Origin of the sequence: Methylocystis sp., from assembly GCF_051061225.1 — a bacterium.
Classification (GTDB): Bacteria; Pseudomonadota; Alphaproteobacteria; order Rhizobiales; family Beijerinckiaceae; genus Methylocystis.
Genome location: NZ_JBPFEB010000112.1, coordinates 1 through 57,671 on the forward strand (window position 1 = coordinate 1; position 57,671 = coordinate 57,671).

A 57,671-nucleotide genomic window follows, 5' to 3' on the forward strand; every position below is an offset into this window, starting at 1 on the left:
GCCCGGATCGCGCAGGAATTCGACGATTTCCTGCAGGTCTTCCTTCGCCTCGTCGACGCCCGCGACGTCCTCGAAGGTGACCTTGCCGGCCATCTCGGTCAGCAGTTTCGCCTTCGACTTGCCAAAGCCCATCGCGCGGCCAGCCCCCCCCTGCATCTGGCGGGAGAGGAAAATCCACACGCCCAGGAAGGCCACGAGCGGCAGCGCGTTGAGAAGCAGCGTCATCATCCAGCTCGAGCCGTCGCTGAGCGGCTTGGCGCTGATCGAGACATTGTGCTGCTGAAGACGCGGAATCAGATTCGCGTCATTCGGGATGTAGGTGGTGAAGGGACGATTGTCGTTGAAGTGGCCCACGACCTCGTTGCCCGCGATCGTCACGTCGTGAACGCGGCCCTGATCAATCTGCGTGAGCAACTCGCTGAACGAAATGTCCCGGATCGGCGTCCGCGCGCCGGGCTGCTGGAACAGCATGACGAGCGCCACCACCAGCAGGCCGATGATGGCCCACAAGGCGAGGTTCCTGAAGTTTGCGTTCATTGCATAATCCGTATCGGAGCGTGCGCGCGGGATGATCCCCCGACAGGGGCTCCAGGTTTGATTTAATCTAGGCGCGCCCCCCTCTCTTGCCAAGAGAGGCGAGGCTCAGGTCAAGAGCCTTGGTCAACCTCGGGCTGACGCGTCCGGCGCGGCGGGGCCGGCCGCACCGTCAGCAATTCCGGCGTGGAGTCGAAAACCAGCCCGCCGAGCGTCAGCCGCAGCCTTTCACCGTCCCGCAGCGCGCCGGCGAGGCGCCCGACGGCGCGCTCGAGCCGGTCCAGGCGCACATATGCGTCCGGCGCGAGACGGGCCAGTTCCCCCGCGACGAGCCGCTGTGTCAGCTCGAGCGGCGCGTCGCGGAGCTCGGCGGCGGCGAAACAAGCGTGATCCGGCCCGCTTTCCAGCAGCGCCCGCCGGCGCAGATCGGACGCGCAGTCCCGGAGCGCCGCGTCCGCCTGCGCCGCCCGGGCGCCGAGCCGCAGCAGCGCCTCCGTATCGAGGCCGAGCCCGTCGAGGACGGGCGCCAGCTTGCGCAGCCGCACGCGGGCGTAGGCGTCGTCGGCGTTCGACGGATCTGCCACATAGGGATGTCCGGCGGCCTCGCACAGGCCGACGAGCGCGGATTTGCGTGAAGCGAGCAGCGGCCGCAGCAGCGCGACCGGGCCGAGGGCCGAGGCGGGCGACATGCCCGAAAGTCCCGCGACGCCCGACCCGCGCGTGAGGCGGAAGAGGATGGTTTCCGCCTGATCGTCGGCGTGATGCGCGGTGACGATGGCGCTCGCGCCGATGGCCCGCGCGCAATCGGCGAGCAGGCGATAACGAGCCTCCCGCGCCCGCTCCTGAATGCGGGTCGCCGGCTTTTCACCCGCCCAGCTCAGAAGATGGTGCGTGAAGCCCAGCGCCCGCGCCCAGTTTCCGACTTGTTCGGCCTCGTCCCGCGACCCCGGCCGGAGGCCATGATCGACGGTGGCGACGTCGATCCGATGCGCGGCCCGGCCCGGCCACCGCGCGCACAGCAGCATGAGCGCAACGGAGTCGGGGCCGCCGGAAACGGCGAGCAACAGACCCGGATGCGGCGCGAGCAGATCGAGGCCGCGCGTGGCGTCCGGCTTCACGCGCGGCGGCCCCTCACAGGCATTTCAGCTTGGCGCTTTCACGCTGGGCGGCGTCCCGGATGCGCGCCGCGGAGCCGGGATATTTGACGCCGATTTCGTTGAAGGAGGCGCAGGCCTGTTCTCTGGCCCCCATGGCCCCGAGCGATTGCCCGAGCCGCAACAGCGCGTCGGGAGCCTGCGCCGACTGGCTGTATTTCGTGGAAATCTCCAGATATCTCTCCGCCGCCTCGCGATGGCGTCCGCGCAGGAAGAAGCTCTCGCCGAGGTTGAACGTCGCGGCGGGGGCAAATTTGCTCTTGGGGTTCCTGGCGAGGAATGTCTGCAAGGACTTCTCCGCCGCCTCGAATTTTCCGGCTTTCAGCATGCCGACCGCCTCGTCATATTCCTCCTTCGGCCCGAGCGGGACGGCGGCGGGAGCCGGGGCGATTTCCGGCGCCGGCGGCGGCGCCTCGCCGACGAGTCGGCTATGGGCGATGTCGAGCGGCTGGCCGACTTCGCGCACCGGGGCCACGCTCGTCATCATGCCGGTCGTGGCCCGGGGCGGATTGACGAGCGGCGTCGAGGGCGCCACGGCGCCGAGCGGCTTCGGCGCGCCGGGGGCGTTCGGATCGGCGGAGGGATCGAAAACGTCGCTGCGCCTGCCGCTCGGGGAGGGGGACGCCGCCGCCGGCGGCGGCGCCGCGCCGCCGGTCGCCGGCGCGTCGACGGGGCGCCCGGCGTTGGCGGCGCGAAGCTGCTCCTCCAGCACCTGCACCTTGTGCTGCAACTCCTCGTTCTGGCCGGTGAGGCGGCGCAGGTCTTTCTCCAGCCGCTCGATACGCAGCGTCATCGCGGCCGGGTCGGGTCCGCCGTCGCTCTCGCCGGGCGCGTCCATCTCACCGGTGTTCTGGTTGAAATATTGCGCCAGAGTGATCGGCGGCTTCGCCACGGCCGCCGGGGAAGCGTCATAGGCCGGGGCGGCGCCCGCGCCGAGGCAGAGGGCGGCGGAAAGTGCGATACGGGACATCATGGGCTTTGATACTGGATCGGACAGCCAGCCGGAAACCTGGCCGAGAATGCCGGCTGGCGCATGATTGGCCCGGCCATGGGGCCGAATTTGGGCGGGCTCTTGCGCCGCGCGGGGCGTAAGCTAAACTTTTTTGCCATGAGGCCCCGCACCCGTGTTCCTGCTCTTGCCGCCGGCGTGATGGTCCTGCTGTCGCCGGCGCCCGCCGGGGCGCTGTCTCCGGCTCCCGAGACCGGCGCCTGTTCGCTGGAGAACGCTGTCCCCGCCACCGTGGCCGCCGTCGACGAGGCGTTCGAACTGCTGCTCGACGACGGGCGCCGGGCGGCGATCGCGGGCCTCGAATTCCCGGCGCCTGCGGCCGCGGGCGCCGTGGATCGGCGCGCCGCCGCGCATGGGCGCTTGTCCGGCTGGCTCGTCGGGCGGGACGTTTTCATCCGGGCGTTCGCGGCCGGGCCGGACCGCTGGGGGCGGGTTCCGGCGGCGGTCTTCGCAGCGCAGCGGGACGAGGCCGCCGCGCCCATCGTTTCGGTCGCGGCGGCGCTGCTGGAGGAAGGCGCCGCCCGCTTTCGGCCCGACCCGCCGGCGTCGCCCTGCGCGGCCGCATATCGCGCCGCCGAGGCGACGGCGCGGGAGCCGGGACGCGGCCTCTGGGCCGACAGAGACGCCCGGCCGGTCCCGGCGGGGGAGGGCGCCGGTCCTTCCCTGTTGCAGCGCAAGGGAATGGTGATTCTCGAGGGGAAAATTAACTCCGTCGGAGAATCGCGCGGGGCGATCTACCTGAATTTTGGCGAAAAGCGCGCCGAGACTGCCTCAATCATGGTGTTGCGCCGCAATTTGGCTATGTTGCAGGCGTCTGGAATCGACCCTGCCGGATTGGTGGGTCGAAGGGTGCGCGTACGAGGATTGATTGAGACAGGTTTTGGACCGCGCATCGAAGTTTCGACGCCAGCCGAGATCGAGGTTATCGAGGGCCCTGCGCCGTGACGGCTTCGCGGGGGCGGCGCTGGCTTTCGCGGTCGCGCTCGCGGTCTCGGGTTGCGCCGAGCTGGAGCGGCAGGGCCGTCTGTTCAGCGCGCCGACGCCGCCGCCCATCGACAAACCCGCGCCGCCGCGGCAGGAAAACCGCTCCTCCGTGCAGCACAAGGAGTTGCTCGCCCAGTTCGGCGGCGAATATCAGGCGCCTGTGGCCGAGCGTTATCTGGACGCGATCCTGGCGAAGCTGGCGCTCGCCAGCGACACGCCCGGCCAGGCCGCCTACAAGGTCACCATCCTCAACACGCCGGTCGTCAACGCCTTCGCGCTGCCTTCCGGCAATCTTTACATCACGCGCGGCCTGCTGGCGCTCGCGAGCGACGCCTCGGAAGCGGCGGCGGTGATGGCGCATGAGATCGCTCATGTGACCCTGCGCCACAGCGCCCTGCGCGCCGAGAAGGAACGCGAGGCGGCGCTGATCTCGCAGGCGGCCGGCGTGATCCAGAGCCGTCAGAAAGGCGAGGAGGAGCGCTCCCGGCAGCGGCTCTCGGTGGCGAGCTTCTCCCGCCAGCAGGAGCTCGACGCCGACGAGGCGGGCGTCAAGGTGATCGCGCGGGCGGGCTACGACCCCTACGGCGCCGCGCGCTTTCTCACCGCTCTTGGCCGGTCCTCGGAATTGCGCGCCGCGCTCTACGGCAAGCGCAAGGATTCGATGAGCTTCGACATCATGTCGACCCACCCCTCGACCCCCGAGCGCGTGTCGCGCGCCGTGGCCGTCGCCCGCCAGATCGGCGCTCCGGGCATCGGACAGCGCGAGCGCAACGGCTATCTCTCCGCGATCAACGGCGTCGCCTTCGGCGACGACCCGATGGAAGGCTACGTCCGCGACCGCAAGTTCACTCACCCGCGCATGCGCTTCACCTTCACCGCGCCCGAGGGGTTCCTGCTCGAAAATTCGAGCGAGGCGGTTTTCGGCGTGCGGCAGGCGGATAATGAAGCGTTGCGGCTGGACACGGTGCGCAATCCGCAATTCGAGAGCCTCGAAGCCTATGTCGGCTCGGGCTGGGTCGACGGGCTGCTCGCTTCCTCGGTCAAGAAGCTCGACGTGAACGGCCTGCCGGCGGTCGTGGCCGTCGCGCGCGCGGGGGAATGGAATTTCCGCCTCGCCGTCATCCAGTCGGGGGACTATCTCTATCGCCTGATCTTCGCGGTCCGGTCGCTGACCGACGAGGCGGACAAGCGCTTCATGGATTCGGTGATGTCCTTCCGCCGCATCACGCCCGAGGAGGCGCGGGAGACGCATGCGCTCAGGATTTCCATCGTCACGGCGGGGCCGGGCGACACGCCGGAAAGCCTGGCGGCGCAGATGACGACACCCAACCGGCCCCTCGAATATTTGAGGCTTCTCAACGGGTTGGACGAGAATGAGCCCGTCATTGCGGGCGAACGTTACAAAATCGTAACGGAGTGAGGCAGGCTCCTCCGGGAACATGACGCAGCCGCGCGGGTTGAACCGTTAGAGTTGTTCAAAACGCGCGGATATCTCGCAGGCACTTTTGAGATAGCGCGCTATGGAGATTCGGCCATGGCGTATCTTCCCGGACTCGGCAGGGAGTTGATGAAGGCGGCGGCTGACGCCCCCTTCCTCGAAAGAGAAGAAGAAAAATTGCTGGCGATCGCGTGGCGCGATCGCGGCGACCGTCACGCTCTGCACAAGCTCACGGCGGCCCATATGCGGCTGGTGATCGCGATTTCGGCCAAGTTCCGCCATTACGGTCTGCCCATCGCGGATCTGGTGCAGGAGGGCCACGTCGGCCTCCTGGAGGCGGCCGCGCGCTTCGCGCCGGAGCGGGACGTGCGCTTCTCGACCTACGCGACCTGGTGGATCCGCGCCTCGATTCAGGACTATGTGCTCCGCAACTGGTCCATCGTGCGCGGCGGCACCAGCTCGACGCAGAAGGCGCTGTTCTTCAACCTGCGCCGTCTGCGCGCCCGGCTCAATCGCGAGCCCGACTCGATGAGCTCCGGCGACGCCTATGAGACGATCGCCCAGACTCTCGGCGTGTCGCGCGCCGACGTGGAGATGATGGATTCGCGCCTGTCCGGCTCCGACGTTTCGCTCAACGCGCAACTTGTCGACGACGAGGCCGCGGGCTCGGCGCAGCGGATGGATTTTCTGGTTGATGACGCGCCTTTGCCGGACGAGGTCGTGGAGCAGAATCTCGACTCCGACCGTCGCGCCCGCTGGCTGAAGGATGCGCTCGCCATTCTGTCCGAGCGCGAGTTGCGCATCGTTCAGGAACGCCGGCTGACGGAAAATCTGGTGACGCTGGAGACGCTCGGCGACAAGCTCGGCATTTCCAAGGAGCGCGTGCGGCAGATCGAGAGCCGGGCGCTGACGAAGCTGCGCAAGGCGCTCTCGCGGCTGAAGGACGACGAGGCGCCGGACGAGGCCTCGCCGATGGCGTGACGAAAGAAAAAGCCCTCCGGCGAAGGAGGGCTTTTTTTTAGCGTCTGGCGGCCGCCTCAGGCCGCCCGATCGACGTCCTCTTCCTCGGCCTCCGGCTCGTCGACGTCGGCGGCGTCGGCTTCCGCCTTCTGACCGCGGCGAGGACCCTTCTGGAGGAAGGACTCGATCAGCTTGAGAGCCTCGGAGTCGATCAGCTTGCGCACCGCCGCGACTTCGCGGGCCATGCGGTCGAGCGCCGCCTCATAGAGCTGCCGCTCGGAATAGGACTGTTCCGGCTGCGTGTCGGAACGGTAAAGGTCGCGGACCACCTCGGCGATGGTGACGAGATCGCCGGAGTTGATCTTGGCCTCGTATTCCTGGGCGCGACGCGACCACATCGTGCGCTTGATGCGCGCGCGGCCGCTCAGCGTCGAGAGCGCCTTGTCCACGACATTGCCCTCGGCCAGCTTGCGCATGCCGACATTGGCGACCTTGCTCGTGGGCACCTTGAGAATCATCTTGTCCTTGATGAAGCTCACCACGAAAAGTTCGAGGCTGAAGCCCGCAACCTCCTGCGTTTCGACGCCGATGATCTGACCGACGCCATGCGCCGGATACACGATGAACTCATTGAGTTTGAATCCGTGCTTCGTCCCGGCGGGCTTCGCCTTGACGGGCGCGGCGGCCTTCGGGGCGGCCTTGGTTTCGATCGAAGTCTTTTCGGCGACGGCGGACGCCGTCGTGACAGGGTGCTCGCTCTTTTTTGCCAATTTTTTGTCTTCGCCGGCTGTCAGGGGTGGGGAGGACTTTCCTGCCGGCGCCGGGGCGCCGCCAGGGAAGGGGGATGAGGCGCCGCGCGCTGGCTGCGGCGCGGCGCGAGAAGCCGCCGGCGCGGACGCCGTGGCCTTGGCGGCCTTTGCAGGCGCCGCTTTCGCAGTTGGGGCGGGCGAGGCTGAAGCAGCCTTCCTGGGCGACGGCACGGACGCGGCGGCCGTGCGCTGGGCAGGCGCCTGTTCGACGGGCCTGGTCGCGGTCGTCGGCTCCGTGACGGCTCCGCCGCGCGCAGCCGAAGTCTTCACGGTCGCCCCCGGGCGCGCGCCCGAGGCCGCTTTCGGTTCGGCGGCGAGGGGCGCCTTGGCGCTCGTCCTCTCAGCCGTCTTTGCGGTCTTGGCGGCGGATTTGGCAGGCGAGGTCTTCACGGCCGCGGTTTTCGCGGCGGACCGGACAGGGCCTGTGGATTTGGTGGGAGATTTCGCCGAAACGCTTGCCTTGCTGACCGCCTCCGCCGTAGAAGCCGGGACGCCGGCGCGAACGGCCTTCGAAACTCCCGAGTCGCGGCCGCTGGAACGACCGGGCGCGGCCGTCACGCTCGCTGCTTTGGTTTTATCGTTCTTCTTGGCGGACGGCATACGCAGGGCACTCCTTCTGCGTCCCGCTGTGGAGACGGGACGAATTACAGACCTGCCGCCCGGGCGCGACAGCCCCGGGAACGGAGTAAAGCGTCTGACACCTTAGCTAGAGGCGCGGGCGAATTCTGACGGACGCAGGGATCAAGCGCGCGCTTTCTCTTGCCGTGAGCAACGTGGGTTCAGCCGTCTGTCGGCGCGGAGACGACGTTGGCGAAGTGTATACCACGCAAGAGCGCAAAAATCAAAGACAATAGCCCGCAAGGCGGAGCATAGTGCTTTTCGGGGAGGACGCCAACTTGTTATAAATACGAGCTTTTATCGTGAATTAACTCTGTGGAAACCCCTTAACGAAATCTTGTCGTTTGCGCAAAGCGGAGCCTGAACGATTCGGCGCCCGCAATCGGGCGCCGAGCTTTTCGTCAGTCGCCCTGACCGGGCTCGGAGGAGAAGTGAGCCTCGAACTTGCCGGGCTTGCCGTCCCACTCCTTGGCGTCCGCCGGCGGATCGCGCTTGATGGTGATGTTGGGCCAGTTCTGCGCCATCTCGGCGTTGAGCTGGAGCCACTTCTCGAGATTTTCCTCGGTGTCGGGCTTGATGGCCTCGGCCGGGCACTCGGGCTCGCAGACGCCGCAGTCGATACATTCGTCCGGATGGATCACGAGCATGTTCTCGCCCTCGTAGAAGCAGTCCACCGGACAGACTTCCACGCAATCCATATACTTGCACTTGATGCAGTTTTCCGTGACGACATAGGTCATGTGAGTTTCTCTTATGGTCCCTGCGCGGATTGCTGCGCTAGCTAGCGGTTTTGCCGCCGTCATGCAAGGCGCGCATGGTGACCATTTTGGCGCCGCCTCGACGCGGCCTCGCAAGCTTGATATCTGGATCGCCAATGGCCGAGATCGAGACGAAAGAGAAGCCGCCCATCGCACAGATCATAACCGCGCGCGCGCTCCTTCTCGGAGAACGCATCGACACAGGGGGGCTGGAGCGGGCGGATCTCGTCTCCACCGCGCCGCTGGCCTTTCATGCCGGCCAGGCGGGTTTCGCCGTGCTCTACCGCTTCGGGGTCGCCGTGCTCTTTGGCCTGTCGCCGCTGGAGGAGGACGAGATCGTCACCCGCATCGGCGCGCGGGTGGCCGGCGCCTCCCGCGGCGACGACGAATCCCTGGTGCTCGAAACAGGCCACGAAGGCGAGGACAAGCCGCTGCCCAATGGCCGGCTCGCGGTCAAGGACCTCACCGAGGCGCGGCTGCTTGTGATTGCCGACGCGCTGGCCAAGAGCGTGGCGCTCGCGCGCGACGAACGCCGGGTCAACGCCGTCTTCGACACGATCGAGCCCTTCGCGGCCGAACTCGCGGGCAAGGGCCGCCCCCCGTGGCGCCGGCGGTCCATGCTGGAGCTCATCGGCCAGACGCTGCTGGTGCGACACCGCGTGTCGGGGCGCGTGGCGGTCGAGGACAAGCCCGACGTGCTGTGGGACCGCCCCGATCTCGAACGCCTCTACGCGCGTCTCGAAGACGAATATGAGCTGGAGGCGCGCGGCCGCACCCTCAACGCCAAGATCGACGTGATCGGCGAAACCGCCCGGGCGCTGACCGATCTCATCGACACGGACCGCTCGATGCGGCTCGAATGGATCATCGTCGTTCTCATCGCGATGGAGATCGCCCTCTCGCTCTTTCAGATCAGCGGCGACGCGTCCCGCGTCGCGCATGCGCCGTCGAGCCCCGTCCATACATCGTCGCCGGAAAGCCATGCGAAACCCGGCAACTGATGCCGCGCGAAGGTGAACTGACGCTTGGCGTAATGGCGCGTGTCCGCCTTGCCGCGCAGGATCGCCTCCTCTCGCGACATGCGGCCGTCGAGAAAGGCGATGAGATGCGGCACGCCATGGGCGCGCATGGCGGGCAGGGCCGGATCGAGCCCCCGGTCGCGCAGCGCGGCGACTTCCTCCAGCGCGCCGCTCTCCATCATTCTGTCGAAACGGGCGTCGATGCGCGCATAAAGGGTCTCACGCTCGGGCGCGAGGAAGAAGGCGGGACAGCTTGCGGCGTCGAGAAGCGGCGCGCTGCGCGGCCCCTGAAAGGAGGCCAGGGGCTTGCCGGTCGCGGCGAAGACCTCCAGCGCGCGCAGGATGCGCTGTGGGTCGGTGGGACGCAGCCGCGCGGCGGTTTCCGGATCCCTGGCGGCGAGTTCGGCGTGCAGCTCCTGCGGGAGTCTGCCCTGCGCCGCCTCCCGCACTTGCGCACGGATTTCCGCCGACACGGCGGGGATGTCGGAAAGGCCGTGGAGCGCCGCCTTGAAATACATGCCCGTTCCGCCGGTCAGCACCGGCGTGACGCCGCGCGCGGCCAGGGCGGCGAGGGTCTGCGCGAGATCGGCGAGATAGCGGCCGACGGAATAATTCACTGCGGCGTCGACATGGCCGAAGAGCAGATGCTCGACCGCGCATTCCTCCTTCGGCGTGGGTCGCGCGGTGATGATCCGCAGGTCGCGATAGACCTGCATCGAATCAGCGTTGACCACCACGCCGCCGACACGCTTCGCCACCTCCATGGCGAGCGCGGACTTGCCCGAGGCGGTCGGACCTGCAATGAGAATGGCGCGCGAGGACATGGCGCTATTGCGGCATAAACGGGCTGGATGTCAAAGGGTCTTCCAAGGGTCGCGACCTTTGTCGCGGGGCGCGGAACGGCGCTCGCCGAGCCGGCCCTGCGGGCCGTGCTCCGGGACGCCGGCCTCGGCGCGTCGCAGCCGGAGTGGCTCGCCGCCGATCACGCGGCTGACGTCGTCTTCGAGACGGACGATCCCGCCGGCATGCGCGCGCGGCTGGCCTCGGCGTTGGCCGGGCAGGCCATGGACGTGGTCGCGCAGCCCCTCGCGGAGCGCCGCAAGCGGCTGCTCGTCGCCGATATGGACTCGACGATGATCGAGCAGGAATGCATCGACGAGCTTGCCGAATTCGCCGGCATTCGCGCGGAAATTTCCGCCGTCACCGCGCGAGCCATGGCGGGGGAGCTGGATTTCGAGGCGGCGCTGAAGGCGCGCGTGGCGCGGCTGGCCGGCGTGCGGGTGGATCAGATCCGCGCGATCCTCGACCGGCTGACCCTGACCCCGGGCGCCCGCGCGCTGGTGGCGACGATGCGCGCCCATGGGGCGCACGCCGCGCTGGTCTCCGGTGGATTCACGCAATTTACCGAGCATGTGGCGGAGCGGATCGGCTTCCACGAGTCTTTCGCGAACCAGCTGGAGATCGTCGACGGCGCGCTGACGGGCAGGGTCGTGGAGCCGGTGCAGGGCCGCGCCGCCAAGCGCGCGACGCTCGAAAGCCTGCGCGCCCGGCTTGGCTTGCCGGGCGCGGCGACCCTCGCCATCGGCGACGGCGCCAATGATCTCGACATGCTGGACGCGGCGGGGCTGGGCGTCGCCTTTCACGCCAAGCCCAAAGTGGCGGCGGCGGCGCGGGCGCGGGTGGATCACGCCGATCTGACGGCGCTGCTGTATGCGCAGGGCTATCGGCGGGATGAGATCGTGGCGGGGTGAGGCGTGAGCCGCGCGGCTCGATTTGGGCGGGCCGGTTGTAGTGGATTTGTGACCGCATACATGGCAGGAAAGGGCAGGCGTCGGGCGCCGGCGCCGTTCATGCAAGTTCTCTCGACATGGCGAGCAACAGGAAGCAGGCCGCGACTGCGGTGGACAGGGCGCTGGACGACGCCCGGAAGGTCAGCGACAAGACCATCTCGATCCGCGGCGCGCGCGAACATAATCTCAAGAACGTCGACCTCACCATTCCGCGCGACAAATTCGTGGTGTTCACGGGACTGTCGGGCTCGGGCAAGTCGTCGCTCGCCTTCGACACCATCTACGCCGAGGGCCAGCGCCGCTATGTGGAGTCGCTGTCGGCCTATGCGCGCCAGTTTCTGGAGATGATGCAGAAGCCGGACGTCGATCAGATCGACGGCCTGTCGCCCGCCATTTCCATCGAGCAGAAGACGACATCGAAGAATCCGCGCTCCACCGTCGGCACGGTGACGGAGATTCACGATTACATGCGCCTGCTGTGGGCGCGCGTGGGCGTTCCCTATTCGCCGGCGACCGGGTTGCCCATCGAGAGCCAGACCGTGTCGCAGATGGTGGACCGCGTGCTCGCGCTGCCGGAGGGCTCGCGGCTCTATCTGCTGGCGCCGGTCGTGCGCGGCCGCAAGGGCGAATACAAGAAGGAGGTCGCCGAATTCACGCGGCGCGGCTTCCAGCGCCTCAAGATCGACGGCGCGTATTATGAAATTGCCGACGTTCCGCCGCTCGACAAGAAACTCAAGCACGATATCGACGTGGTCGTGGACCGCATCGTCGTGCGCAAGGACATGGCCTCGCGCCTCGCCGACAGCTTCGAAACCGCGCTCGATCTCTCGGGCGGGCTTGCGGTGGTGGAATTCGCGGACAACAAGGCGGGCGCACAACTCGCACTGGCGCAGGCCTCGGCCGCCAATGTCTCGACGCACTACGCCCCCGGACATATCGTCTTCTCGTCGAAATTCGCCTGTCCGGTTTCGGGCTTCACCATTCCCGAAATCGAGCCGCGACTCTTCTCCTTCAACAATCCCTTCGGCGCCTGTCCGACCTGTGGCGGCATCGGCTGCGAGCAGAAGATCGACGCCGAACTCGTCGTGCCCAATCCCAAGACGACGCTGCGCAAGGGCGCCATCGCGCCCTGGGCGAAATCCTCCTCGCCCTATTACATGCAGACTCTCGAAGCGCTCGGCAGGCATTACAAGTTCCGCCTCGACACGCCCTGGGAGGAGCTGCCGAAAAAGGCGCAGAACGTGATCCTGTTCGGCTCGGGCGCCGAGGAGATCAAATTCTCCTACGACGACAGCTTCCGCGCCTATGACGTGAAGAAGCCCTTCGAGGGCGTCGTCATCAATCTGGAGCGTCGATACAAGGAGACCGACAGCGAATGGGCGCGCGAGGAAATCGGGCGTTTCATGTCGGCGACGCCCTGTCTCGCCTGCGAGGGCTCTCGCCTGAAGCCCGAGGCGCTCGCGGTGAAGATCGCCGGCAAGCATATTGGCGAAGTCTCGGAACTCTCCGTGCGCGCCGCGCAGGAGTGGTTCACGAAACTGCCGGGGGAACTGGACAAGAAGCGCAATGAAATCGCCTTCCGCATCCTGAAGGAAATTCGCGAGCGCCTGACCTTCCTCGTCGATGTCGGTCTCGACTATCTGACTCTGTCACGTAACTCCGGCACATTGTCGGGCGGAGAAAGCCAGCGCATTCGCCTCGCGTCGCAGATCGGCTCGGGCCTGACCGGCGTTCTCTATGTGCTCGATGAGCCGTCGATCGGCCTGCATCAGCGCGACAATGACCGGCTGCTCGACACGCTGCGGCGGCTGCGCAATCTCGGCAACAGCGTCATCGTCGTGGAGCACGACGAGGACGCCATCCTCGCGGCCGATTATGTCGTCGACGTCGGCCCCGGCGCCGGCATTCACGGCGGCAAGATCGTGGCGCAGGGCACGCCGGCCGAGATCATGGCCAATCCCGCCTCGCTCACCGGGCAATATCTCACCGGCGAGAAGCATGTCATCCTGCGCCACAAGCTGAGAAAGCCGACGCCGGGTCGCTGGCTCAAGCTCTTCGGCGCGCGCGGAAACAATCTGAAGGATGTGAACGCGGAAATTCCGCTCGGCTGCTTCACCGCCGTGACGGGCGTCTCCGGCGGCGGCAAGTCGACGCTCGTCATCGAGACGCTCTACAAGGCCGTCGCGCGGCGTCTCAACAACGCCCACGAAGTTCCGGCGCCCTTCGACCGGCTGGAAGGTCTCGAACATATCGACAAGATCATCGACATCGACCAGTCGCCGATCGGCCGCACGCCGCGCTCCAACCCCGCGACCTATACGGGCGCCTTCACGCCGATCCGTGAATGGTTCGCGGGGCTTCCCGAAGCCAAGTCGCGCGGCTATGCGCCGGGGCGCTTCTCCTTCAATGTGAAGGGTGGGCGCTGCGAGGCCTGCCAGCGCGACGGCGTCATCAAGATCGAGATGCACTTCCTGCCGGATGTCTACGTCACCTGCGCCGTCTGCAAGGGCAAGCGCTACGATCGCGAAACCCTCGAAGTGAAATATCGCGAGAAGTCGATCGCGGACGTGCTCGACATGACGGTGGAGGAAGCCTCGACGCTGTTCAAGGCGGTGCCCTCCATCCGCGACAAGATGGAGACATTGAAGCGCGTCGGTCTCGATTACATCCATGTCGGCCAGCAGGCGACGACGCTTTCGGGAGGCGAGGCGCAGCGCGTCAAGCTCTCGAAGGAGCTGTCACGCCGCTCCACCGGGCGCACGCTCTACATCCTCGACGAGCCGACGACCGGCCTGCATTTCCATGACGTGGCGAAGCTGCTCGAAGTGCTTCACGAGCTGGTGGAGCAGGGCAATACGGTCGTCGTCATCGAGCACAATCTGGAAGTCATCAAGACGGCCGACTGGATCATCGACATGGGGCCGGAAGGCGGCGACGGCGGCGGCGAGATCGTCGCGGCCGGGCCGCCCTCTGAGATCGTCAGGGAGAAGCGGAGCCATACCGGCCGCTACCTCGCTGAAGCGATGGCGCGGCGTCCCGCGTCCGCCGCGGCGCCGGAGAAGAAGCCGGCGCGGCGGGCGGCGAAAGTGGAGTGACGGCGGCGGCGGCGTCTCGCTGCCGCAACGCCTCGAGCCCCCAGACGGCGCCGAGCATGAAGAAGAGAAAGCGCCAGTGGTCGATGTCGATCTGGAAACCCTGTAAAAACAGGGCGAGCAGGGTCGGCGCGAGAACCTGCGCCTGACGTTGCGCGGGCGAGGACGCAAACATCAGCCGCAGGCCGATCCAGGCGCTGACGCCCACCAGCAGGATGAACAGAAAGCCGCCGATCCAGCCATTGTTGGCGAAGGCGCCGACATAGGAATTATGCGGCTCCAGATCGAAGACGAGGCGGAAGCGCAAGGGACCGAAGCCCATGAAGCGTTCGAGCAGCATGGGGATGGAGCGCAACTGATTGCCGAAGCGGCCCGTCTCGCCGGCGTCGTAGTCCTGCACGGCGGCGGTGCGCAGGGCGAAGATCTCACGCGTCTCCGGGTTCAGCAGCAGCACCGCGATCAGCAGGGTGATCATCGCCAGCGCGGCGAGCGTCGCGACGACGATCCGCCGTTTCATCCTCGCGTCGCTGGAGGTCGCGTAGACTGAGGCGATCATCAGCAAGAAGGCGACGGCGGTCGCGCCATAGGAGCCGCGCGAGAACGCCAGAAACATGCCGAGGAACAGGACGATCAGCGTCGCGGAGGTGAGCAGGACGCTGCGCGCGCGGCCGAGCATGAGATTTTGCGAGAGCCACACAATCGGCAGAACAAGGTAGGAGCCGAGCACGTTGGGGTCTTTGAACGTGCCCGAGGCGCGGCCGGCGTGGGCGAAGATTTCATTGCCCAGTCCCGCGACGTCGAAATAGCCGAGCACGCCACAAACCGCCGCGACGACGGCGCCCGCCGTATGGGCGTTCAGGCACAGTTCGACGCGCGCGATCGTGCGATTGCCCATGTAGAGCGCGTAAAACAGGCCCGTGAGCACGAGATAGCCGGACTGATACTGATAGAGCGCGGAGTCCGCATTGTCCCAATAGGGAATGAGCGCGACAAAGCCGGTGATGTTGAACAGCAGGATCAGAAAGCCGAAGACGAGGAAGCTTCGGTGGATCGAGAAGCCGCCGAAGAACCAAAGCGCCATGGCGACGATCGAGGCGAAATCATAGGGCGACGGCTCGATGACGCCGATCGCGCCGCAGGCCACGAAGATGAAGACCCAGACGCCGACGAGCCTCTCGTAGTCGAAGGTGAGCCGCGACGCCTCCCCGCCGGGCGCGCGGCGCGCCGTCGCGGTCATGATGTCCGACCGGCTTTCCGCGCCAGCAGGTCTTCATAGAGACGGCGCGTCTGCGCGGCTGTCGTGCGGATATCGAAGATGCGCGCCCGCTCGCGGCAGGCCAGCGACATGGCGCCGCGCGCGTCTGCGGAAAGGCCGGTGATGTCGAGCACGCCGCGCGCAATGTCGTCCGGCTCGAACGAGGTCAGCGCGCCCGTCTGTCCGTCCCAAACGGCTTGCGGCGCAACGCCGACGGGGGGCGAGACGATGGGAACGCCGCAGGCGAGGGCTTCGGCGAAGATCAGTCCGAAGGACTCATAATCGCTGGTGCAGACGAGACAGTCGAACGCCGCCATTGCCTCGCGTCCGTCGAGGGCCGGCGCGCGTATGGTCGCCTGCGAGACGCCGAGGGACTCGAGCGCCGCGCCGAAGGCGTCGCGCAGCTCGCCGTCGCCAATGACGACGAACCGCAGCTCCGGCCGCGCTTTCGCGGCCAGGTGAAAGACGCGGGCAAGCCGCAGGGGATTTTTCTGCGGCGCCAGCCGGCCGACGAATCCAACGACGAGATCTGTCTCCGTGAGGCGAAGCCGGTGGCGCGCGGCCGCGCGATCCGCGTCCCAGGAGAGATCAACGCCCATGGGAATGAGGCGCAGGCGCATGGCCGGCAGGCGCAGCCGGTCGCGCGCATGGGCGTATTCCTGCTCGGAGCCGACCAGTATGGCGTCGCAGAACCAGCCGGCCGCCCATTCGATCGCGGCATAGACTGGGCTTGCGCCGGGCGCCAGCGTGACGAAGGCGTGCGGTGTGTACACGACAACCGGACGGTCCAGGAAGAGCGCCGCCATCCGCGCCAGCGCCCCGGCTTTCGAGCTGTGGCCATGGATCACGTCGAAAGGACCGAGGTCGCGCAAGGCGCGCCACAAGCGGAACGCCGCGAGGGCGTCGTGGGCGCCCACCTGCCGGTACATCGGCAGGAGGCGAACGCGCAGCGTCGTGCCCAGGCTCGCGACCGCCTCGGTGAAGGGCGGGTCGGAGCGGATGGGGGAGTAAATCAGCGTGACGTCATGGCCGGTCGCGATCTGGTCGCGCAGGAGCGCGATGACGACCCGGCTGCTTCCTCCGCTGGAGGATTCGATGACATGACAAATCCGCATCCTGCGAGCGTCTGATCCCGGCGCAACGACCCGCGCGCGCCCCGCCTGTAGCGGGAGCGCGGCCGGTGCTTTCGGACGCAGTCTTGGCCGATATGGTTAAGATTAGGTTTGAGTCCCGCGATTGCGGCGAAAACCCGCGCGGTCCCCAGCGGCCCTTTGCCGCCTTGCCGAATCAATGACTTCGCCACGATTCTCAAAATGTGAAGACCCCGTTTGGCTGGGGCGCGGTCCGAACCACTCGAGGAAAAAATGAAAATCGAAAAACTCTTCTCCGGCGTATCTTTCCCGTTCGCTATTCTGATTGCGCTCGCGTCCGGCTCTCCGGCTCTGGCGCTCACCGACGCGAAGATCGGGCCGAGCGGGAAGACCTACGCTTCCGCCGCGGTGAAATGCGCGCTCGATCCGGTCGCCGGGATGGCTCCGATGGTGCAGGCGGGGCTCTACAATCCGTCCAAGACCGCGAGCGCCGCCGTGAAGCTGAATGGAAACGCGGTCACGACCGTCACCTTCATCAGTCCAGACGCCACCGTATGGCTGCCCAACAGCGCCAATACGGTTACGGTGTCCCCGGACAAGAAGACGACGGACAGCTATTCGTACGACACGTCGACCAGCCAGATCAACGTCTGCGTTCCCAATACCACGAACACTGTGACCGGCGATCTGGAATACGCCGCGCAATCCTATGCGACGGTGACGCCGGGCTGCGCCCTCAATCCGGCCAATGGCAAGCGGCAGCTCTATGTCAACCTGTTCGACAAGACGACCGCGATTCTGAATGTGACGCTGAACCAGGTTCCGCTCACGCAGATGAGCGCTTCCCGGCCGAAGGCCCTCATCTTTCTCGCGCCGGGCTGGAATGTGTTCACGGCCGCGAATGGTCTGGGAACGGACACCTTCGTTCGGAAAGGCGTCGAACTCGACACCTGTGCGCTTCCGTAAGGCGGCCGACAGGAGAGGGGAGGGGGCGGCGACCCGCCGAGCCCCTCCCGCATCCTCAGTTCCGGATGGACTCCGGACTTGCGCCGGGTTCCTCCGCGTCGGGCGGCGTCGCGTCGTCGTCCCGCCCGAACTCCGCGTCCTCCGCCGCGCGCTTCTTGCCGGCCTCGATGATGTCGCGTTCCGGACGCGGCAGGACCGGGCCTTCCGGGAAGACGAAGCCGAGCTTCTTGGCGCCCTTGTCGTCGCCCACCACCACCACGCGCACCGCGCCGCCGTTCTTCAGCCGGCCGAAGAGCACTTCGTCCGCCAAAGGCGTCTTGATGGCCTGGTGAATGACGCGGGACATCGGACGGGCGCCCATGGCTTCGTCATAGCCATGTTCGACGAGCCAGCCGCGCGCTTCGTCGGTGAGCTCGATGGTGACGTTGCGGTCGGCGAGCTGCGCTTCGAGCTGCATGATGAACTTGTCGACGACGCGCTTGATGACGTCCACCGGCAGATGGCCGAAGGGCACGATCGCGTCGAGGCGGTTGCGGAACTCCGGCGCGAACAGCCGATTGATCGCCTCGCTGTTGTCCAGGTCCGCGCGCGTCCGCGTGAAGCCGATCGGCGTGCGCGCGAGGTCGGACGCGCCCGCATTGGTCGTCATGATCAGGATGACGTTGCGGAAGTCGATCGTCTTGCCGTTGTGGTCCGTGAGCTTGCCGTGGTCCATCACCTGCAGAAGGATGTTGTACAGGTCCGGATGCGCCTTCTCGATTTCATCGAGCAGCAGCACGCAGTGCGGATGCTGGTCGATGGCGTCCGTCAGCAGTCCGCCCTGATCGAATCCGACATAGCCGGGGGGCGCGCCGATCAGCCGGCTGACCGTGTGGCGCTCCATATATTCGGACATGTCGAAGCGCACGAGTTCGATCCCCAGCGAGGTAGCGAGCTGGCGGGCGGCTTCCGTCTTGCCGACGCCGGTGGGGCCGGAGAAGAGATAGCAGCCGATCGGCTTCTCCTGATCGCGCAGGCCGGCGCGGGCAAGCTTGATGGCCGATGTGAGGGCGGTGATCGCCTTGTCCTGCCCATAGACGACGCGCCGCAGCGTCTCGTCGAGATGCGCGAGCACCTCGGCGTCGTCCTTGGAGACGGTCTTCGGCGGAACGCGCGCCATGGTCGCGATGGTCGCCTCGATCTCCTTGAGACCGATGGTCTTCTTGCGCTTGTTTTCGGCGAGCAGCATCTGCGCCGCGCCGGTCTCGTCGATCACGTCGATCGCCTTGTCCGGCAGCTTGCGGTCGTGGATGTAGCGGGCCGAGAGCTCCACCGCCGCCTTCAGGGCGTCGCTGGTGTAGCGGATGCGGTGGAACTCCTCGAAGTAAGGCTTCAGCCCCTTGATGATCTCGATCGCATCCGGGATCGACGGCTCGTTGACGTCGATCTTCTGGAAGCGGCGCACCAGCGCGCGGTCCTTCTCGAAATACTGGCGGTATTCCTTGTAGGTCGTCGAGCCGATGCAGCGGAGCACGCCCTGGGCGAGCGCGGGCTTGAGCAGATTTGAGGCGTCCATGGCGCCGCCCGAGGTCGCGCCGGCGCCGATGACCGTGTGAATCTCGTCGATGAAGAGAATCGCGTTCTTGTGATTCTCGATCTCCTTGACGACCTGCTTCAGCCGCTCCTCGAAGTCGCCGCGGTAGCGGGTGCCCGCAAGGAGCGAGCCCATATCGAGCGCGAAGACGGTCGCGCCGGCGAGCACGTCCGGCACTTCGCCCTGGGTGATCTTGCGGGCGAGACCCTCCGCGATCGCGGTCTTGCCCACGCCGGGGTCGCCGACCAGAAGCGGATTGTTCTTGTGGCGGCGGCAGAGCACCTGAATGGTGCGCAGCACCTCGGCCTCGCGGCCGATGAGCGGATCAATGCGGCCGTCGCGCGCCTTCTTGTTGAGATTGACGCAATAGGCCTCCAGCGCGCCTTCCTTCTTGCGCGCGTCGCCCTCGCGGCCGTCGCGGCTCTCGGCGCGCTCGCTCTCGTCCTCCACCCCGCGCGGCGAGCGTGTGTGGTCGGACAGGCCCGGGCGCTTGGCGATGCCGTGGCTGATGTAATTGACGGCGTCGTAGCGCGTCATGTCCTGCTCCTGCAGGAAATAGACGGCGTGGCTCTCGCGCTCGGCGAACAGCGCGACCAGGACATTCGCCCCGCTCACATCCTCCCGGCCGGACGACTGCACGCTGATGATGGCGCGCTGGACGACGCGTTGAAAGCCGGCGGTCGGCTTGCACTCGTCGGCGTCCTCGTTGACCAGATTGTCGAGTTCGCGATCGATGTAATCGCGTAGATTCTTGCCGAGCAGCTCGAGATCGACCGAGCAGGCGCGAAGCACGGCCGAGGCGTCGGCGTCCTCGATCAGGCTCAGCAGCAGATGTTCGAGCGTGGCGTATTCGTGGTGACGCTCGCGCGCGGAGGCGAGGGCGCGGTCCAAAGTCTGTTTGAGATTGCGCGAGAACGTCGGCATGCGCTGCGAGCCCCTATTTCTTCTCCATGATGCATTGCAGAGGATGCTGGTGCTTCCTTGCAAAATCCATCACCTGGGTGACCTTGGTTTCGGCGACTTCATAAGTATAGACACCGCATTCGCCGACGCCGTGATTATGGACATGCAGCATGATGCGCGTGGCGTCCTCGACGGACTTGTTGAAAAACTTGCGCAGGACGATCACCACGAACTCCTGGGTCGTGTAATCGTCGTTGAGCAAGAGCACGCGGTACATGTTCGGGCGGCGGGTCTGCTGGCGGGTGCGCGTGATCAGCGCGGTGCCGGACCCCGGCCCGTCGCCGGATTTCTTTGGCTCCTTGCCGGCGCGCAGGGGAACGCCCGCGGGGTCGCGGCCGGTCTGCGATAACGCTTGCTGGGATTTGATGGATGTCAAAACCGGCACGTCCCTCTCATCCTCTGGTCCTTTCCATGTAGGTCCGGTGAAAAGGTCTTTCACGGGCGCATGGAGCAATTTCTTTGCCGCAGCCGGGCGGCTCCGGGACACCCCTGAGACGCCGGCCCGCATAGTCTTCTGCTTTGCGGAGGCCTTGGCAAGAGGGAAGGCGCGGGCGCGCCGGGCATTCCCGCCATGAACCAGATATTTACGATAAGGCGCCAAGAAAAGGGGGGTGAACCCGCAGGACGCCGACATGTCCGATTTCGAACAAAACAGCCATCCGAACCGCTACCAGTCGTCGACCCGCTCTTCGATGTCGGGCGCCGTCTGGAACGTCGCGGCGTTGTCCGCCTTCGCCTTCCTGCTCAGCGTGCTCGGGGCCAAGCTTCTGTCGCATTGGGTGGACAGCGACGCCGCCTCGCGCCTTGCCTACAATCGCGCCATGCGCGACGTCGCGGCCAATGGGGCGCCGCAGACGCCGCAGGCTTATTCGATTGTCCGAAGCATTGGCGTCGATGGAATCACCACGGCGACCATCCCCCTTCGCAAGGCGTCGCCCGTGTCCCCCTGTGGCGACAGCAAGAGCCCGGACGAGGCCGGGAAATAGCTCAGATCGGGGGCAGGGACGTCCCCGGCCGGCGTTTTGAGGAAATTCTGCCGAAAATTGGCCTCCGGGCCTCGCAAATCCATTGACATTGGACCATTTGTTCTTCAAGCATGCGGCCGTGGCTATGGCCCCCGCTCCTTTGCGGCGACGGTTAGGCGAGCCAGTCCGTCCTCGCGGCGATGACGGCGCCCTCTCTCAGGACATCTTGCGCGCTTTTCAGACGGCTGGCGCGCAGCGGCCCTTCCGCAGACGTAAGCCGGAACCAGGATAATTGATGACATTCGACGAATTGGGCCTTTCGGAAAAGGTGCTCGCGGCCGTGCAGGCCTCTGGCTACACGTCTCCGACGCCCATCCAGGCGCAGGCTATCCCGCCGGCGCTTCAGGGCCGGGACATTCTCGGCATCGCCCAGACGGGCACGGGCAAGACGGCGGCCTTCACGCTGCCGATGCTGAGCCGCCTCGAACAGGGCCGCGCCCGTGCGCGCGTGCCGCGCACGCTGATCCTCGAACCCACCCGCGAGCTCGCGGCCCAGGTCGAGGAAAGCTTCGCCAAATACGGCGCCAATCACAAGCTGAACGTGGCGCTGCTGATCGGCGGCGTCGCCTTCGGCGATCAGGAAGCCAAGATCATGCGCGGCGCGGGCGTGCTGATCGCGACGCCGGGCCGGCTGCTCGATTTCTTCGACCGCGGCAAGCTGCTTCTCACCGGCATCGAGATTCTCGTGATCGACGAAGCCGACCGCATGCTCGATATGGGCTTCATCCCGGATATCGAGCGGGTCTGCAAGCTGGTGCCGTTCACCCGCCAGACCCTGTTCTTCTCGGCGACCATGCCGCCGGAGATCACCCGCCTCACCGAGGCGTTCCTTCACAATCCCGTTCGCGTCGAGGTCGCCCGCGCGGCCACCACGGCCTCCACCATCCGCCAGGCCCTGGTCGCCTCTCACGGCCACGCCGAAAAGCGGGAGACGCTGCGCAAGCTGCTTCGTGACGCCGAGAACTTCAAGAACGCGATCATCTTCTGCAACCGCAAGCGGGACGTCGCCATCCTCCACCGGTCGCTGGCCAAGCATGGGTTTTCGGCCGGCGCCCTGCACGGCGACATGGACCAGCTTGCCCGCATGGCCTCGCTCGACGCCTTCAAGAACGGCGATGTGTCGCTTCTGGTCTGCTCCGACGTCGCCGCGCGCGGTCTGGACATTCCGGACGTCAGCCATGTGGTCAACTTCGACGTGCCGACCCACAGCGAGGACTATGTCCACCGCATCGGCCGCACCGGCCGGGCGGGACGTTCCGGCGTCGCGCTGACCATCGTCACGGAGGATGACGCCAAATATGTCGACCAGATTCAGAATCTGATCGGCAAGGCGATCGAATGGGAGGGGCCGGGCTTCAACGAGCTGCCGCCGCCCATGGAGACTACCCGCCCGCATGATAGCCGCCGCGGCGGACGTGGCGAGCGCGGCGGCCGCCGCGAGCGTGGCGGCGAACGGAGCCGCCGGTCGACCGAGCGGGGCGAGCGGGTCGAGCGGGCAGAGCGCGGCGAGCGGACCGAGGTTGGGGCGCGCGCCGAGGTTGGGGGGCCTGTCGCCATGGGCCGTCCCGCCCATGCGCCGCGTCGTCCCGAGCCGGAGCCGGTCCGCGCCCGCCAGCCCGAGGATCGCCGCCGGTCGCGCCGCCATCACGAAGACGACGGCCCGCCGGTGATCGGTCTCGGCGACCACGTGCCGTCCTTCCTGCTGCGCCCTGTGACGCTGCGTCCGGCCAAGGTGGCGGAAGAGTAAGTCCAGTTTCTGAGGCGCTCATCGTGAGCTCATCCCTCCCCCTCGCGGGGAGGGTGGCGCGCGGAACGCGCGCCGGGTGGGGTCAAGGCCCCATCATGGCTGTAGCGGCTCGACTCCATCCGGCGGTCTGCGACCGCCGACCTCCCCGTGAAGGGGAGGTATGGGCTCACGCCGCGAGAGTGGCGATGAAACCGAATGGCGGCCGAAACCGCCCGCTCAACGCCCCGGGACTCACCCCGCGAAGGGCGTCATCGCCGCGCGGATTTTCGCGGCCTGCTCGGCGAGCTTCTCATTATCGGCCATGGTTCCCGGCGGGCGCAGGGAGACCCCGTCCCAACGCGGCAGCAGATGGAAATGCAGGTGATAGATCACCTGACCGCCGGCGCTTTCATTGAACTGATGCAGCGTCAGCCCATCGGCCTGAAAGGCGGCCTGGAGCGCCTTGGCGACATGCTGGACGCGTTTCATGAGCTCGCCGAGCGTGTCCGGCGACACGTCGAGAAGATTGCGCGAGCCAGCCTTGGGGATCACGAGAACATGGCCTTCCGCGCGGGGCATGATGTCCATGAAAGCCAGCGCCATGTCGTCTTCGTAGACCTTGTGGGCGGGAACTTCGCCGCGGAGGATTTTCCCGAAGATGTTGTTTGGATCATAGGCGGCGGCCATAGCGCTTTCCCCTGTTCATTCAGTCGCCATATTCGAAGGAGCGGATATTTGTGACGCGAAACGCCGCCGCTGGATAGACGCCCAGAATCTCCACTTCCTTCGAGAAGAACCGCAATTCCTCAAGCGCCCGCGCGAGCGCGGGCTGTTCGGGATGGCCATCGACGTCGACCAGAAAGCGGGTCGCCGCGAATTCGCCGTCGACCATGTAGCTTTCCAGCTTGGTCATGTTGACGCCATTCGTGGCAAACCCTCCGAGCGCCTTGTAGAGCGCCGCCGGCACGTTGCGGACCCGGAAGATGAACGTCGTCATGGTGGGGCCGCAATCGACCGGCGCCCATTGGCTGGTCTTCGAAAGAACGATGAAGCGGGTGGTGTTGTGCGCTTCGTCCTCCACGTCCTCGGCGAGAATGTCGAGGCCGTAGATGTCGGCGGCGAGGCGCGGCGCCAGCGCCGCCTTGGTCGGATCATTCCACTCCGCCACCTCGCGCGCGGCGCCGGCGGTGTCGCCGGCCGTATGCGGGACGAGCCCGAGATCGCGGATCACGCGGCGGCACTGGCCGAGGGCATGTACGTGGCTGTAGACCTCGCGCAGGCCCTCGCGGGTCGCCCCTTTGGGCGCCATCAACTGGAAGTGGATCGGCAGGAAATGCTCGCCGATGATGTGCAGGCCCGAATGCGGCAGGAAATGGTGGATGTCCGCCACGCGTCCGGCGATGGAGTTTTCAATCGGAATCATGCCCAGCGCCGCCCGGCCTTCCGTGACGGCGGCGAAGGCGTCCTCGAAACTGGGGCAGGGGAGCGGGGTCAGGTCGGGAAAGGCTTCCCGGCTGATGAGATCCGAGTTCGCGCCAGGCTCACCCTGATAGGCAATATACTGATTCACTGTGCTTCTCGCCGGCTCATCTCGGCGCGCCGCGCCGCCCGTTTGCGCCCCGGTATCTACCCCCGGACCCGCTTTGTCCAGCGCGGCCGCGCCGATGGGCAGGCCAATGGTTCGGGAGCCGCATTCCGGCGCGCGCCCTCCACGAAACGGGGTGGGGGAGCGGCGCCCGCCGGGACAGCGACGCCCGGCGGGCGCTGCGCCGCGAAGGACGCCATCAGTAGGTGTTGTTGTCCTCGGCCATCCAGCCCTTTTCGGTCTTCACGAAATGCAGCGTGCCTTCGCTGGTGTGCACTTCGCTCTTGGCGAAGGTGCGGTCCTCGTCGATGCCGAGGAAGGCGCATTTGCCGCGCTCCTTCTCGTCCCGGCACCTGGCCTCGAAGCCTTCCGGGAACTGCACTTCGGCTTCGTACATCAGCTCGAAGGCGGCGATGTTGTCGCGCTTGACCTCGCGGGCGTTGACCTTCTTGAAGGAGACGATCTTGGCGTCGACACCGTTCTTTTCGAGAATGTTGCGGAGAACTTTCGCGCCGGTGGCGTCGCCGGGCTGATGGGCGCCGCAGGCGGCGAGCGTCAAAGCGGCGGCGAGCCCCATGAAGAGGCGCATATGGCGAACAATCATTTATTTCCTCCGAGCGTCGCGCGTTCCGCGCGTGATTTTTGTCGTCTTTAGCGGAAAAAGAACCGCTCGTCGCCGGGGTTTCGATTTTTCGATGACCCTATTGTGAAAAAACATATCAGAGAGTTGCAATTTTGTGCAGCCGGGGTAACTTGTCTCCCGCCGAACAACTTGCGTGTCTGGCGACGCCGAAAGGGGCTGGAAAGTTACCACGGCGAATCAAGCGTTTTGGTGCGTAACGGCAGAACTCGAATACCCTGCGGAGTGCTCAGGTCCGCCGCATCTCCTGGGTCCGTGGGGTTGGCCGGCTGACGATGGTTGGAGTGGCCTCCTTGAAGCCATTGTCAGTCGGCCGCCTTCATAACCGGCGGTCAGCTAAATTATTCTATAATTCCGATAAAAAGCTCAGCGCAAGAGGCGGAAGCCGCTGGCGTTGCGATTTTTCGCGCGTTTTGGGCGGTTTTGCCGCTCTGGCGGCGTCGGCGGGCCTCTCTGGAGCGAAACTCCGGCCCGCCGCAAGCTGCAAGGACCAGCGCGTCAGCCGGATGGTCCGGGGCGGTCCCTGCGCAGATTCGGACGCGTCGGCGCGTCTTACTTGATCTTGGTTTCCTTGAACTCGACATGCTTGCGCACGACCGGGTCGTATTTCTTGAAGACGAGCTTCTCGGTCTTCGTGCGCGCGTTCTTCTTGGTGACGTAGAAATAGCCCGTGTCCGCCGTGGACAGGAGCTTGATCTTGATCATGGCGGACTTGGCCATCGGACTCGTTCCAGTTTGATAGAGAACAGAAAATCGTCCCCGCCGCTCCGAGAGTCGCGGCAGGCGACGAATTTGCGCGCACCATACGTGTGACGCGCCGGATGTCAAGGCGGATACCCGAGCGGATCAGCGCTTGCCGTTTCCTCTCGGCTTCTTCGCGCTTTTCCCGCGATTGCCAAAGGCCGAGGCGGGCGGTTTCCGCTTCTCTCCGCCGCCGACCACCTCGAATCTCAGCGCGCCTGCAATGGGCGCCGCCTCGACGAGGCGCACGTCGATGACATCCGCGAGGCGGTAGCTCACGCCGGACCGCGAGGTCAGCGAATGGCTGGCCTCGTCGTAGGAATAATATTCGCGCCCGAGCGTCGCCGCCGGCACGAATCCGTCGGCGCCCGTCTCGATGAGGCGCACGAACAGGCCGGATTTCGTCACACCCGAGATTCGCGCCCCGAAGCGCGCGCCGATCTGGTCGACGAGATGATGGGCGATGAGCCGGTCGACCGTCTCCCGCTCGGCCGCCATGGCGCGACGCTCGGCGGCGGAGATTCGCGCGGCGGTCTCGGCCAGTTCCCCGGCGGGGGTGTCGGGCAGGGCGCCTTCGCCCAGTTTCAGCGCCCGGATCAGCGCGCGATGCACGATGAGGTCGGCGTAGCGGCGGATCGGCGAGGTGAAATGCGCGTAGCGGCGCAAGTTCAGGCCGAAATGCCCATAGTTCTCATGCGTGTATTCGGCCTGCGCCTGCGTGCGCAGGACGATTTCATTGACGATGTTTTCATGCTCCAGCCCTTTCACGCGCTCCAGAATCACATTGAAGTGGGAGGGCTTGAGCACCTGGCCCTTGGCCAGCTTGACGCCGATGGTGGCCAGAAACTCCGCAAGCGCGGAGACCTTCTCCTTCGACGGCTCGTCATGGGCGCGATAGATGAGCATCTGCCGATGCTCTTCGAGCGTCTCCGCCGCGGCGACATTGGCGAGGATCATGAATTCCTCGATCAGCCGATGCGCTTCGAGCCGGGGCGGGATGATCACCCGGTCAAAGGAGCCGTCCGGGTTCAGCAGGATCTTGCGCTCGGGCAGGTCGAGATCGAGCGGCGCGCGCAGATTGCGGGCATGTTGCAACGCTTCATGCGCCGCGTAGAGCGGCCGCAGCACCGTGTCGACGAGTGGCTTCGTCTTCTCGTCCGGCCGGCCGTCGATCGCCGCCTGCGCCTGGGCGTAGGCCAGCTTGGCGTGCGAGCGCATCATCACGCGGTGGAAGCTGTGGCCGATCTTCTTGCCCCTGGCCGTGACGCGCATCCGCACCGCGAGGGCCGGGCGGTCTTCGGTCTCGCGGAGGGAACATAAATCGTTGGAGATGCGCTCGGGCAGCATCGGCACGACGCGGTCGGGAAAATAGACCGAGTTGCCACGTTCCAGCGCGTCCTTGTCCAGCGGCGACCGGGGCCGGACGTAGTAAGCGACGTCGGCGATGGCGACGGTGAGGATGAAGCCGCCGTCATTGTCGGGCGCCGTGTCCGGCGCGGCGTGGACGGCGTCGTCGTGGTCCTTGGCGTCCGGCGGATCGATGGTTACGAGCGGCAGCTCGCGCCAGTCCTCTCGGCCCTGAAGCGTCGCGGGCCTGGCCTGTTCGGCCTCGGCCACGGCCTCGGGGCGGAACACGTCCGGAATGTCATGCGCGCGCAGGGCGATGAGGCTGACGGCTTTTTCGCTCGTCACCGAACCCAGCGTCTCGCGCACGCGAGCGCGCGGGGCGCCGAAACGGGTCTTGCCGACGAGATCGACCGAGACGAGGTCGCCATGCTGGCCCTCGCCAATGTCGGCGGCGGCGACCATCAGCTCCCGCCCGGCCTGCTTCTTGTCGATGGGGAGAATGCGGCCGTGGCCGTTGGGCTCGACCTGCAACACGCCCAGCACGCGGTGGCGCGCGCGCGATAGCAGTTTTATCACGCGGCCGACGTAGGGCGGCTCATTCGGGCCGGCGTCGCGGTCGGGCTCGGCGCGCACCAGCGCGCGGTCGCCGACGCCGGGCAGGGGCTCGCCCGGCCGGGCGCGGCGCGGGGCGCGGATGAGGATGCGCGGCGGCGCGCCCAGTTCTTCCTCGTCCCACTCCACCGGAACGGCGACCATTTCGCCGTCGCGGTCGCGCGCGGTGATGTCGACGAGGGTCACGGGCGGCAGCGCGCCCTTGGGATTGACGCGGCGCCCGCGTTTCTCGATGGCGCCGTCCTCGGCAAGGCTCGCGAGCATGCGCTTGAGCGCGACGCGGTCCTCGCCCTTGAGGCCGAAGGCGCGGGCGATTTCCCGGACGCCGATTTTTTTCGGGCCGCCGGCGGCTTCCTGTTCGCGGGCGATGAAGGCGAGAATGTCCTCGCGGGAAGGCTGCGGTGCTGTCTTGGGCGCCAAGTTCCTGCTCGATTGGCCGGCCGATGCGCGGGCCGGCGTGAAAACGCTTCACCAAACATATTGCGTGAACGGGGATTTCGCCATGACCGTCGCTTGAAATGCGTCGACGCGTCCAGAACCATGCGCGGTTCTGGACGTTTCGCTGCGATTACCGGGGCGCCTGCGGGCTCGGGAGTTACTTGGCGGCCGCCTTCTTCGGCGCGGCCTTTTTGGCCGGCGCCTTCTTTGGCTCTGCCTTTTTGATGGGCGCGGCCTTCGCGGGCTGTGCGTCGTCGAAGGGCGTCTCGTCACTGTCCTCGATCGCCTTCTTCGCCGCCGCCTTTTTGGCGGGAGCCTTTTTCGCCGGCGCCTTCTTCTTCGGCGCCCCGCCCTTTTCCTCGATCAGCTTGATCGCGTCCTCGAGAGTCACATCCTCGGCGGACAAGCTCTTCGGCAATGTGGCGTTGACCTTGCCGAGATTGACGTAAGGCCCGAAGCGGCCGGGGCGGACGGTGATCTTGCCGCCGTCGGGATGCTCGCCGAGCACGCGTCCGCCCGTGGCGCCCCCGGCGGCGGCCTTTGCCGTGATCATCTCCAGCGCCTGCTCAAGCGTCAGCGACGCCGGATCGACCGCGCGCGGGATGGTGGCGTTGACCTTGCCCCAGTTCACATAGGGGCCGAAACGGCCGGCCTTCACCGTCACCTCGCCGCCCTCGGGATGGGCGCCCAGCGAGCGGCCGGGTTCCGAGGCGCGCGAGAAGCGCGACCCGCCGCCGCCGGATTCCTTCTGCACGATCAGGTCGATGGCGCGGTTGGCGCCGATGGTCAGCACGTCGTCCTCACGCCCGACATTGGCGTAGGTCTTGCCGTGCTGCACATAGGGGCCGAAGCGGCCGATATTGGCGACGATGGGCTCGCCGCTCGTCGGATGTTTCGCCACCTCGCGCGGCAGCGACAACAGCGCGAGCGCCTGCTGGAGCGTGAGGTCATCCGGCTTGATGGTCTTGGGCAGCGAGGCGCGCTTGGGCTTTTCGCCGCCCTCCTCCTGCTCGCCCTCCTGCACATAGGCGCCGAAGCGGCCGTCGCGCAGGGTGATCTCGGCGCCGGTTTCCGGGTCCTGTCCCAGGACCTTCACGCCCGGCCGCGCGTTCTCCGCCGCGTCGCCGGTGGGCGGCGACAGCGTGCGCGTGTAGCGGCACTCGGGATAGTTCGAACAGCCGATAAAGGCGCCGAACTTGCCGACCTTCAGCGACAATTGACCGGCGTTGCAGGCCGGGCAGAGGCGGGGATCGGAGCCGTCTTCCTTGGCCGGGAAGATATGCGGCCCCAGCAGCTCGTTGAGACTGTCGAGCACCTGCGTGGTGCGCAGGTCCTTGGTCTCGTTCACGGCCGCCGAGAAGTCGCGCCAGAAGTCGCGCAGCACCTGCTTCCAGTCGATCTCATTGTTCGAAACGAGGTCGAGCTTTTCTTCGAGCGACGCGGTGAAGTCGAATTCGACGTAGCGCGAGAAGAAGCTTTCCAGAAAGGCGACGACCAGCCGGCCCTTGTCCTCGGGAACGAGTCGCTTCTTGTCGAGCCGCACATAGTCGCGGTCGCGCAGGGTGGCGAGCGTCGAGGCGTAGGTCGACGGACGGCCGATGCCCAATTCCTCCATGCGCTTCACCAGTGTCGCCTCGGTGAAGCGCGGCGGCGGCTCGGTGAAATGCTGGGTCGCGTCGATCTTCTCGCGCGTCACGGGCTCGCCTTCCGCCATCGGCGGCAGGCGGCCGCTTTCCTCGTCGCCGTCGTCGTCGCGGCCTTCCTGATAAAGTTCCAGAAAGCCCGGGAAGCGAACAACCTGACCCGTGGCGCGCAGATCGAGCGTGCGGGCGCCGGCCTTCGCCTCGATGTCGACGGTGGTGCGTTCGAGTTCGGCCGATTCCATCTGGCTGGCGATGGTGCGGGTCCAGATCAGCTCATAGAGCCGCGCCTGATCGGGCTCGAGATGCTTCGCCACATGCTTGGGCAGGCGCGCGGCGTCGGTCGGGCGGATGGCCTCATGGGCCTCCTGCGCGTTCTTGGCCTTGGCCGAATATTTGCGCGGCGCGTGGGGCACGAAGCGGTCGCCATATTCCTTGGCGATCACCTTGCGCACGCTGGCGACGGCCTCCGGCGCCATGTCGACGCCGTCCGTTCGCATATAAGTAATGAGACCCACGGTCTCGCCGCCCACATCCACGCCTTCATAGAGGCGCTGCGCGATGCGCATGGTGATGGCGGGCGCGAGGCCGAGCTTGCGCGAGGCTTCCTGCTGGAGCGTCGAGGTGGTGAAGGGCGCGGAAGGGTGGCGCTTGACCGGCTTGGCTTCCACCGAACGCACGGTGAAGGCGGCGGCGTCCAGCGCCCTCTTGAACGCCTCGGCCTCCTCGCCCTTGCCGATGTCGAGGCGGGTGATCTTCTTGCCGTCGGCGCCGACGAGGCGCGCGATGAAGGAGTCGCCCGCCTTGGTTTTGAGATGGGCGACGAGCGACCAATATTCCTGCGCGACGAATTTCTCGATCTCGAGCTCGCGGTCGCAGACGAGGCGCAGCGCCACGGACTGGACGCGACCGGCCGAGCGCGCGCCGGGCAGCTTGCGCCACAGCACCGGCGAGAGGGTGAAGCCGACGAGATAGTCGAGCGCGCGGCGGGCCAGATAGGCGTCGACCAGCGCCTGATCGATCTGGCGCGGATGGGCCATCGCCTCGCGGACCGCGTCCTTGGTGATGGCGTTGAAGACGACGCGCTCGATCTTCTTGTCCTTGAGCGCCTTTTTCTTGTTCAGGATTTCGATGAGGTGCCAGGAGATGGCCTCGCCCTCGCGATCCGGGTCGGTCGCGAGGATGACGCGGTCGGCGTCCTTCACCGCCTGGGCGATTTCCGAAACGCGCTTGGCGCCGCGGGCGTCCATCTCCCAGACCATGGCGAAATCGTCGTCGGGATCGACCGAGCCGTCCTTGGGCGGCAGGTCGCGGACATGGCCCATGCTGGCGATGACGTTGAAATCGCGGCCTAAATATTTGTTGATGGTCTTGGCCTTGGCCGGCGACTCGACGATGACGACATTCATTCCAGATCAATCCCGGGGCGCGCCCTGTGGCGCATTGGGGCGCGAAGATGGGCAGAATGGGCTGCGCCTGTCAAATTGGCGCGGGAACCGGAGCGGGAGAAGCCTGTCTTGACGAACGAAGTTGAAAGCCGTCCGAACGCCGTCGCCGCCGCCGCCGTGGCGCCGAGAAAACGCGCCTCCAACTATCCCGAACCCTTCGCCGCGCGCATGGCGGGACGGGAGAAACGGGCGCTCGGAGACGTGTTCGGCCTGGTGAATTTCGGCGTCAATCTCACGCGGCTCGCGCCGGGCGCCCAATCGGCGCTGCTGCATCGTCACAGCCGGCAGGACGAGTTCGTCTATATCCTCGAGGGCGCTCCGACGCTGGTGACGGAGGCGGGCGAAACGCAGCTCGGGCCCGGCATGTGCGCGGGGTTCCGTGCCGGCGGAGCGGCGCATTGCCTTGTCAATCGAACTGACATGGACGCGCTCTATCTCGAAATCGGCGATCGCGCGCCAGGCGACTGCGGAACCTATCCCGCGGATGATCTGGAGGCGCGGCTCGATCCGGACGGAGGCTGGCGATTCTTTCACAAGGATGGCCGTCCCTATTGAGGCCCAGAACATGGCGGGAATCATCAGTTTCAACCCCGAGGAACTGCTCAACACCTTTGTGTCCCTGTTCGTCGCGCTGACGCTGGGAACGCTCATCGGCGCGGAGCGACAGTTCCGGCAGCGCAACGCCGGTCTGCGCACCAATGCGCTGGTCGCGTTGGGGGCCTCGGCCTTCGTCGATCTCGGCATGCGGCTCATGGGCAATCAGGGGGCGACCCAGGTGCTCGCCTATGTGGCGTCCGGCGTGGGCTTTCTCGGCGCGGGCGTCATTCTCAAGGAGGGCATGAACATTCGCGGCCTCAACACCGCGGCGACGATCTGGTGCTCCGCCGTCACCGGCGCCTTCGCCGGCGCCGATCATCCGGTGGAAGCGTTTCTGATGTGCGCCTTCGTGCTCGCCGGCAACACATTCCTGCGGCCGCTCGTCACCTTGATCGAGCGCGCGCCGATCGACGAAAGCCAGACCGAGGCGACCTTCGAGCTGCGGGTCACGACCAGCGAATCGGAGAGGGACGAGATGCGCGATCTGCTGGAGGAGCGTCTCGAAGCGGCGAAATACCCGGCCCGGGACATCCGCGAGGTCGATCGCGAGGACGGGGTGGAGCTGATCGCCACATTGGCGGCTCCCAGCGTGGAGGCGGCGGTGCTCGACGCCATCGCGGACCACTTCCGGGAGCTCGACGCCGTCAGCCATGCGACTTGGTCCGTGCGGGCGGAAGACTGACGGGCGCATTTCATTTTTGACGCGACGGACTGCTTGCCGCCGGCGACGCCCTCCTGTAAGAGCGACCGCAGGCGGGGCTCACCTGAGTCTTCGCGCGGACGGCCTCGTGGCGGAGTGGCTACGCAGAGGACTGCAAATCCTTGTACGGGGGTTCGATTCCCTCCGAGGCCTCCAGCCGTCGTTCCCCAAGCCAAAGACACTTCCGCGCGCCGTTCAATCGGTTCGACCGCCGTCGGGCTTCCGAAACCAGTCCCTCAGCCGGTCGGAAAAATAGGCTGGATTATCCCACAGTCGGACGATGAGATTCGCCAGCCGGCGGGGTAGCTTGGCCAGAGCATGGGCGCCCATAGCGAATCGGAAGGCCGCAGGCTTCGTCGCGATGATTTCGAAAAGCCAGAGTTCGCGGCGCTCCCGGCGCGACCGCGGCAGACCGTCCGGATAGGGCAGACCCAGCCAGCGCTCGGCCAGCGCCCAATATTCGCTCAGCAGGCGATGGCGATCCTGTCGCAGCCGTCGCGTTAGTTCCTCCGGGTCGAGATCGCCCGCATAGAAGTGCGCGAGCGCGGCGAATTCCAGAAGCTGCCGCAAATCCAGCGCCCGCGTGAGCGCCTGCTCGTTGGAAACCTGGGCGTGCAGCATATTGTGCAGCAGCCGCGTCGCCGGATCGGGCAGCAGCGCTGCCGCGCCATTCTCCAGCGTCACCTCCCTCGGCCGCACTCCGGCGGCCAGAAGCGCGCTGTCGTCCGCGTCAAACAGGAAACGATGGTGAAGCTCGACAGTCACCGGAAGAGACGGGTGGAGCAGGGCGGGCGCATGGTGCATGTTCCGCAAGTCGCGCGCGAGCATCCGGCGGGGGCTGTCATCGGGCGCATAGCCCATGGCGGCTAGCGCCTCGATGCAGCTTTCCAGACGATCGCGCGGAACGAGAAGATCGAGATCGCCAATGACGCGGTCTTCGGCTCCGGGGTACTGGCCCGGCGTCAGCGCAATGGCGCCCTTGAGCAGGATGGGCCGGACGTCGATCCGGTTGAGAGCGGCGACAATCCTGCCAAGCTCCGCCTGCAACGCCTCATTGCGCCGCCAATTGAGGACCCGGATGGCGTCTAGATAGTCATATTCCTCGGCGCTCAGAGTCTCCGACAGGCGCATGCGGGACATCACGCCGGCAAGCGTCGGCGTGACGAGCGATGCGCCGGCGGCGATAAAAACGTCGCCCCAATCGGCCCGCCCGGCCGCCAGATCGGCGGCGCGCTCCTGGCGCCCGACGCTCCCGGCACCGAGAACCTCGCAGAGGATCGAGAAGGGAGCGGCCTGTGCGCGTCTGAGGTCCCGCACCTGCGTCATGAGGAGCCCTTCAGCCAGGCTCGCTGGTGGCGAGCCCGCGAACGAGGCCGATCGCGCTCTCCAGATCGGGAAAGGTGAGCGCATGCGCGGGGATCGAGCCGATCCAGCGCGTCAACGCCTCCAGCCTGGATTGGGTCAGGTCGCGCAGGATCGACTCCGACCGGATCAGAGCGCCCAGCGCGGCTTCCGGCGACATGGGTTCCGCGCGGGGCGTGGAGCCAGACTGATAGCGCGGGAAGATGAGCAGGGCGGGCGCAAGGGGGCGGCCGGGCCGATTGCCGGCTGGCGGCAGGAAGCGCACCGGCTCGCCGTAGCGCATCACTGCCGGGCGGTCGCGCAGGTCCGGGCGGCGCGACGTCAGGATGCTCCAGCTACCGGCCTTGAGACAGATCGGCGCCGAAAGCCCGAGCATACGGCCATGGAGATCGATGGGCACGACGTCGTCGTTCAGCAGGCCATAGCCCTCGGCGTTCAGAGCCGTGGCGAGCGTCGTCTTGCCCGAGCCCGAGGGAGCCACAAGGAGCAGGCCGCGGCCGTCGGGAAGCTCCAGGCCCGCCCCATGCGCGAGGAACAGCCGACCTTCCGCACGGCAGGCAAGATCGATGAGCAGCCTGAGAACGACCACCACGATCTCGTCCGCACCGACTCCCGACATGGCTGGCTCGTCATTGACGCTGAGGGTCCAGCGGTCGACCGGGCCTGCGACGCGGAGGATATTCCGGCAGGAGCCGCCTGCGCGCGGCTGGATCATCGGCTCCAGAGCCGAACGCACCGCGGCGGCGACCTCGCCGCTTTCGATTTCGACGCCCATCGCCACGCCCGCCAACTCCACGGCGATCTGGCCGGCCCCGAGCGGCGCGGGCGTCGAGCCGCCGGTGATCCAGTCGTCGGGGAGGGGGGCCGGGACGAACTCGTCCAGAGGCTCGACCAGACCCGCGCGCCGCCAGCCGTCCATGAGCGCGCGGATTTCCCGCCTGGCGGCGGATTCGTCCAGCCCGTAGCGCGCCTGCACGCGCCGGACGAGCCAGTCCTCGCCGCAGCCGGGCGCCGCGTCGCAGGCGAGCCGCCACACATCCGCGGCGGTGGCGTTCAGAATATGAACCGCCCGTTCGCCAGCCCTCGCGAGCACGAGGCCGTCCCCGAGCGGGGCGTGAAGGACCGATGCCAGCAAAAGCGTCGCCTCCGAGCAAGCTGAATCGCTGCACGTGATTGTTACGCTGCATTACTACGTTAACCAATTTTTATTGCCAAGGCCAACTTTGTCGCAGTTTGGCGTGCGATTTCGCAGGATTGTAATATTACATGATGGGCCTGACCCCACCCGACCCCGCTTCGCGGGGCCACCCTCCCCGCGAGGGGGAGGGATGCGCTCGCGAGCAGCGTTTGTGTTGGTTTCATTTCCAGTCCAGCGGCATGATCCCCCTACCTCCCCTTTACGGGGAGGTCGGCGGTCGCAGACCGCCGGGTGGGGTTCGGGCCGCGACGCCCATGATGGGGCCTGACCGCACCCGACGCCGCTTCGCGGGGCCACCCTCCCCGCGAGGGGGAGGGATAAGCTCACGAGCAGCGTTTGTGTTTTGGCTACATGGTCAGCGAGGGGGAGAGATGCGCTCGCGGGCGGCCTTGATGCCTCAGGGGCGCTTGGCCGTGGGCTGTCCGCCCTTCGACCAGAAAAGCTGATAGTTCTGGATGATCTCACCCGCCCCCTTGTTGGTGTAGGCGGCTGTCAGAAAGGAATTGTAGGTTTCGTCGAACGCCTTCTTGCCGGCGTCGCGCAGGGTCCGGAACGCGTCGACGCCGACAGGGCCATCGAACACGCTGACCGTCCACTTGTAACAAAGATCGCCGGCGCCGCTGACATAATAGGCTCCGGTCGCGCTTTGTGCATTGAAGTAATTGGAAACAATCAATGTTTCAGCAACGCGGATTTTCGGAACCTGAATAGGGGAGGTGACGTGGATGCCTATTCTGCGGTTCTTCTCGGAACTTGTGAGCGTATAACAGAACTCTTCGTTATGTTTGATATAAGTTGTTGAAACGAAGTCGGCCTGGAGGTCCGGATCATGGCAAATGCGTTCCTGCCAGCCCCAGTAGCTCACCGCCTCCAGCAGCCCGTTGCGGATGTCTTTTACATTCTTCAGCGCCAAGTCGTTCATGGCTATACCGTTCAGGCGGGGAGCACTCTGCACCACCGGGAAGTTCGAGAAGTTTGAAAGTAAATTCGTTAAAATATTGCAATTTGAAGTAAAGGTTGTTTGCCAATTTCCCCTTTATCGTGCGCGAGCCTTTCCCCAAGCTTGTGCGTGGCCTGCCTTCGGCTACCGTCCTGACGCCGACGCTCACGCTGCACTGCAACAAACGTAACATCCTCAATCCCCGCCATCGGGCCCGGCGCCCTTCGAAGCTTCGCGAAAAGCGTTCGAGGACCCGTCCCGCAAGTGCGTCGCCGGGAGCGTCGCCAAGGGTTTTCTTGACGGCTTTTCGTGTTAAAGCGAAGCGTCCTGCCGGCGGCATGACGGTCAGGCCGCCGGCGCAGTGTATCTGCGTAACCATGAAGGGGGAAAAATGCTCCATGCCTTGATTGCAGACGCGCAGGCCCGCCTCGACGACGCGCGTCGCCAGTTGCGCCTTGCGGCGATCAATTTCGACGTTCCCGACGAAGAGCTGCTCGAGCTGCGCGCCAGAGCCCGCAACATCTACAATGAACTTGCCGGCCTGGATCGCAAGAAGCTCAAGGGCAGCCTGTTCGGCTTCCTGAAAATCTGGTGAGCGTACATCGGCGCTGATCAACGCCTTGCTTCCTGAGCCGCCGCGCCCTCCATAAGAACGGAAAGGCGCGGCGTCTGTCGCCGCACGCGATGAGGAAGAGTGATGATCAGCCCGGACACCCCTCCCGGAACGGAGGTCGTCTGCGTCGAGGCCGGGCCCGGACGCTACGGCGACGGGGGCCTGCGGCGCGGGGCGATTTACACGGTCGAGCGCATCGCGCCGGCCATTGACGGCGGATATGTCGTGGTCCTGACAGAAATCCCGCCGTGGCAAACCTACACGCCGCCATGGGGCCTCGTCGGAATTGGCTTCGAACTGCGGCGCTTCCGTTACCTGGACCTGCCCGCCTCCCTGACCAGCCTGCTCGAAGAAGCGCCAAGGGAAATCGAAGTCGGCGAGGAGGAGGAGGTCTAGCGCGCGCTCTCGGGCGCCTCCGGCAGCAGCGGAGCCGCCGCTCCCGAGCGCCGGATGAAGGCCTGCGGGTCTGGCGCAATCTTCAGCTCGTCCCATGCCCCGCCCAGATCGAAGGCGATCTGAAGGCCCTTGTCGCGCGGCTTGCCGGTCTGGTCGGCCTCCCGCGCCGCCGCCTTGATCGCCAGACTGCGCTCGGCGAGATTCGCCGTTCCGGTGAAGGTCAGGGAAAAGCCGGGGCCGGACGCGGCTCCATCCTCCAGCGCCGCGATCCCGTCTTCTATCCGCAGGGTGGCGCTGGCCTTCGCGACCGGCGAACTGCCCGACCGAATATCCTGCGCGCTCGCCAGCGGGCGCTTCTCGAAGCGTCGCAGCGCGCGATCGAAATCGACGCCGGTAATTTCGCCGTCCGAAAGGGTCAGTGCGGCACGGCCGCTCAGGCTGCGCACCATATCCGCGACGGTCTCGCCGCGCGCGTCGAGGGTCAGCGTCGACTCCAGCGCGCCGCCGAGCGCCTCCTTGCCGAAGGCGTCCGAAAGCAGGGCGCGGGCGTCGACGCCGCTCGTTTGCGCGGAGGCGTGCATGACCAGCGCGCCGCCAGCGAGGCTGAAGGAGCCGCGCGCTTTCAGCCGGCCCCGATAGGCCTGCGCTTCAATCAGCGACAGGCTCAGCGCGCCATCGCGCAGGGCGGCGGCCATGGAGGCGTTGTCGAGCGTGAGACGGCCCAGCCGCGCATGGCGGGCGCTGATGGTCAGATCGAGATCGGCGCCGGCGATATCCGGGGGATCGAGCGGCTTCTGGCTCCATTGGGAATCCGGGCCGACGAGCGCCGGGGCGTCCGCCAGAAGAGGTTTGAGGGCGACAAAATCGCTGCGCAGCGCGGCCGACACATAGGGCCGGCCGTCCTCGTCGCGCACCGAAAGCTCGCCCTCGAAGACGTTGCCGTCCACATGGATGCGAAGGTCGCGAAACGCCGCGTCGCGTGGGCCGAATGTCGCCTGCGCCTCGAATTCAGCGTCGCCGAACGGGCCGGGGAGCGCGACGTCGGCGCCGAAGAGATCGAGCGCCTCGCGCGCCGAGGCCGCGGTTCCGGCCACCCGGCCGGAGTAACGCGGATTGGCGCCGGTCTGGCCGACGCCCTGCGCCTCGAGCCGCAGGCTCTCCCCGTCCAGACGCGCCGTCACGACGGAAGGGTCGCCGCGCAGGAAAATTCCCGGCCGCGCGACCCACAGGACGAGCTGGAGACGCTCGCCGCGCCAATCGAAGGCGCTGGTCAGCAGGGCGTGTTCTCCCACCTTGCGCCAGTCCAGCGTCGCCGAGATGCGGTCGGCCGAATAGTCCGCGCCATTGCGGCGCAGCCGCAGCGCCCCATCGACAATATTGATCAGGCCAAGTTTGAACTCATCGGCCTTTTGCGCCGCCGCGCTGCCGGGCTGGGTCGCCGCGGCGCGGGCGGCGGCGCCGGGGGCGTCGACGCGGTTCTGGTCGAGATCGACCTGCGCGCGCGGCCGCGTCAGGGTCAGCGAGTCGATCTCCAGACGTCCGGCCAGGAGAGGCAGGACTCTGAGGTTGCCGCGCAACTCGTCCGCTTCGACGACGAGCGCCTTGTTGTGGTCCGCGAAGACGACGCCGTTCATCACGAGATGCGGCCGTGGCGTCAGCGACAGGCGGGGGCCGGAGCGCGCCGCGAGGTAAAGCCCCGTCGCGTCATTGACTTGCGTGGTGACGGCCGTCAGGGCGGCGGTGGGCGAGAACAGCCAGGGCGCGATGGCGACGGCAAGCCCGCCAAGAGCCCCGAGAGCCGCCAGCGCGACCAGGAGCAGCGCCATCCTCCCGCGCGGGCAGGCGCGCGCGCATGCTCCCCATGCGCCCGGCGGGGGGCGGGGCGAGGCTTCGGCAGGGTTGTCTTCCACCGCCCGCGACAAGCGCTCTTCTCCTCACGCCAGAGTCCCTGACTTTGTCGCGGGGAAGCGCGGCGAGAAAGTGGCGGCCGCGTCAAAGACCTGCTGGCGGGCGGCCAATGGGCGTCTTGATGGCGCGCTCGATTTCGCTCAGCGCGTTCCGGTTCGCCAACGAGCCGGCGCCGGCTTCGGCCAGCGACGCGAAATCCGACGCCTTGAACGGATAGCGGCTGCCCGGCCGCAGGATACGCACGCCCTCGGCCGTGATGACCGTGTCCCCCGGACGCAGGGTCGGATCGGCGTAAAAAGCGTTCGTCGGCGTCGCCTCACCGGGGCCGCCGGGGCGACCGGACGGAGAGGCGATGGCGGGGACGACGCAGGGCCTGGCGCAACCGGACGGAACGCCTCTCGACCCTGACTCCGGCGACCGCGTCGCAGGGATTGTCTTCGTGATCGCCGCTCCCGCGCCGTACACCGGGAGAAAGGGGTTGCGCGCCGGCGCGATGATCTCGATCACGGCCGGGCCGATCGGATTTTTCTGCTGAACCGGCGCCGAGGCAAGCTGGCGCGCGACGACCTTGCGTCGTTCGGCGACGCGGCGGCGGGCTTGTCCGTCATGTCGGCGCCAATGATGCGCCAGCCGGAAACGATGCGGCGCGTGACCAAGCCGATGCCGCCGGGGTCCATAAGAATAGTCGTAGTAACCCTCGCCGACTCTGCCCATGCCGAACAGGGCCTCGAAAAATCCGCCGGCGGCCTGCGAGGCCGGGGCGTCGTAGCCGAGCAGCGTGGCCCCGAAGATCGCGAAGGCGGCTCCGAGCGAAACCGCCGAGCGGGCGCGGGCGCGGCGGGCGCGTTGGTCGACAGGCTGGGACATGGCACTCACTCACGCAAACGGAAACTTAACCTTTGCGTGACCATAAATCCGCCAGCGTCCCGCTTCAAGCGCGCTTTTCGCCTTCAAATCAATTCTGTCTGGAATTCATTAACTGCTCCCGCAGGGCGCGCAGCATCTCCTCGACATAAAAAGGCTTTTCGACGATCGCCTGCTGAAGATAGGCCTCCGGCAGGCCCGCCCGCCCGCAGCCCGTGGTGAAGACGAAGGGAATGCCGCGCGCGTGAATCAGGTCCGCGACCGGGTCGATTTTCTCGTGGCCGATGTTGACGTCGAGCAAAGCGAGATCGAAAGCCGCGTTTTGCGCGAGTTGTAACGCATGCGCCACATTCATCGCCGCGCCCGCGACAATCAGTCCGAAATCGGAGAGCGTTTCCTCCAGAGCGAGCGCGATGAAGGGATCGTCCTCGACAATCAGCACCCTCCGGCCGAGGAGCGGGTCGCCCGGCCGTTGCGGCGCGTCGCCAGATGCGCCGCCGGAACGGGGCGGTGGCGTGTCCGAGACAGACATGTGCATGATGGTGCGGCGGATCGCCGCGCAAGTCCAGCAAATGCGCGGGTGAGTTGCAAAGCTGGCGCTCGACTGTGGCCTTTTTGCCGCAGTTCACTCCCGGCGGGCGATGGTCGCCGCGCCCCAGATCGCCAGCGCAAGCCATGCGAGAATCGTGAGCCCGCCGCCCATCGGCGCGGCGTAGGGAAAAAGCTTGCCGCCGAGATAAACCCGGGCCGCGAGATCGGCAGAGAAGAGCGTCACGCCCGCCTGCATCGCGAAGGTCGCGCCGGCAAGTACGCGCCGCAGGGGCGGGGCGCCGGCAAGGCGGGCGGCGAGCCCGACGCCGGCGGCGGCGTGGATCATCAGGAACTGGCTCGCCGTCGCGAGCAGGGGATTGGCGTCGACATGCGCGGCCGCCGCGGCCAGCGAAACGCCGGCGGCGCCCTGAAGCGCCGCGATTGTCATGACGATCGACGGCAGGTTCAAGGCGCGGCCTCCATCATTCGGCTAATAAGCGTTCTCCGCCTTGATCAGGGCGAAGGGCGTCATGGCGAGAATATAGACGTCGAAGAGGATCGACCAGTTCTCGATATAATAAAGATCGTGTTCGACTCGCTTCTGGATTTTCTCCGGCGTGTCGGTCTCGCCGCGCCAGCCATTGACCTGCGCCCATCCCGTGATGCCCGGCTTGACGCGATGCCGCGCGAAATAGCCGTCGACCACTTCGTCATAGAGAAGATCGGCGGCGCGGGCGACGATGGCGTGCGGCCGGGGGCCGACGAGCGACAGATTGCCCTTGAAGACGACGTTGAAAAGCTGCGGCAACTCGTCGAGCGACGTCTTGCGGATGAACCTGCCGACGCGGGTCACGCGGGGATCGTTTCGCGACACCTGTTTCAGCGCGCTGTGATCGAGCTGGTTCACATACATGGAGCGAAATTTGTAGACCTCGATGACCTCATTGTTGAAGCCGTGCCGGCGTTGCCGAAAGAGCACCGGGCCGGGCGAATCGAGTTTCACCGCGACAGCGATCAGCGCCATGACCGGAGCCAGGAGGATGAGGCACAGGGCGCCGACGACCTTGTCGAAGATGTTCTTGACGACCACGTCCCAGTCGGCGATCGGCTTGTCGAAAACGTCGATGACCGGAACATTGCCGATGTAGGAATAGGAGCGGGGCCGGAACCGGAGCTTGTTGGTGTGCGCCGCGAGTCGAATGTCGATCGGCAGCACCCAGAGCTTGCGCAGCATTTGCAGAAGACGCGCCTCGGCCGAGATCGGCAGGGTGAAGATGACGAGGTCAATGCGGGTGTGGCGCGCGAATTCCACGAGATCGTCGACCGTGCCGAGCTTGGGATAGCCCGCCACCACATCCGGCGAGCGATTGTCCGTGCGGTCGTCGAAAATTCCCAGAATGCGCAAGTCGCCGCCTTCCTGCGCGGCCAGGTCCCTCAACACCGGATCGGCGAGGACGCCGCCGCCGACAATCGCCGTGCGGCGGTCGAGTTTTCCCTGATGCGTCAGCCGGCGCACGATCATGGCGACCGCGAGGCGCTCGATCGCGAGAAGGGCAAGGCCCAGCACATACCAGCCCAGCAGCCAGATGCGTGAAAAGGCGCCGCCGAGTTTGAAGAAGAACACGACGGCGAGCGCGACGGCGAAGACGATCGACCAGCCGGCCGCTATTCTGAGCCCGTGGTGGATGGGCGTGCGGAAGGCCGAGGTGCTGTAAAGACCGAGCGACTGGAAGGCGACAAGCGCCAGCGCGGCCATCGCCGGGGTCGCCAAAACATAGTCGAGCGAGCGGCCCCAGACGGGCGCGACATAGAATTCGTGGAGCGCGAGCCCGCCTGCGAGCAACAGTACGAATTCGACGAGCCTGACGAGGCCGGCCACCACCACGGGCGAATAGGACTTCCCCGGCGCGCTGTTGCTCGCAATCTCCGCCAGCAGCGGGTTGAGCGCGCGCCTGTCCTTTTTCGACGCGTCGTTCGGATCAGACTCCGGAGTGACGCCTTTCATGTCGCCAACGGCAAAAGCGCACATATTCGTTTCCCTGTGAAGTGGTCCGTCTCTTGGAGCATGCCCCGGTCCAATCGAGTCAGACCGGGGCTCTCGTCTTTCGTCTCGTCGCGCATCCTTTTCGCCGAAAGTCCTTCGACGAAAGCGCTCTAGCCCAGCGCCGCCAGGGCGGCGCGATAGCCAGCCAGTATCCCTGCATTCATTCTCTCGATCGTGAATCTGTCGCTGGCGTGGGCGGCGAGGTCGTCCGTCAGCGCCTCGCGCTCGGCGCCAGCCATGTGAAGCGCCGCGTCCATTGCGGCCGCGAGCGCGGGCGGATCGCCTGGCGGGGGGAGCAGATGGGCGTGCGCGCCGAAGATTTCCGGCACGCCGCCGACGCTGGACGCGACGACGGGCCGCCGCGCGGCGATCGCCTCGATGACAATATAGGGGAGGGATTCGGCGCGGCTCGGCGCAACGAGGATGCGCCCGCGCCGCAGCGCCGCGCGCGTCGGCATGCGCGGCAGGAATTGCACACGGTTCGAGAGGCCCAATCGCTCCGAGAGGCCCCGAAAAGCCGCTTCGTCGCTTCCCGAGCCGACGAGCGACAGCCGCAACGCGCCGGGCAGCGACGCGAAGGCGCGCAGCAGATCTTCGACGCCCTTGGCGACGCGCATTTCGCCGATGAAGACAAAATCCGCGGCGTCCGGCGCCGGCGGGATCGTCGCGAATTCTTCCGGCAGGAGTCCGTTGTGGACGACGCGCGCCAGCGGGGGCGGCGATCCGATGACCTCGCAGAAGCGGCGGCGCGCATAATCGCTTTCGAAGGGGATGAAGTCCGTCACGCGCGCCATGAGGCGCTCGGCGGCGAAGAACGCTCCGCCAAGCGGCGTCCGCCGGCGGAAATGCAGACTGCCGCCATGCGGCGTATAGGCTCGCGCCAGCGGCCGGGGCGGGGCTGGAAAGCCGGGCAGCAGCGCCGGAAGTCGCGCATAGAGGCCGCCTTTCGCCCCATGCCCGTGCAGGATGTCGGGCGACAGTCCTTGCGCGAGCGCCGCGATGCGCCAGGCCATGCGCAGATCGTCGAGGTGCGGCAGGCGATGCATCGGCAGGCGGGTGACGCCCAGCGCGAGAGATTGCGACAGCGGCTCGAGAACGCGCGCCGCATCGTCGCCGCCGGTCGCCGAGTCCGCGACAATGCCCACGGCGTGACCTGCCTGCGCCTGCGCGCGGGCGAGATCGGCGACATGCCGAAACAGCCCGCCGACCGGCGCGCGCATGACATGCAATATTCGCAGCGGCACATGCGCCGCCGCCGCAATCGCAGTGTGATCGCCGGCTGCGGTCATCGAAAACCTCTCATCTCAGAAAATTCGTTCACGAATGGTAATGGTGTCGCCGGGCCGCAGCGGCACGTCGAGCGGAACCCGGCCCGTCACCGGCGCGCCGTTGACCATGCGGGTCAGATCAACCGCGCCCTGATAGCCGCGCGGCCCGAAGCCGCCGGCGATGGCGACGGCCGTGCGTACGGTCATTCCTTCCACAAAAGGATATTGGCCGGCGTTGGTGACTTCGCCGAGCACGAAAAACGGACGAAACGCCTCGACCTCGACCGACACGCGCGGCTCGCGCACATATCCGTCGCGCAAACGCGCGGCGATCTCCCGCTCGACCTCCTGGAGCGTGCGGCCCTGCACCGGAACGGAGCCGATCAGCGGCATTGCGATGCGCCCGGCGCCGTCGACCGAATAGGCGTTGGAGAGCGAGTCCTGGCCGAAGACAATCACGCGCAGGCGGTCGCCCGCCGCGAGCGTATAGGGGTCCGACGCCGACGCCGCATAAAGCTCCGGCCGATTGTCGCCGGGCGCGGCGCAAGCCGAGAGAAACGCTGTCGCCAGCGCCGCCATCATCAGCAACAGTCAACTCGGGGCGCCTGTCATCGCCATGGTTTCGTCTTCTGCGGTGGGCCGGGATCGTTCTTGCACATGATCGTGTTTATGGGCTCATGGTTAACAAACTTTGACTTGGCCGTTTTAACTGGACCTCAACCATGACCCAATATCTGTTTTCCCGGCGACCCCGGAGAGACCATGCGTGCGAGCGTCACAGACGAGACCGAGCCGGCGACGAACGACATCGACCTGTCGCAACTCGGGCGCGTGCTGGCCGTCAAGCGCTGGTGGGTGCTCGGCGCGACGCTCGCGGCCTTCCTCGGCGCGGCGCTTTTCGTCAACGTCGTGAAGCCGCGCTACACGTCCGACGCCCGGCTGCTGCTCGAAACGCAGGATGACTTTCTCGGACGCGGGGACAAGGCTGATCGCCTGGACGCCAATGGTCCCGACGCCGAAGGCGTGCAGAGCCAGATTCAGCTCCTCACCTCGCGCGATCTCGCGCGGCGGGCGATCAAGACCCTCGGCCTCCAGGGCGACGCCGAGTTCGATCCGCTGGCCGGCGGCGTCGGCGCCCTGACGCGCGCGCTCGTGCTTCTGGGAATCGTGCGCGATCCGACGCTGATGTCGCCCGAAGACCGGATCTTGGAGAAATTCTCCGAACGACTGGCGGTGCTGTCGCCGACAAAAACGCGCGTGCTGTCCGTCGAATTTTCGTCGAAAAATCCCGATCTCGCGGCCCGGGGCGCCAACGCCGTCGCCGAGACCTATATCGAAATGCAGCAGGAAGCCAAGCGCGAGGTGGCGCGGTCGGCGGCCAGATCGCTTGCGACTCTCGTGTCGGATCTTCGCACCCGCGTCGCCGAGGCGGAAGCGAAGGTCGAAGCCTATCGCGCCGACAGCGGGCTGCTCATCGGCGCGAACAATACGATCATCCCGACACAGCAGCTCGGCGAATTGAACAATCAGCTTTCAAGCGCGCGCGCGGCGCAGGCTGATGCGCAGGCGAAGGCCAATCTGCTTCGGGACATGCTGCGACAGGGCCGAGTCGGGGAAATCCCCGACGTCGCCAACAATGAGACGATCCGGCGGATCTTCGAGCAGCGCGTGTCGCTGCGCGCGCAGATCGCCCTCGAGTCGCGCACACTCCTGCCGCAGCATCCGCGCATCAAGGAGCTGACCGCACAGCTTGCCGACATTGATCAGCAGTGGCGCGCGGCGGCGGAGCGCACGGCCCGCACGCTCGAAAATGAAGCGCGCATCGCCGCCTCCCGCGTCGACAATCTCACCCGCGTGCTCAACGACCAGAAGCGGGTCGCCGGCTCGGCGGGCGCGGAAGAGGTGAAGCTGCGCGATCTCGAACGCGCCGCGCGCCTGCTCAAGGAGCAGCTCGAAGCGGAAACCACGAAATATCAGGAAGCGCTGGCCCGCGAACAGATGACGGCGACGCCCGCCGACGCGCGCATCATCCAGCGCGCCCTGGCCCCGCAACTTCCCGCGTTTCCCAAGAAGATTCCGATCATCGCCTTTTCGACCCTCGCCGCTTTCCTGCTCGCCCTGGGCGCAATCATCGCCGCCGAACTGCTGACAGGGCGCGCGAAGGCGGTCCGGGCGGGGCAGCTCCAGGACGATGACCCAGATGAACAGGACCCCTTCGGCGAGGCCATTCGGACAGTTCGCCCTGCGACGCTGCGGGGCGGCAGGCGCGCGGGGTCCGGCGACAGCGTCAGCGTGCTTCTCGCTCCCTGCGCCGGCGAAGGCGTGGTCGCCGCCACGGCGGCGAGACTCGCGCGCAGACTGACGCGGCAGGGCCGGGCGCTGCTGGTCGCGGCCAATCCGGGCGATCCGGTTTTCGACTCCCTCGTCTCCGATGAGACGGCGCCGCTCGGACTCGCCGATCTCGTCAGCGGCGAAGCGGGGTTCGAGGAGGCGCTTCATCTCGACGTCGGTTCGGCGCTGCACATTCTGCCGGGCGGCGTCGCCGATGACCCGGACGACTATGAGCCCGAACTTCTCATCGAGGCGCTGGGGCAGGCCTATGATTTCATCGTCTTCGCGGCGTCGGCCGAGGAGGCGTTGCGCCTTGGCCCCTTCATGGATCTCGCCTTCGTGCTCGGCGACGATCCTGACGCGGAGGCGCTCCGCGGCCGCCTCGAACGCTTCGGCGCCGAAGCGCATCTGCTGGATGGGCGGATCGAGCTCGCCGCCTGAAACGATCAGCCCGCGATCGCCGACCGCAGGCGATAATAGGCTTTCGCCAGCGCGGGCGTCTGTTTGACGCGGCGCTTGAGACGCAGATAGGCGGACAGCAGAGGCGCGACGACGGCGCCTCGGGCCGAGACGGGCAGGGTGGCGTCGCAGAGCGCGATGGTCTCGTCGCAGACCCGGCTCTTGTAGCGCGCCTCGCCGGCGCCGAGATCGAAATGCGTCATGCCGCGCGCGACGAGATCGCGCATCAGCGCATGCAGCAGCAGTTCACCGGGCGAGCAGCGCGCGAACCTGTCATCCTGTTCGAAAGAATTGAGCATGGCCGAGAAGCGGCCGCCGCGCACGACGCCCGCATAAGTCGCCACGATGCGCTCGCCCATGCGCAGCGCGTGCAGTTCGACGCCGCCGTCCTCCGCGCGCTCGCGAAGCTGGTTGAGCAGTCCCGACACATTCAGGCGCGCGAATTCCCCGCCGAGGTCGAAGCGCGCGGCTTTCTGCCGCAACAGCGCGTCGACAATTTCGGCGCCGTGCGCGCCCTTGACGCGATGCTCGTAGGTCAGCGCCCCCAATTCCGCGAGACGCTGTTCCTTCCGGCGCAGCTTCTTTCGCGTCTCTTTCGAAAAACGCGCGGCAAGCGCGTCCGCTTTGGCGGGGAGCGTTGCGCCATATCCGAAGCTCGCGCTCGGATGCGCGTTGCGGAATGCGAGCGGATTGTCCACGCCCTCGAAGCGAAGCGGCTGATTGCGCAGGTAATAGAGATCGGGGCCAGCCGGCGTCAGTCGCGCAGCCTGCACGAGCAGGTCCCGCAGGCTCTCGCTGTCATGGCCCGCGTCCGGCCGGAGGAGGGGGAGATTGAAGTTGCTTTCCCGCCCGCCCAGAAAGAGCGCGATGCGGATGGATCGGTCGATGACGCACAGCGGCAGCAACGCGGTCGGCGCGCCATCGGCGTCACGCGCGACGATGATGAACGGTTCGACGTTTCCCGCGCGCCCGATCGTGTCACGCCAGGCGGACAGGAACGCGAAGGACTGATAGGGACTGACGCCCGTCGCATCCGACAGCGCAAGCCAGTCTGCGCGCGCCGCGTCCATCTCGGTGAAGACGTCGATCGAGCGTACGGCCGCGCCCGTCGCCAGGCCGTGCTGCTCGCCGTAATGTTCCTTCCCACGCATAAGAGACCGTTAGCGGATCGACCTTAAGAAAAGGATGTTGTCTCTTTCTTGGGCCGCACGATGCCGGCTTTTCGTGACTGTCTCATCCACACGGGAATGACCCTGTTTCGCGCCAGCGGCGCGCACAGGCTGGCGGCGCCCTTCACGCGGGGGCTCGGCGCCATTCTCATGTTCCACCGGGTCCGTCCCGCACCCCGCGAGCACTTCGCGCCGAATGCAGGGCTCGAAATCACGCCGTCCTTTCTCGACGCCGTGTTGCTGCGTCTTCGCGCGCAGGGTTACGACATTCTTTCGCTCGACGATGCGCTGGAGCCGCTGCGACAGCGGCGGCCATCGCAGCGGCCGTTCGTCGTGCTCACATTCGACGATGGCTATCGCGACCTCGTGGACCATGCGTTGCCTATTCTGGAACGGCGACGCGCCCCTTTCGTGGCTTATGTAACGTCCGGCTTCGCCGATCGGACGGCGCGACTGTGGTGGCTCGAACTGGAAGAGGCGATCCGCCGTCTGGCGCGGGTCGACGTGACCGTCGGCGGTCACCGCGTGACGGCGCCCTGTGCAACGGCGCGGGAGAAGCGCGCGGTCCATTCGACGCTTTACTGGAGGCTGCGTGGGGGAGACGAGACGGCGTTGCGCGACGCCGTCGGCGCGCTTGCCGCGCGGGCGGGCGTGAACCCCGAGACGGTGGCGGCGGAGGCCTGTCTCGATTGGGCCGGCGTCGCCGCGCTGGCCCGGCACGAGCTCGCGACGATCGGCGCGCATTCTCTCACGCATCCGCGACTGGCGTGGCTCGGCGCCGAGGACGCGCGCCGCGAAATGGCGGAGAGCCGCGCGCGCATCGCCGCAGGCGCCGGGGCGACCCCGCGCCATTTCTGTTATCCGGTCGGCGATCCCACCTCGGCCGGACGGCGCGAGTTCGATCTCGCCGCACAACTCGGATTCGAGAGCGCGGTGACGACGCAGCCCGGAATGCTCTTTCCCGAGCATCGTGATCACCTTTGCGCGCTTCCCCGGCTCTCCGTCAACGGACGGTATCAGAGCCTTGCCGCGCTCGACGTCCTGCTCAGCGGGGCTCCCTTCGCGCTGTTCAATCGCGGCAGGCGCGTGGCTACCTGAGCGCTTCACCGCTCCCAGGGCGGCGGCGAGAGGCGGAGAGGCGTCCCCGCGCGCCAGGGGCGGAGGGGCGCTTTCGCGGGGCCTCTATGCAAAGCTCGGCCAAAGCCCCTATATTTGAGATAAATCAGACAGCGGGAGCTTTCTCCATGAGCCTTATGGGCGTTCTCATCTGCGTGGCCATCGCCTTGTCGGCGGCCCTCGGAGTTTATTTGCGCAAGCGCCAGATCGACAATGTGGCGGCCAACCGCGCCGCTGTTCCCGCGGATTTCGCTCGCGAGGTGACGCTCGAGGAACACCATCGGGCGGCTGATTACACCGTCGCGCGGACCCGCTTCGCGATGGCGGAAACGATCTATGAGGCGGCGGTCTCGATCCTCTGGCTCGCCGTCTGGATGGCGCCGCTCTACGCGCTGGTCGCGCAAGTCTTCGCGCCGGGTCTGACCCGCAGCGTTGTTTTCGTCTTGGCCGCGGGGGCGCTGGCCCGTCTTCTCGAAATGCCGTTCTCGCTCGCCAACTCCTTCTGGCTGGAGGAGCGGTTCGGCTTCAATCGGCTGACGCTCGGAACGTTTCTGTTCGACGAAGCCAAGAGCGGCGCGCTGGCGCTCGCGATCGGAACGCCGTTGCTCTATGGCCTGTTCTGGATCTTCGGCGCGCTGCCGGACAGTTGGTGGCTCCTCGCCTATGTGGCCTTCATGGCGCTGACGATCGCCATGACGGTGATCTACCCGACCTTCATCGCGCCGCTGTTCAACACATTCACGCCGCTGGAAGAGGGCTCGACCAGATCGCGCATGGAGTCCCTGCTGCAAAAATGCGGCTTCGAGTCGAAGGGCCTTTACGTGATGGACGCCTCGAAGCGGTCCGCCCACGGCAACGCCTATTTCACCGGCTTCGGCAAAGCCAAGCGGATCGTGTTCTTCGACACCCTGCTCCAGAAACATACGCCCGAGGAAATCGAGTCGATCCTCGCGCATGAGCTCGGGCATTTCAAATTCGGCCACGTGCGGCAGATGATCCTTCAGTCCGCGATCATCGCCTTCCTGGGCTTTGCCGTTCTCTACTGGGCGTTCGGGAGCGAAACCTTCGCCGGCTGGTTCGGCCTGCCGTCGGACCCCGGCGTGGTTCTGGTCGCGCTCCTGCTGGCGCAGACGCCCATCGCGCATCTCCTGCATCCGCTGCTGGCCTGGCGCTCGCGCCGCAACGAATTCGAGGCCGATGATTTCGCCCGTCGGATCGTTGGCAAGGAGCCGATGATTTCGGCTCTGACCAGGCTGACGCGCGACAATCTCTCGACGCTCACGCCGGACCCGCTCTATGCGCAGTTCTATTTCTCGCATCCGCCCGTGCCGGTCCGGGTCGCGCAGTTACGGGCCGCCGGCTGAGCCGCGGCGACGAGGAGGCGGGCGCTTGCCGCCCGCCTCGCCCTGTTGGTCAAAAACTGGCGCACGCCCGTGAGGCGCCCTCGCTTTTGGATGGCTTCACACTAATTGCCGCCTCATCCGGAGGCGTGCTGGAATGTTTGCGGAAACGGCGACGAGCGCCCTCGTGGCGTCGATGGTGACGCGACAAAGGCCCATCGTCTCTTACGCCATCGCATTAGTCTCGGTCCTGCTGGCGGCGTGGGTGCGCTGGCTCGCGGACGGTTTGCTCGGCGGAAATATTCCCTTCCTCAGCTTCTTCCCCGCGGTGTTGGTTTCCGCGCTTGTCGGGGGACTTTGGGTCGGCGTGCTGGCGACGGCGCTGTCAATGGTCGTCGCCGGATATTTCTTCGTCTCGCCCACCTACGAATGGGCGCTGACGGCGCGCGGCGTCCTCTCGCTCCTGGGGTTTGTGATCGTCTCGGGGTCGATCGTTCTCGTGATCGTCCTTTTGCGGCATGCCATCGACACGATCGCCGCCCAGGAGCAAAATCAGCGTTCGCTGATCGAGTCCGCGCCCAACGGGATCGTCGTCGTCGGACAGAATGGCGTCATCATGGGCGTGAACGCCTGCGCGGAGCGGCTGTTCGGATATGAGCGGACGGAGTTGATCGGCAAGTCGGTCGAGGTTCTCGTTCCGGAGAAGATCGCCTCCGTGCATGTCGGTTTTCGGGAGCGGTTCCAGCAGGCGCCGGAGACCCGGCCAATGGGCGCGGGGCGCGATCTGCGCGCGCGACGCCGGGACGGCAGCGAATTCCCGGTGGAGATCGGACTCAACCCTGTCAATTGGGAGGGGCGGCGCGGAGTCCTTGCGACGGTGACGGACATCACCGAGCGCAAGCAGCACGAGGAGCGGCAGGCCATCCTCGCGCGCGAGCTCGAGCATCGCGTCGGCAACATGTTCGCGGTCATCCTCGCCACCATTCGACGTACGCTGACGCGCGGACGCAGCATTTCCGAAGCCGAGCACATCCTGACGCAGCGGGTGCAGCTTCTCGCCGACGCCCACGCCGTTTTATCAGAGTCGCTGTTCAAGGAGGTGTCCGTGGACCGGCTGCTCGCCAATTCGATCGGGAGCTTCAGCGAGCAGGTGATTTCGACAGGCCCCGACATTGCGGTGAAGGCCAAGGCGGCGGAGGCGCTTTCGTTCATCTTCCACGAGCTGCTCACCAACGCCGTCAAACACGGCGCGCTCTCGCGCCCGGTGGGGATCGTCTTTGTAACCAAGGCGATCGAAAGGGAAGGGGAGCGCGAGCTGTTTCGGTTTCTCTGGCGGGAAACCGGCGGTCCGCCGATCGGCGCCGTGACACGACAGGGGTTCGGCAGCTTTATCCTTCTCGAATTTCCCAAGCAGTTCGGCGGCGGCGCCAAACTCGATTACAGGGCCGATGGTCTGACCTACGATCTCAGTCTCCCGGTCGACGCCATTCGCAACGACGCGCTGCGGACCGAGTAAGCCGCGCGCGCCGCCCCGGTCTTGTGCAGCGCGTGCCCATCGCTCGATCAAACTGCGGGAATTGCAAGCAAAACCTTGCTGTTTCTGCCAATTCGATTGACTTGGCCGTCGGCTGTCCAGCTAAAATCCCTTCGCGGCGCAACATGCCGTTTCGCGAAGGGGACCCTCTTGTCGATCCAGGTCGCGCTCCATCACGTCACGCACTACAAATATGATCGGCCCGTCGGACTTGGTCCGCAAATCATCCGCTTGCGGCCCGCGCCGCATTGCCGGACCCGCGTGACGGGCTATTCGCTCAAGATCCTGCCGACGACCCATTTCATCAATTGGCAGCAGGACCCGCACGGAAACTGGCAGGCGCGCCTCGTGTTTCCGGAAAAAGCGCGAGAGTTCAGGATCGAGGTCGATCTTCTCGCCGAGATGGCGGTCTATAACCCCTTCGACTTTTTCGTCGAGCCCCATGCGGAAGCGTTTCCGTTCGTCTACAGGGCGGAGCTTGCGACCGAGCTAGCCGCCTATCTGGAGGTCGAACCCGCAGGCGCCGCGCTGGACGCCTATCTCCAGACCATCCCGCGCGACACGCGCCGCACAATCGACTTTCTCGTCGATCTGAACGCGCGGCTCCAGCAGGACATCCGTTATGTGATCCGCATGGAGCCGGGCGTGCAGGCGCCGGAGGAGACCCTCGCGCTGCGCTCCGGCTCCTGCCGCGACTCGGCCTGGCTTCTTGTGCAGATTCTGCGCCGGCTCGGCTTCGCGGCGCGCTTCGTCTCCGGCTATCTCGTCCAGCTCAAGGAAGATGTCGACCCGATCGAAGGGCCGATGGGGACGGACCGCGACTTCACCGATCTCCACGCCTGGACGGAAGTCTACCTTCCCGGCGCCGGCTGGGTCGGTCTCGACGCCACCTCGGGCCTGTTCTGCGGGGAGGGGCATGTGCCGCTCTGCGGCGCGCCCCATTACCGGTCCTGCGCCCCGGTGTCGGGGCTCGTCGAACCGGCGGAATGCGACTTCCATTTCGAGATGCGAGTCGACCGCATCCGCGAGGCGCCGCGCATCACGGCGCCGTTCTCGAACGAAGCCTGGGAGCGACTCGACCGCCTGGGCGAACAGGTTGACGCCGATCTGGCGGCGCAGGACGTGCGCCTCACCATGGGCGGCGAGCCGACCTTCGTGTCGATCGACGACTTCCAGTCGGCCGAGTGGAACATCGCCGCCGTCGGCCCCACCAAGCGCGTGCGCGCCGACGACCTCATCCGCCGCCTGCGCAACCGTTTCGGGCCGGGCGGGTTTCTGCATTACGGACAAGGTAAATGGTATCCGGGCGAGAGCCTCCCGCGCTGGGCGTTCGCGCTCTACTGGCGCAAGGACGGCAAGCCGATCTGGAACAATCCCGCGCTCGTCTCGGGCATGGGGGACAATGGCGGGCCGGCCAATGCGCTCGACGCCGGGCGCTTCTGCTTCGAGCTCGCGAATACTCTCGGCGTCGGCAAGGACTATGTCATCCCTGCCTATGAAGACCCAGCGCACTGGATGCTGAAGGAGGGTGAACTTCCGGTCAATGTCGATCCGCACGACCCGAGGATCGAGGATCCAGAGGAGCGCGCGCGGATGATGCGCGTCTTCGAGCGCGGGCTGTCGACGCCAACGGCCTATGTTCTGCCGGTCCAGAGATGGAATGCGCGCGGCGAGCAGCGCTGGATTTCCGAGCGCTGGCCGCTGCGGCGGGGGCGGCTGTTTCTGGCGCCGGGCGACTCGCCTGTCGGCCTGCGTCTGCCCCTGAATGCGCTGCCCTGGGTTCCGGCGTCCGTCTATCCCTACATCCACGTCCAGGACCCCATGGAAGGGCGCGAGCCGCTTCCAGACCCCTCGCATTTCCAGCAGATTTACAGCGAGACGCGCGCCAGCGGACAGGAGACGCGCGGCCAGTCGGTCGTGGAAGGCGTGGTGCGCACCGCGCTGGCGGTCGAGCCGCGCGACGGCGTGCTCTGCGTGTTCATGCCGCCGGTGTCGCGGCTCGAGGATTATCTTGAGCTGCTGGTCGCCGTTGAAGCGACGGCGACCGATCTCGGCATGCCCCTGCATATCGAGGGCTACCCGCCGCCCGTCGATTCCCGGCTGGAGGTCATCAAGGTGACGCCCGATCCCGGCGTCATCGAAGTGAACATCCACCCCGCGGCCTCCTGGCGCGACGCGGTGACGAACACCACGGCGCTTTACGAAGAGGCGCGGCTTGCGCGGCTCACCACCAGCAAGTTCATGACCGATGGCCGCTGCGCCGGCTCGGGCGGCGGCAATCATGTCGTGCTGGGCGGTCTCACGCCGCCCGACTCGCCTTTCCTGCGGCGGCCCGATCTGCTGAAGAGTCTGGTGCTCTACTGGCAGCGGCATCCGTCGCTGTCCTATCTGTTCTCTGGTCTCTTCATCGGTCCCACCAGTCAGTCGCCGCGCATCGACGAAGCTCGGCACGACGCGCTCTACGAACTGGAAATCGCGCTCGCCAACACGCCTGCGGCGGGGGCGACGGATTTCCCGATCTGGCTCGTCGACCGGCTGTACCGCAATCTGCTTGTCGACGTCTCCGGCAACACGCATCGCTCGGAAATCTGCATCGACAAGCTTTATTCGCCGGACGGGCCGACCGGCCGTCTCGGGCTCGTCGAATTCCGCGCCTTCGAAATGCCGCCCGATGCGCGCATGAGCCTCGCCCAGCAATTGCTGTTGCGCGCGCTCGTCGCCTGGTTCTGGCGCGAGCCGCAGGAAGGCGATTGCGTGCGCTGGGGAACCTCGCTGCACGACAAATTCATGTTGCCGCATTTCGTGTGGGCCGATTTCCTCGGCGTGCTCGACGACCTGAAGCGCGCCGGCTACGCCTTCGAGGCGGAATGGTTCCAGGCGCAGTATGAGTTTCGCTTCCCGCTGGCGGGGCGCGTGGAGCATGGCGGCGTGACGCTCGAACTCCGTCATGCGCTCGAGCCATGGCATGTTCTCGGCGAGCAGGGGGCGATCGGCGGAACGGCGCGCTATGTGGATTCCTCGGTCGAGCGTCTCGAAATCAAGGCGAGGAATTTCGTGCCGAACCGCCATGTCGTCGCCTGTAACGGCCGCCGCGCGCCGCTGCATTCCACCGGCGTGCCGGGCGAAGCCGTGGCGGGCGTGCGCTTCAAGGCGTGGCGGCCGGCTTCGGGCATGCACCCCAAAATTCCGGTGCATACGCCGCTGACCTTCGACGTCATCGACGGCTGGAGCAACCGCTCGCTCGGCGGCTGCGTCTATCACAGCGCGCATCCGGGCGGGCGCAATTACGACACCTTTCCAGTCAATTTTCACGAGGCCGAGTCCCGGCGCCTCTCGCGTTTCCAGGACCACGGCCACACGCCCGGCCGCGTCGAGCCGCCGCGCGAGGAGGCGCCGGGCGAGTTCCCGCTGACGCTTGACTTGCGGAGGCCCTTTGGCCGTTGAACCAGAGCCAGCGACGAGTTCGGGCGACGACGCTCAGCGCCTCGCCGCCTGGATCGCGGATTACAAGCCGATTGCGGGCGTCCCCGATGAGTTGATCGGCCCGGACGGGCGGCCGCGCGCGCATTGGACGCGGCTGCTCGATACGCTTGCGGGGCTCGGCCGGCGCGGCGTGGAGAACCGCTTCGCCGCCGCCGCCCGCCGCATCGACGACATGGGCTTCACCTATCGCGCCCATGGCGAGACGCGCGAACGCCCCTGGCCGCTCAGCCGCCTGCCGCTGCTCCTGACGGAAGGGGAGTGGCGGGAGATTGCGGCGGGGGTGACGCAGCGCGCGGAACTGCTCGACCGCATCCTGCGGGACGTTTATGGCGAGGGCCGTCTGGTGGCCGAGGGCGCGCTGCCGCCGGCGGCGGTCGCGGGCTCGCCGGAATTCATCCGTCCCATGTGCGGCGTGACGCCTGTCGGGGGGCGCTGGCTGCGCTTCTATGCGGCTGACATCGGGCGCGGGCCGGACGGCAAATGGTGGGTGTTGGGCGATCGCGCCCAGGCGCCCTCGGGGGCCGGCTACGCCGTCGAGAACCGTCTCACTCTCGCGCGCGCCTTTCCCAGCCTCTACCGCGAGATGAAGGTGCGCCGGCTTGCCGGTTTCTTTCGCGATTTCCGCGACGGCCTCGTCGCCGCCGCGACGCGGCCGGACCCGCGCATCTGCCTGATGACGCCGGGTCCGTGGAGCGAAACCTATACGGAGCACGTCTATCTCGCGCGATATCTCGGCTTCCTTCTGGTAGAAGGCGAGGACCTCGTCACCAGCGAGGGCAAGCTGCATGTCCGCACGGTCGCGGGACTGAAGCGCGCCGATGTGGTGTGGCGACGCGTCGACGCCGACTGGCTCGATCCGCTGGAGGCCAATGCCGCGTCGCACCTTGGCGCGCCGGGTTTCTTCGAGGCCATTCGGCGGGGCTCCGTGGCGCTCGCCAACATGCCCGGCGCGGGCCTCGTGGAATCGCGCGCGCTGATGAGTTTCCTGCCGGCGCTGGCGCCGAGGCTGCTGGGCGAGGAGCTGAGGCTTCCCAATGTCGCCACATGGTGGTGCGGGCAGGAGGCGGAGCGCGCCGAGATCCTGCGCGATTTCGACAGACGGGCCATCGCCGGGGCCTTCGACGACAGGGCGGAAGGGCTGGAGGGCGCCCGCGCCGCCATTGGCGCGGACCTGGACGCGGCGCAACGCGCCCGCTTGATCCGGGCCATCGAGACGCGCGGCATGGATTATGTGGGGCAGGAGGTGGCGCAGCTCTCGACGACCCCGGCCTGGCGCGACGGCGCGCTGGCCCCGCACCCCTTCACCTTGCGCATCTTCGCGGCCGCGACGCCCGAGGGCTGGAAGATCATGCCCGGCGGCTTCTGCCGCGTCTCCGACAGGCGCGACGCGCGCGCGATCTCCATGGGCGCGGGGGCGCAATCGGCCGACGTCTGGGTCATCGGCGAGGCCGAAAGCCAACCGGCGGCCACGCTGCTGCCGGCCAACACTGACGCGCGGGTGGTGCGCGTGCCTGGCAATCTCCCCAGCCGCGCCGCCGACAATCTGTTCTGGATGGGCCGTTATCTCGAACGCGCCGAAGCGACGCTGCGCGTCGTGCGTTGCCTGTGCAACCGCATGACCGAGAGCCAGAGCAATGTCCTTCAGGGCCGCCAGCCCATCGAGCGCTGCGAGCGTCTGCTGTTCGCCTGGGGCGCGGCGGCGCCCTTCGACGCTTCGCACCCCGGCGCCGTCATTGCGCTCATTGCCGCCAGCAACGCCGACTTCTACGGCTCGGCGCGCGCCAACGCCGCGCAGGCCAGGCGGGCGGCGTCCATCGTGCGCGAGCGGCTGTCGCAGGACATGTGGCAATTGCTGGTGCGGCTGGAGGCGCGCCTCGAAGGGCCCGCCGCCGGCGCGCCGCTCGAACCGGAAATTCTGGAGATGACCGAACGCGCGCTGCATACGCTGGCGGCGCTGTCCGGGCTGACGGACGAGAATTTCAACCGCGCGGCGGGCTGGATCTTCATTGATCTCGGCCGGCGCATCGAGCGCGCGATCAACACCTGCCGTTTCGTGCGGCAGTTCGCCGATGACGATCCGACGCTCGAAACCCTCGACGCGCTGCTGGAGCTGGTGGATTCGCAGATCACCTATCGCGCGCGTTATCTGGCCGGTCCCGCGCTGGCGCCGGTGCTCGACATGGCTCTGCTCGATCCCTTCAATCCGCGCTCCGTCAGCTTCCAGACGCGTCGCATCGACGAGCATCTCCAGTCACTGCCGACGCTTGCCGACGACGGCATGATGGAGCCGCAGCGGCGCCTCGCCGTGTCGCTGCGCGCCGATCTCGAGGCCGAGGACGCGCGACGCGTCGACGGCAGGCGGGTGCTGCTTGTCGAGCAGAGGCTGATGGCCCTCGCCAACGCCATTTCCGAAAGATATTTCTCGCACGCCAGCGATGGCCTGCCGGCCGACAGACGTTCGAAACTCGCGTGATCTACGACATCAGCCACATCACCACCTACAGTTACGAAGCCAGCGTCGCCTCGACGCGCTGCGCCATTCGTCTCACGCCGCGCGACAGCCGGGGCCAGCGCGTGTTGCATAGCCGCATCGACGCGACGCC

The 57,671-nt window shown here is 66.6% G+C and carries 48 protein-coding genes and 1 tRNA gene (1 of these 49 running past the window's edge); 22 read left to right on the forward strand and 27 right to left on the reverse strand.

Annotated elements, in window-relative coordinates; all coding sequences use genetic code 11:
- The 3 genes from ACR652_RS19455 to ybgF form a co-directional block, all read right to left on the reverse strand.
- Window positions 1-537 (reverse strand): ATP-dependent metallopeptidase FtsH/Yme1/Tma family protein (locus ACR652_RS19455; RefSeq protein ID WP_434508126.1); only part of this gene is annotated, 537 nt, incomplete at its 3' end.
- A gap of 110 nt (window positions 538-647) precedes the next feature.
- A complete protein-coding gene (gene tilS, locus ACR652_RS19460; protein WP_434508127.1) occupies window positions 648-1,652 on the reverse strand; it encodes a tRNA lysidine(34) synthetase TilS in 1,005 nt (334 codons plus the stop codon).
- A gap of 13 nt (window positions 1,653-1,665) precedes the next feature.
- Window positions 1,666-2,661, reverse strand: a complete 996-nt coding sequence (gene ybgF / locus ACR652_RS19465; protein ID WP_434508128.1) for a tol-pal system protein YbgF — start codon at window positions 2,659-2,661, stop codon at window positions 1,666-1,668.
- 135 nt (window positions 2,662-2,796) lie between these two features.
- Here ybgF and ACR652_RS19470 point away from each other — a divergent pair, with 135 nt between their 5' ends.
- From ACR652_RS19470 to ACR652_RS19480, 3 genes are all read left to right on the forward strand, one after another.
- Window positions 2,797-3,642, forward strand: a complete 846-nt coding sequence (locus tag ACR652_RS19470; RefSeq protein ID WP_434508129.1) for a thermonuclease family protein — start codon at window positions 2,797-2,799, stop codon at window positions 3,640-3,642.
- Window positions 3,566-5,101, forward strand: a complete 1,536-nt coding sequence (locus ACR652_RS19475; protein ID WP_434508130.1) for a M48 family metalloprotease — start codon at window positions 3,566-3,568, stop codon at window positions 5,099-5,101. The genes ACR652_RS19470 and ACR652_RS19475 overlap by 77 nt, the downstream gene beginning before the upstream one ends.
- Before the next feature lie 114 nt (window positions 5,102-5,215).
- Window positions 5,216-6,100: an RNA polymerase factor sigma-32 gene (locus ACR652_RS19480; protein WP_434508131.1), complete on the forward strand. Its 885-nt coding sequence runs from the start codon at window positions 5,216-5,218 to the stop codon at window positions 6,098-6,100.
- Between the two features lie 56 nt (window positions 6,101-6,156).
- Here the strand turns inward: ACR652_RS19480 and ACR652_RS19485 are convergent, their stop codons facing one another.
- Complete coding sequence (locus tag ACR652_RS19485) at window positions 6,157-6,849, reverse strand: CarD family transcriptional regulator (protein WP_434508132.1); 693 nt, start codon at window positions 6,847-6,849, stop codon at window positions 6,157-6,159.
- A 136-nt stretch (window positions 6,850-6,985) separates the two neighbouring features.
- Between ACR652_RS19485 and ACR652_RS19490 the strand changes: the two genes are divergently transcribed.
- On the forward strand, window positions 6,986-7,594 hold the full coding sequence (locus tag ACR652_RS19490; protein ID WP_434508133.1) for a hypothetical protein: 609 nt from the start codon (window positions 6,986-6,988) through the stop codon (window positions 7,592-7,594).
- A gap of 313 nt (window positions 7,595-7,907) precedes the next feature.
- Here the strand turns inward: ACR652_RS19490 and fdxA are convergent, their stop codons facing one another.
- A complete protein-coding gene (gene fdxA, locus ACR652_RS19495) occupies window positions 7,908-8,246 on the reverse strand; it encodes a ferredoxin FdxA (RefSeq protein WP_434508134.1) in 339 nt (112 codons plus the stop codon).
- Window positions 8,247-8,380: 134 nt separating this feature from the next.
- On the opposite strand from fdxA, the gene ACR652_RS19500 reads away from it, so the two are divergent.
- Window positions 8,381-9,265, forward strand: a complete 885-nt coding sequence (locus tag ACR652_RS19500) for an RMD1 family protein (protein ID WP_434508135.1) — start codon at window positions 8,381-8,383, stop codon at window positions 9,263-9,265.
- Here the strand turns inward: ACR652_RS19500 and miaA are convergent.
- Window positions 9,172-10,107, reverse strand: coding sequence for a tRNA (adenosine(37)-N6)-dimethylallyltransferase MiaA (gene miaA / locus ACR652_RS19505; protein ID WP_434508136.1), 936 nt, complete (start codon window positions 10,105-10,107; stop codon window positions 9,172-9,174). The genes ACR652_RS19500 and miaA overlap by 94 nt on opposite strands.
- A 27-nt stretch (window positions 10,108-10,134) precedes the next feature.
- Here miaA and serB point away from each other — a divergent pair, with 27 nt between their 5' ends.
- A complete protein-coding gene (gene serB, locus ACR652_RS19510; protein WP_434508137.1) occupies window positions 10,135-11,034 on the forward strand; it encodes a phosphoserine phosphatase SerB in 900 nt (299 codons plus the stop codon).
- A 116-nt stretch (window positions 11,035-11,150) separates the two neighbouring features.
- Window positions 11,151-14,168, forward strand: a complete 3,018-nt coding sequence (gene uvrA, locus ACR652_RS19515; protein ID WP_434508138.1) for an excinuclease ABC subunit UvrA — start codon at window positions 11,151-11,153, stop codon at window positions 14,166-14,168.
- On the opposite strand, the gene ACR652_RS19520 is transcribed toward uvrA, so the two are convergent.
- Window positions 14,053-15,402: an O-antigen ligase family protein gene (locus ACR652_RS19520; protein WP_434508139.1), complete on the reverse strand. Its 1,350-nt coding sequence runs from the start codon at window positions 15,400-15,402 to the stop codon at window positions 14,053-14,055. The two genes, uvrA and ACR652_RS19520, sit on opposite strands and share 116 nt — an antisense overlap.
- Entirely contained in the window at window positions 15,399-16,535 is a 1,137-nt protein-coding gene (locus ACR652_RS19525; RefSeq protein WP_434508140.1) for a glycosyltransferase, read from the reverse strand. Before ACR652_RS19525 ends, ACR652_RS19520 begins: the two co-directional genes overlap by 4 nt.
- Window positions 16,536-16,784: 249 nt before the next feature.
- On the opposite strand from ACR652_RS19525, the gene ACR652_RS19530 reads away from it, so the two are divergent.
- Window positions 16,785-17,477, forward strand: a complete 693-nt coding sequence (locus ACR652_RS19530) for a hypothetical protein (RefSeq protein ID WP_434508141.1) — start codon at window positions 16,785-16,787, stop codon at window positions 17,475-17,477.
- A 55-nt stretch (window positions 17,478-17,532) separates the two neighbouring features.
- On the opposite strand, the gene clpA is transcribed toward ACR652_RS19530, so the two are convergent.
- Window positions 17,533-19,974 carry an ATP-dependent Clp protease ATP-binding subunit ClpA gene (clpA, locus tag ACR652_RS19535; RefSeq protein ID WP_434508142.1) on the reverse strand — a complete coding sequence of 814 codons (2,442 nt, stop codon included), beginning with the start codon at window positions 19,972-19,974 and terminating at the stop codon, window positions 17,533-17,535.
- A 13-nt stretch (window positions 19,975-19,987) separates the two neighbouring features.
- On the reverse strand, window positions 19,988-20,389 hold the full coding sequence (gene clpS / locus ACR652_RS19540) for an ATP-dependent Clp protease adapter ClpS (RefSeq protein WP_434508206.1): 402 nt from the start codon (window positions 20,387-20,389) through the stop codon (window positions 19,988-19,990).
- Window positions 20,390-20,645: 256 nt separating this feature from the next.
- Between clpS and ACR652_RS19545 the strand changes: the two genes are divergently transcribed.
- Both ACR652_RS19545 and ACR652_RS19550 read left to right on the forward strand, forming a co-directional pair.
- Window positions 20,646-20,999, forward strand: coding sequence for a hypothetical protein (locus ACR652_RS19545; protein WP_434508143.1), 354 nt, complete (start codon window positions 20,646-20,648; stop codon window positions 20,997-20,999).
- Between the two features lie 274 nt (window positions 21,000-21,273).
- Window positions 21,274-22,785, forward strand: a complete 1,512-nt coding sequence (locus ACR652_RS19550) for a DEAD/DEAH box helicase (RefSeq protein WP_434508144.1) — start codon at window positions 21,274-21,276, stop codon at window positions 22,783-22,785.
- A 231-nt stretch (window positions 22,786-23,016) separates the two neighbouring features.
- Here the strand turns inward: ACR652_RS19550 and ACR652_RS19555 are convergent, their stop codons facing one another.
- The 6 genes from ACR652_RS19555 to topA all read right to left on the reverse strand — a co-directional run bounded on the left by ACR652_RS19555 (window position 23,017) and on the right by topA (window position 31,176).
- Complete coding sequence (locus tag ACR652_RS19555; RefSeq protein ID WP_434508145.1) at window positions 23,017-23,451, reverse strand: HIT family protein; 435 nt, start codon at window positions 23,449-23,451, stop codon at window positions 23,017-23,019.
- A 19-nt stretch (window positions 23,452-23,470) separates the two neighbouring features.
- Window positions 23,471-24,334: a prephenate dehydratase gene (locus ACR652_RS19560; RefSeq protein ID WP_434508146.1), complete on the reverse strand. Its 864-nt coding sequence runs from the start codon at window positions 24,332-24,334 to the stop codon at window positions 23,471-23,473.
- A gap of 214 nt (window positions 24,335-24,548) precedes the next feature.
- Window positions 24,549-24,953 (reverse strand): hypothetical protein, encoded by a 405-nt coding sequence (locus ACR652_RS19565; protein WP_434508147.1) that lies wholly within the window; start codon window positions 24,951-24,953, stop codon window positions 24,549-24,551.
- A gap of 588 nt (window positions 24,954-25,541) precedes the next feature.
- A complete protein-coding gene (gene rpmG, locus ACR652_RS19570; protein ID WP_014892635.1) occupies window positions 25,542-25,709 on the reverse strand; it encodes a 50S ribosomal protein L33 in 168 nt (55 codons plus the stop codon).
- Window positions 25,710-25,835: 126 nt separating this feature from the next.
- The gene (gene rnr, locus ACR652_RS19575; RefSeq protein ID WP_434508148.1) at window positions 25,836-28,109 is read right to left on the reverse strand and encodes a ribonuclease R; all 2,274 of its coding nucleotides are present in this window, start codon (window positions 28,107-28,109) and stop codon (window positions 25,836-25,838) included.
- 175 nt (window positions 28,110-28,284) lie between these two features.
- Entirely contained in the window at window positions 28,285-31,176 is a 2,892-nt protein-coding gene (topA, locus tag ACR652_RS19580) for a type I DNA topoisomerase (protein WP_434508149.1), read from the reverse strand.
- A 108-nt stretch (window positions 31,177-31,284) separates the two neighbouring features.
- Here topA and ACR652_RS19585 point away from each other — a divergent pair, with 108 nt between their 5' ends.
- From ACR652_RS19585 to ACR652_RS19595, 3 genes are all read left to right on the forward strand, one after another.
- Complete coding sequence (locus tag ACR652_RS19585) at window positions 31,285-31,770, forward strand: cupin domain-containing protein (protein WP_434508150.1); 486 nt, start codon at window positions 31,285-31,287, stop codon at window positions 31,768-31,770.
- Window positions 31,771-31,780: 10 nt separating this feature from the next.
- The gene (locus ACR652_RS19590; RefSeq protein WP_434508151.1) at window positions 31,781-32,494 is read left to right on the forward strand and encodes an MgtC/SapB family protein; all 714 of its coding nucleotides are present in this window, start codon (window positions 31,781-31,783) and stop codon (window positions 32,492-32,494) included.
- A gap of 100 nt (window positions 32,495-32,594) precedes the next feature.
- Window positions 32,595-32,668, forward strand: a tRNA-Cys gene (locus ACR652_RS19595).
- Window positions 32,669-32,707: 39 nt separating this feature from the next.
- On the opposite strand, the gene ACR652_RS19600 is transcribed toward ACR652_RS19595, so the two are convergent.
- The 3 genes from ACR652_RS19600 to ACR652_RS19610 all read right to left on the reverse strand — a co-directional run bounded on the left by ACR652_RS19600 (window position 32,708) and on the right by ACR652_RS19610 (window position 35,994).
- Window positions 32,708-33,838 (reverse strand): nucleotidyltransferase family protein, encoded by a 1,131-nt coding sequence (locus ACR652_RS19600; RefSeq protein ID WP_434508152.1) that lies wholly within the window; start codon window positions 33,836-33,838, stop codon window positions 32,708-32,710.
- 10 nt (window positions 33,839-33,848) lie between these two features.
- A complete protein-coding gene (locus ACR652_RS19605) occupies window positions 33,849-35,009 on the reverse strand; it encodes a PqqD family peptide modification chaperone (RefSeq protein ID WP_434508153.1) in 1,161 nt (386 codons plus the stop codon).
- Window positions 35,010-35,469: 460 nt separating this feature from the next.
- A complete protein-coding gene (locus ACR652_RS19610; RefSeq protein WP_434508154.1) occupies window positions 35,470-35,994 on the reverse strand; it encodes a hypothetical protein in 525 nt (174 codons plus the stop codon).
- A gap of 409 nt (window positions 35,995-36,403) precedes the next feature.
- Between ACR652_RS19610 and ACR652_RS19615 the strand changes: the two genes are divergently transcribed.
- Together ACR652_RS19615 and ACR652_RS19620 are read left to right on the forward strand one after the other, a co-directional pair.
- Window positions 36,404-36,607, forward strand: coding sequence for a hypothetical protein (locus tag ACR652_RS19615; protein WP_434508155.1), 204 nt, complete (start codon window positions 36,404-36,406; stop codon window positions 36,605-36,607).
- A 102-nt stretch (window positions 36,608-36,709) separates the two neighbouring features.
- A complete protein-coding gene (locus ACR652_RS19620) occupies window positions 36,710-37,021 on the forward strand; it encodes a hypothetical protein (RefSeq protein WP_434508156.1) in 312 nt (103 codons plus the stop codon).
- On the opposite strand, the gene ACR652_RS19625 is transcribed toward ACR652_RS19620, so the two are convergent.
- The 7 genes from ACR652_RS19625 to ACR652_RS19655 all read right to left on the reverse strand — a co-directional run bounded on the left by ACR652_RS19625 (window position 37,018) and on the right by ACR652_RS19655 (window position 44,218).
- Entirely contained in the window at window positions 37,018-38,847 is a 1,830-nt protein-coding gene (locus ACR652_RS19625; RefSeq protein ID WP_434508157.1) for an AsmA family protein, read from the reverse strand. The two genes, ACR652_RS19620 and ACR652_RS19625, sit on opposite strands and share 4 nt — an antisense overlap.
- A gap of 166 nt (window positions 38,848-39,013) precedes the next feature.
- Window positions 39,014-39,796: a hypothetical protein gene (locus ACR652_RS19630; protein ID WP_434508158.1), complete on the reverse strand. Its 783-nt coding sequence runs from the start codon at window positions 39,794-39,796 to the stop codon at window positions 39,014-39,016.
- An 88-nt stretch (window positions 39,797-39,884) separates the two neighbouring features.
- On the reverse strand, window positions 39,885-40,331 hold the full coding sequence (locus ACR652_RS19635) for a response regulator (protein ID WP_434508159.1): 447 nt from the start codon (window positions 40,329-40,331) through the stop codon (window positions 39,885-39,887).
- An 87-nt stretch (window positions 40,332-40,418) separates the two neighbouring features.
- Entirely contained in the window at window positions 40,419-40,793 is a 375-nt protein-coding gene (locus tag ACR652_RS19640) for a DUF423 domain-containing protein (protein ID WP_434508160.1), read from the reverse strand.
- A gap of 21 nt (window positions 40,794-40,814) precedes the next feature.
- The gene (locus tag ACR652_RS19645; RefSeq protein ID WP_434508161.1) at window positions 40,815-42,353 is read right to left on the reverse strand and encodes an undecaprenyl-phosphate glucose phosphotransferase; all 1,539 of its coding nucleotides are present in this window, start codon (window positions 42,351-42,353) and stop codon (window positions 40,815-40,817) included.
- A gap of 125 nt (window positions 42,354-42,478) precedes the next feature.
- Window positions 42,479-43,657, reverse strand: coding sequence for a glycosyltransferase family 4 protein (locus ACR652_RS19650; RefSeq protein ID WP_434508162.1), 1,179 nt, complete (start codon window positions 43,655-43,657; stop codon window positions 42,479-42,481).
- Window positions 43,658-43,672: 15 nt separating this feature from the next.
- Complete coding sequence (locus tag ACR652_RS19655; protein WP_434508207.1) at window positions 43,673-44,218, reverse strand: polysaccharide biosynthesis/export family protein; 546 nt, start codon at window positions 44,216-44,218, stop codon at window positions 43,673-43,675.
- Window positions 44,219-44,398: 180 nt separating this feature from the next.
- Here ACR652_RS19655 and ACR652_RS19660 point away from each other — a divergent pair, with 180 nt between their 5' ends.
- A complete protein-coding gene (locus ACR652_RS19660) occupies window positions 44,399-46,408 on the forward strand; it encodes a GumC family protein (RefSeq protein WP_434508163.1) in 2,010 nt (669 codons plus the stop codon).
- A gap of 5 nt (window positions 46,409-46,413) precedes the next feature.
- Here ACR652_RS19660 and ACR652_RS19665 read toward each other — a convergent pair whose 3' ends face one another.
- Window positions 46,414-47,577, reverse strand: coding sequence for a GNAT family N-acetyltransferase (locus ACR652_RS19665; RefSeq protein ID WP_434508164.1), 1,164 nt, complete (start codon window positions 47,575-47,577; stop codon window positions 46,414-46,416).
- 60 nt (window positions 47,578-47,637) lie between these two features.
- Between ACR652_RS19665 and ACR652_RS19670 the strand changes: the two genes are divergently transcribed.
- The 6 genes from ACR652_RS19670 to ACR652_RS19695 all read left to right on the forward strand — a co-directional run.
- Window positions 47,638-48,693 carry a polysaccharide deacetylase family protein gene (locus ACR652_RS19670; protein WP_434508165.1) on the forward strand — a complete coding sequence of 352 codons (1,056 nt, stop codon included), beginning with the start codon at window positions 47,638-47,640 and terminating at the stop codon, window positions 48,691-48,693.
- A 146-nt stretch (window positions 48,694-48,839) separates the two neighbouring features.
- Entirely contained in the window at window positions 48,840-50,075 is a 1,236-nt protein-coding gene (locus tag ACR652_RS19675) for a M48 family metallopeptidase (RefSeq protein WP_434508166.1), read from the forward strand.
- 133 nt (window positions 50,076-50,208) lie between these two features.
- Window positions 50,209-51,567 carry a PAS domain S-box protein gene (locus ACR652_RS19680; RefSeq protein WP_434508167.1) on the forward strand — a complete coding sequence of 453 codons (1,359 nt, stop codon included), beginning with the start codon at window positions 50,209-50,211 and terminating at the stop codon, window positions 51,565-51,567.
- A gap of 168 nt (window positions 51,568-51,735) precedes the next feature.
- A complete protein-coding gene (locus ACR652_RS19685) occupies window positions 51,736-55,029 on the forward strand; it encodes a DUF2126 domain-containing protein (protein ID WP_434508168.1) in 3,294 nt (1,097 codons plus the stop codon).
- Window positions 55,019-57,541 (forward strand): circularly permuted type 2 ATP-grasp protein, encoded by a 2,523-nt coding sequence (locus ACR652_RS19690; RefSeq protein WP_434508169.1) that lies wholly within the window; start codon window positions 55,019-55,021, stop codon window positions 57,539-57,541. Before ACR652_RS19685 ends, ACR652_RS19690 begins: the two co-directional genes overlap by 11 nt.
- Window positions 57,538-57,671, forward strand: the start of a protein-coding gene (locus ACR652_RS19695; RefSeq protein ID WP_434508170.1) for a transglutaminase family protein. It continues 754 nt past the right edge of the window; 134 of the gene's 888 nt are visible here — the first part of the coding sequence; its start codon is at window positions 57,538-57,540; the stop codon falls past the right edge of the window. The genes ACR652_RS19690 and ACR652_RS19695 overlap by 4 nt, the downstream gene beginning before the upstream one ends.

Coding starts and splice junctions, on each gene's coding strand:
- ybgF (WP_434508128.1), bottom strand. CDS start 2,661: ATGATGTCCCGTATCGCACTTTCCGCCGCCCTCTGCCTCGGCGCGGGC.
- ACR652_RS19470 (WP_434508129.1), top strand. CDS start 2,797: ATGAGGCCCCGCACCCGTGTTCCTGCTCTTGCCGCCGGCGTGATGGTC.
- ACR652_RS19480 (WP_434508131.1), top strand. CDS start 5,216: ATGGCGTATCTTCCCGGACTCGGCAGGGAGTTGATGAAGGCGGCGGCT.
- fdxA (WP_434508134.1), bottom strand. CDS start 8,246: ATGACCTATGTCGTCACGGAAAACTGCATCAAGTGCAAGTATATGGAT.
- ACR652_RS19500 (WP_434508135.1), top strand. CDS start 8,381: ATGGCCGAGATCGAGACGAAAGAGAAGCCGCCCATCGCACAGATCATA.
- miaA (WP_434508136.1), bottom strand. CDS start 10,107: ATGTCCTCGCGCGCCATTCTCATTGCAGGTCCGACCGCCTCGGGCAAG.
- serB (WP_434508137.1), top strand. CDS start 10,135: ATGTCAAAGGGTCTTCCAAGGGTCGCGACCTTTGTCGCGGGGCGCGGA.
- uvrA (WP_434508138.1), top strand. CDS start 11,151: ATGGCGAGCAACAGGAAGCAGGCCGCGACTGCGGTGGACAGGGCGCTG.
- ACR652_RS19520 (WP_434508139.1), bottom strand. CDS start 15,402: ATGACCGCGACGGCGCGCCGCGCGCCCGGCGGGGAGGCGTCGCGGCTC.
- ACR652_RS19525 (WP_434508140.1), bottom strand. CDS start 16,535: ATGCGGATTTGTCATGTCATCGAATCCTCCAGCGGAGGAAGCAGCCGG.
- ACR652_RS19530 (WP_434508141.1), top strand. CDS start 16,785: ATGAAAATCGAAAAACTCTTCTCCGGCGTATCTTTCCCGTTCGCTATT.
- clpA (WP_434508142.1), bottom strand. CDS start 19,974: ATGCCGACGTTCTCGCGCAATCTCAAACAGACTTTGGACCGCGCCCTC.
- ACR652_RS19545 (WP_434508143.1), top strand. CDS start 20,646: ATGTCCGATTTCGAACAAAACAGCCATCCGAACCGCTACCAGTCGTCG.
- ACR652_RS19550 (WP_434508144.1), top strand. CDS start 21,274: ATGACATTCGACGAATTGGGCCTTTCGGAAAAGGTGCTCGCGGCCGTG.
- ACR652_RS19555 (WP_434508145.1), bottom strand. CDS start 23,451: ATGGCCGCCGCCTATGATCCAAACAACATCTTCGGGAAAATCCTCCGC.
- ACR652_RS19565 (WP_434508147.1), bottom strand. CDS start 24,953: ATGATTGTTCGCCATATGCGCCTCTTCATGGGGCTCGCCGCCGCTTTG.
- rpmG (WP_014892635.1), bottom strand. CDS start 25,709: ATGGCCAAGTCCGCCATGATCAAGATCAAGCTCCTGTCCACGGCGGAC.
- topA (WP_434508149.1), bottom strand. CDS start 31,176: ATGAATGTCGTCATCGTCGAGTCGCCGGCCAAGGCCAAGACCATCAAC.
- ACR652_RS19590 (WP_434508151.1), top strand. CDS start 31,781: ATGGCGGGAATCATCAGTTTCAACCCCGAGGAACTGCTCAACACCTTT.
- ACR652_RS19600 (WP_434508152.1), bottom strand. CDS start 33,838: ATGACGCAGGTGCGGGACCTCAGACGCGCACAGGCCGCTCCCTTCTCG.
- ACR652_RS19610 (WP_434508154.1), bottom strand. CDS start 35,994: ATGAACGACTTGGCGCTGAAGAATGTAAAAGACATCCGCAACGGGCTG.
- ACR652_RS19615 (WP_434508155.1), top strand. CDS start 36,404: ATGCTCCATGCCTTGATTGCAGACGCGCAGGCCCGCCTCGACGACGCG.
- ACR652_RS19620 (WP_434508156.1), top strand. CDS start 36,710: ATGATCAGCCCGGACACCCCTCCCGGAACGGAGGTCGTCTGCGTCGAG.
- ACR652_RS19625 (WP_434508157.1), bottom strand. CDS start 38,847: ATGGCGCTGCTCCTGGTCGCGCTGGCGGCTCTCGGGGCTCTTGGCGGG.
- ACR652_RS19630 (WP_434508158.1), bottom strand. CDS start 39,796: ATGTCCCAGCCTGTCGACCAACGCGCCCGCCGCGCCCGCGCCCGCTCG.
- ACR652_RS19635 (WP_434508159.1), bottom strand. CDS start 40,331: ATGCACATGTCTGTCTCGGACACGCCACCGCCCCGTTCCGGCGGCGCA.
- ACR652_RS19645 (WP_434508161.1), bottom strand. CDS start 42,353: ATGTGCGCTTTTGCCGTTGGCGACATGAAAGGCGTCACTCCGGAGTCT.
- ACR652_RS19650 (WP_434508162.1), bottom strand. CDS start 43,657: ATGACCGCAGCCGGCGATCACACTGCGATTGCGGCGGCGGCGCATGTG.
- ACR652_RS19655 (WP_434508207.1), bottom strand. CDS start 44,218: ATGATGGCGGCGCTGGCGACAGCGTTTCTCTCGGCTTGCGCCGCGCCC.
- ACR652_RS19660 (WP_434508163.1), top strand. CDS start 44,399: ATGCGTGCGAGCGTCACAGACGAGACCGAGCCGGCGACGAACGACATC.
- ACR652_RS19665 (WP_434508164.1), bottom strand. CDS start 47,577: ATGCGTGGGAAGGAACATTACGGCGAGCAGCACGGCCTGGCGACGGGC.
- ACR652_RS19670 (WP_434508165.1), top strand. CDS start 47,638: ATGCCGGCTTTTCGTGACTGTCTCATCCACACGGGAATGACCCTGTTT.
- ACR652_RS19675 (WP_434508166.1), top strand. CDS start 48,840: ATGAGCCTTATGGGCGTTCTCATCTGCGTGGCCATCGCCTTGTCGGCG.
- ACR652_RS19680 (WP_434508167.1), top strand. CDS start 50,209: ATGTTTGCGGAAACGGCGACGAGCGCCCTCGTGGCGTCGATGGTGACG.